The 55,289-nt window shown below is 71.3% G+C and carries 52 protein-coding genes, 1 tRNA gene and 2 pseudogenes; 19 read left to right on the forward strand and 36 right to left on the reverse strand.

Translation table 11 applies throughout. The features are described from left to right. Positions 1-681: 681 nt before the first annotated feature. Positions 682-755, forward strand: a tRNA-Gly gene (locus ACH4LD_RS20405). A gap of 15 nt (positions 756-770) precedes the next feature. Here ACH4LD_RS20405 and ACH4LD_RS20410 read toward each other — a convergent pair. The 3 genes and pseudogenes from ACH4LD_RS20410 to ACH4LD_RS20420 form a co-directional block, all read right to left on the reverse strand. Beyond that, positions 771-1,466: a hypothetical protein gene (locus ACH4LD_RS20410; protein ID WP_398054724.1), complete on the reverse strand. Its 696-nt coding sequence runs from the start codon at positions 1,464-1,466 to the stop codon at positions 771-773. A gap of 349 nt (positions 1,467-1,815) precedes the next feature. Beyond that, positions 1,816-2,502: pseudogene (locus ACH4LD_RS20415) on the reverse strand (DUF317 domain-containing protein). 219 nt (positions 2,503-2,721) lie between these two features. Continuing rightward, positions 2,722-3,129: pseudogene (locus ACH4LD_RS20420) on the reverse strand (tyrosine-type recombinase/integrase); the annotation flags it as partial. 124 nt (positions 3,130-3,253) lie between these two features. Here ACH4LD_RS20420 and ACH4LD_RS20425 point away from each other — a divergent pair. Further along, entirely contained in the window at positions 3,254-4,543 is a 1,290-nt protein-coding gene (locus tag ACH4LD_RS20425; RefSeq protein WP_398054725.1) for a peptidase M6, read from the forward strand. Between the two features lie 141 nt (positions 4,544-4,684). Here ACH4LD_RS20425 and ACH4LD_RS20430 read toward each other — a convergent pair whose 3' ends face one another. From ACH4LD_RS20430 to ACH4LD_RS20455, 6 genes are all read right to left on the reverse strand, one after another. Next, entirely contained in the window at positions 4,685-5,290 is a 606-nt protein-coding gene (locus ACH4LD_RS20430; RefSeq protein ID WP_132784699.1) for a hypothetical protein, read from the reverse strand. 200 nt (positions 5,291-5,490) lie between these two features. Then, on the reverse strand, positions 5,491-5,961 hold the full coding sequence (locus ACH4LD_RS20435; RefSeq protein WP_031091902.1) for a hypothetical protein: 471 nt from the start codon (positions 5,959-5,961) through the stop codon (positions 5,491-5,493). 109 nt (positions 5,962-6,070) lie between these two features. Then, a complete protein-coding gene (locus ACH4LD_RS20440; protein ID WP_132784700.1) occupies positions 6,071-6,748 on the reverse strand; it encodes a hypothetical protein in 678 nt (225 codons plus the stop codon). Continuing rightward, positions 6,745-8,397 (reverse strand): polyprenyl synthetase family protein, encoded by a 1,653-nt coding sequence (locus tag ACH4LD_RS20445; RefSeq protein WP_398054726.1) that lies wholly within the window; start codon positions 8,395-8,397, stop codon positions 6,745-6,747. Before ACH4LD_RS20445 ends, ACH4LD_RS20440 begins: the two co-directional genes overlap by 4 nt. After that, positions 8,390-9,475: a hypothetical protein gene (locus ACH4LD_RS20450; protein WP_398054727.1), complete on the reverse strand. Its 1,086-nt coding sequence runs from the start codon at positions 9,473-9,475 to the stop codon at positions 8,390-8,392. The genes ACH4LD_RS20445 and ACH4LD_RS20450 overlap by 8 nt, the downstream gene beginning before the upstream one ends. Before the next feature lie 186 nt (positions 9,476-9,661). Then, the gene (locus ACH4LD_RS20455; RefSeq protein WP_398054728.1) at positions 9,662-11,356 is read right to left on the reverse strand and encodes a serine/threonine protein kinase; all 1,695 of its coding nucleotides are present in this window, start codon (positions 11,354-11,356) and stop codon (positions 9,662-9,664) included. A 625-nt stretch (positions 11,357-11,981) separates the two neighbouring features. Here ACH4LD_RS20455 and ACH4LD_RS20460 point away from each other — a divergent pair. Beyond that, positions 11,982-12,593, forward strand: coding sequence for a hypothetical protein (locus ACH4LD_RS20460; RefSeq protein ID WP_398054729.1), 612 nt, complete (start codon positions 11,982-11,984; stop codon positions 12,591-12,593). A 20-nt stretch (positions 12,594-12,613) separates the two neighbouring features. Continuing rightward, positions 12,614-13,480, forward strand: coding sequence for a choice-of-anchor K domain-containing protein (locus ACH4LD_RS20465; RefSeq protein ID WP_398054730.1), 867 nt, complete (start codon positions 12,614-12,616; stop codon positions 13,478-13,480). A 44-nt stretch (positions 13,481-13,524) separates the two neighbouring features. Here the strand turns inward: ACH4LD_RS20465 and ACH4LD_RS20470 are convergent, their stop codons facing one another. From ACH4LD_RS20470 to ACH4LD_RS20530, 13 genes are all read right to left on the reverse strand, one after another. After that, positions 13,525-14,025 carry a hypothetical protein gene (locus ACH4LD_RS20470; protein ID WP_398054731.1) on the reverse strand — a complete coding sequence of 167 codons (501 nt, stop codon included), beginning with the start codon at positions 14,023-14,025 and terminating at the stop codon, positions 13,525-13,527. Next, complete coding sequence (locus tag ACH4LD_RS20475; RefSeq protein ID WP_398054732.1) at positions 14,022-14,540, reverse strand: hypothetical protein; 519 nt, start codon at positions 14,538-14,540, stop codon at positions 14,022-14,024. Before ACH4LD_RS20475 ends, ACH4LD_RS20470 begins: the two co-directional genes overlap by 4 nt. Positions 14,541-15,183: 643 nt before the next feature. Beyond that, a complete protein-coding gene (locus ACH4LD_RS20480) occupies positions 15,184-16,215 on the reverse strand; it encodes an amino acid--tRNA ligase-related protein (RefSeq protein ID WP_398054733.1) in 1,032 nt (343 codons plus the stop codon). Positions 16,216-16,401: 186 nt separating this feature from the next. Beyond that, positions 16,402-17,316 (reverse strand): hypothetical protein, encoded by a 915-nt coding sequence (locus ACH4LD_RS20485; protein WP_398054734.1) that lies wholly within the window; start codon positions 17,314-17,316, stop codon positions 16,402-16,404. 32 nt (positions 17,317-17,348) lie between these two features. Then, positions 17,349-18,557, reverse strand: a complete 1,209-nt coding sequence (locus ACH4LD_RS20490) for a cytochrome P450 (RefSeq protein ID WP_398054735.1) — start codon at positions 18,555-18,557, stop codon at positions 17,349-17,351. Beyond that, a complete protein-coding gene (locus ACH4LD_RS20495; protein ID WP_398054736.1) occupies positions 18,550-19,548 on the reverse strand; it encodes a hypothetical protein in 999 nt (332 codons plus the stop codon). The genes ACH4LD_RS20490 and ACH4LD_RS20495 overlap by 8 nt, the downstream gene beginning before the upstream one ends. A gap of 11 nt (positions 19,549-19,559) precedes the next feature. Further along, positions 19,560-20,099 (reverse strand): hypothetical protein, encoded by a 540-nt coding sequence (locus ACH4LD_RS20500; protein ID WP_398054737.1) that lies wholly within the window; start codon positions 20,097-20,099, stop codon positions 19,560-19,562. A gap of 76 nt (positions 20,100-20,175) precedes the next feature. Continuing rightward, the gene (locus ACH4LD_RS20505) at positions 20,176-21,540 is read right to left on the reverse strand and encodes an ATP phosphoribosyltransferase regulatory subunit (protein ID WP_398054738.1); all 1,365 of its coding nucleotides are present in this window, start codon (positions 21,538-21,540) and stop codon (positions 20,176-20,178) included. A gap of 107 nt (positions 21,541-21,647) precedes the next feature. Next, positions 21,648-22,673: an LD-carboxypeptidase gene (locus ACH4LD_RS20510; protein ID WP_398054739.1), complete on the reverse strand. Its 1,026-nt coding sequence runs from the start codon at positions 22,671-22,673 to the stop codon at positions 21,648-21,650. A 9-nt stretch (positions 22,674-22,682) separates the two neighbouring features. Beyond that, the gene (locus ACH4LD_RS20515; RefSeq protein WP_398054740.1) at positions 22,683-23,501 is read right to left on the reverse strand and encodes a class I SAM-dependent methyltransferase; all 819 of its coding nucleotides are present in this window, start codon (positions 23,499-23,501) and stop codon (positions 22,683-22,685) included. Positions 23,502-23,594: 93 nt separating this feature from the next. Continuing rightward, a complete protein-coding gene (locus ACH4LD_RS20520; RefSeq protein WP_398054741.1) occupies positions 23,595-24,878 on the reverse strand; it encodes an ATP-grasp domain-containing protein in 1,284 nt (427 codons plus the stop codon). Between the two features lie 52 nt (positions 24,879-24,930). After that, positions 24,931-26,148, reverse strand: a complete 1,218-nt coding sequence (locus tag ACH4LD_RS20525) for an acetyl-CoA carboxylase biotin carboxylase subunit family protein (protein WP_398054742.1) — start codon at positions 26,146-26,148, stop codon at positions 24,931-24,933. A 25-nt stretch (positions 26,149-26,173) separates the two neighbouring features. Next, a complete protein-coding gene (locus tag ACH4LD_RS20530) occupies positions 26,174-27,478 on the reverse strand; it encodes an MFS transporter (RefSeq protein WP_398054743.1) in 1,305 nt (434 codons plus the stop codon). A gap of 541 nt (positions 27,479-28,019) precedes the next feature. Between ACH4LD_RS20530 and ACH4LD_RS20535 the strand changes: the two genes are divergently transcribed. After that, positions 28,020-28,961, forward strand: coding sequence for a LuxR C-terminal-related transcriptional regulator (locus ACH4LD_RS20535; RefSeq protein ID WP_398054744.1), 942 nt, complete (start codon positions 28,020-28,022; stop codon positions 28,959-28,961). Positions 28,962-28,966: 5 nt separating this feature from the next. On the opposite strand, the gene ACH4LD_RS20540 is transcribed toward ACH4LD_RS20535, so the two are convergent. The 3 genes from ACH4LD_RS20540 to ACH4LD_RS20550 form a co-directional block, all read right to left on the reverse strand. Further along, positions 28,967-29,797: an FkbM family methyltransferase gene (locus ACH4LD_RS20540; protein ID WP_398054745.1), complete on the reverse strand. Its 831-nt coding sequence runs from the start codon at positions 29,795-29,797 to the stop codon at positions 28,967-28,969. A gap of 190 nt (positions 29,798-29,987) precedes the next feature. Then, positions 29,988-31,307, reverse strand: coding sequence for a histidine--tRNA ligase (gene hisS / locus ACH4LD_RS20545; protein WP_132784713.1), 1,320 nt, complete (start codon positions 31,305-31,307; stop codon positions 29,988-29,990). Between the two features lie 754 nt (positions 31,308-32,061). Next, positions 32,062-33,165: a serine/threonine-protein kinase gene (locus tag ACH4LD_RS20550; protein WP_398054746.1), complete on the reverse strand. Its 1,104-nt coding sequence runs from the start codon at positions 33,163-33,165 to the stop codon at positions 32,062-32,064. A gap of 438 nt (positions 33,166-33,603) precedes the next feature. On the opposite strand from ACH4LD_RS20550, the gene ACH4LD_RS20555 reads away from it, so the two are divergent. Further along, on the forward strand, positions 33,604-34,467 hold the full coding sequence (locus ACH4LD_RS20555) for a hypothetical protein (protein ID WP_398054747.1): 864 nt from the start codon (positions 33,604-33,606) through the stop codon (positions 34,465-34,467). A gap of 316 nt (positions 34,468-34,783) precedes the next feature. Further along, positions 34,784-36,178, forward strand: a complete 1,395-nt coding sequence (locus ACH4LD_RS20560; protein ID WP_398054748.1) for a hypothetical protein — start codon at positions 34,784-34,786, stop codon at positions 36,176-36,178. Positions 36,179-36,182: 4 nt separating this feature from the next. Here the strand turns inward: ACH4LD_RS20560 and ACH4LD_RS20565 are convergent, their stop codons facing one another. Continuing rightward, positions 36,183-36,590, reverse strand: coding sequence for a hypothetical protein (locus ACH4LD_RS20565; protein ID WP_398054749.1), 408 nt, complete (start codon positions 36,588-36,590; stop codon positions 36,183-36,185). A gap of 255 nt (positions 36,591-36,845) precedes the next feature. Between ACH4LD_RS20565 and ACH4LD_RS20570 the strand changes: the two genes are divergently transcribed. Further along, positions 36,846-36,977, forward strand: a complete 132-nt coding sequence (locus ACH4LD_RS20570) for a hypothetical protein (protein WP_398054750.1) — start codon at positions 36,846-36,848, stop codon at positions 36,975-36,977. A 38-nt stretch (positions 36,978-37,015) separates the two neighbouring features. Here ACH4LD_RS20570 and ACH4LD_RS20575 read toward each other — a convergent pair whose 3' ends face one another. From ACH4LD_RS20575 to ACH4LD_RS20585, 3 genes are all read right to left on the reverse strand, one after another. Then, entirely contained in the window at positions 37,016-38,302 is a 1,287-nt protein-coding gene (locus tag ACH4LD_RS20575; protein ID WP_398054751.1) for a hypothetical protein, read from the reverse strand. An 84-nt stretch (positions 38,303-38,386) separates the two neighbouring features. Then, on the reverse strand, positions 38,387-38,884 hold the full coding sequence (locus tag ACH4LD_RS20580; RefSeq protein WP_132784719.1) for a SigE family RNA polymerase sigma factor: 498 nt from the start codon (positions 38,882-38,884) through the stop codon (positions 38,387-38,389). A gap of 84 nt (positions 38,885-38,968) precedes the next feature. Then, positions 38,969-39,166 (reverse strand): hypothetical protein, encoded by a 198-nt coding sequence (locus ACH4LD_RS20585; RefSeq protein ID WP_132784720.1) that lies wholly within the window; start codon positions 39,164-39,166, stop codon positions 38,969-38,971. Positions 39,167-39,529: 363 nt separating this feature from the next. Here ACH4LD_RS20585 and ACH4LD_RS20590 point away from each other — a divergent pair, with 363 nt between their 5' ends. After that, on the forward strand, positions 39,530-39,925 hold the full coding sequence (locus ACH4LD_RS20590; protein ID WP_207928334.1) for a CBS domain-containing protein: 396 nt from the start codon (positions 39,530-39,532) through the stop codon (positions 39,923-39,925). A gap of 160 nt (positions 39,926-40,085) precedes the next feature. After that, complete coding sequence (locus ACH4LD_RS20595; protein ID WP_014673915.1) at positions 40,086-40,256, forward strand: hypothetical protein; 171 nt, start codon at positions 40,086-40,088, stop codon at positions 40,254-40,256. A 75-nt stretch (positions 40,257-40,331) separates the two neighbouring features. On the opposite strand, the gene ACH4LD_RS20600 is transcribed toward ACH4LD_RS20595, so the two are convergent. Then, complete coding sequence (locus ACH4LD_RS20600) at positions 40,332-40,754, reverse strand: ATP-binding protein (protein WP_398054752.1); 423 nt, start codon at positions 40,752-40,754, stop codon at positions 40,332-40,334. Between the two features lie 224 nt (positions 40,755-40,978). Between ACH4LD_RS20600 and ACH4LD_RS20605 the strand changes: the two genes are divergently transcribed. Continuing rightward, a complete protein-coding gene (locus tag ACH4LD_RS20605; RefSeq protein ID WP_398054753.1) occupies positions 40,979-41,824 on the forward strand; it encodes an RNA polymerase sigma factor SigF in 846 nt (281 codons plus the stop codon). Between the two features lie 31 nt (positions 41,825-41,855). On the opposite strand, the gene ACH4LD_RS20610 is transcribed toward ACH4LD_RS20605, so the two are convergent. After that, positions 41,856-42,125 carry a helix-turn-helix transcriptional regulator gene (locus ACH4LD_RS20610; RefSeq protein ID WP_398054754.1) on the reverse strand — a complete coding sequence of 90 codons (270 nt, stop codon included), beginning with the start codon at positions 42,123-42,125 and terminating at the stop codon, positions 41,856-41,858. Positions 42,126-42,354: 229 nt separating this feature from the next. Between ACH4LD_RS20610 and ACH4LD_RS20615 the strand changes: the two genes are divergently transcribed. Further along, positions 42,355-42,663 (forward strand): hypothetical protein, encoded by a 309-nt coding sequence (locus ACH4LD_RS20615; protein ID WP_398054755.1) that lies wholly within the window; start codon positions 42,355-42,357, stop codon positions 42,661-42,663. Between the two features lie 140 nt (positions 42,664-42,803). Here the strand turns inward: ACH4LD_RS20615 and ACH4LD_RS20620 are convergent, their stop codons facing one another. Both ACH4LD_RS20620 and ACH4LD_RS20625 read right to left on the reverse strand, forming a co-directional pair. After that, positions 42,804-44,168, reverse strand: coding sequence for an APC family permease (locus ACH4LD_RS20620; protein ID WP_398054756.1), 1,365 nt, complete (start codon positions 44,166-44,168; stop codon positions 42,804-42,806). A 74-nt stretch (positions 44,169-44,242) separates the two neighbouring features. After that, a complete protein-coding gene (locus ACH4LD_RS20625) occupies positions 44,243-45,112 on the reverse strand; it encodes a carbon-nitrogen hydrolase family protein (RefSeq protein WP_398054757.1) in 870 nt (289 codons plus the stop codon). Positions 45,113-45,192: 80 nt separating this feature from the next. Here ACH4LD_RS20625 and ACH4LD_RS20630 point away from each other — a divergent pair, with 80 nt between their 5' ends. Next, positions 45,193-46,005, forward strand: a complete 813-nt coding sequence (locus ACH4LD_RS20630) for a GntR family transcriptional regulator (protein WP_132784727.1) — start codon at positions 45,193-45,195, stop codon at positions 46,003-46,005. A 1-nt stretch (position 46,006) separates the two neighbouring features. Here ACH4LD_RS20630 and ACH4LD_RS20635 read toward each other — a convergent pair whose 3' ends face one another. From ACH4LD_RS20635 to ACH4LD_RS20645, 3 genes are all read right to left on the reverse strand, one after another. After that, entirely contained in the window at positions 46,007-47,767 is a 1,761-nt protein-coding gene (locus ACH4LD_RS20635) for a SpoIIE family protein phosphatase (RefSeq protein ID WP_398054758.1), read from the reverse strand. A gap of 339 nt (positions 47,768-48,106) precedes the next feature. After that, the gene (locus ACH4LD_RS20640) at positions 48,107-48,877 is read right to left on the reverse strand and encodes an SDR family NAD(P)-dependent oxidoreductase (RefSeq protein WP_398054759.1); all 771 of its coding nucleotides are present in this window, start codon (positions 48,875-48,877) and stop codon (positions 48,107-48,109) included. A 128-nt stretch (positions 48,878-49,005) separates the two neighbouring features. Next, entirely contained in the window at positions 49,006-49,452 is a 447-nt protein-coding gene (locus ACH4LD_RS20645; RefSeq protein WP_398054760.1) for a DUF2267 domain-containing protein, read from the reverse strand. Positions 49,453-49,657: 205 nt separating this feature from the next. On the opposite strand from ACH4LD_RS20645, the gene ACH4LD_RS20650 reads away from it, so the two are divergent. The 6 genes from ACH4LD_RS20650 (at position 49,658) to ACH4LD_RS20675 (ending at position 55,185) form a co-directional block, all read left to right on the forward strand. Further along, on the forward strand, positions 49,658-50,089 hold the full coding sequence (locus tag ACH4LD_RS20650) for a CBS domain-containing protein (protein WP_398054761.1): 432 nt from the start codon (positions 49,658-49,660) through the stop codon (positions 50,087-50,089). A gap of 141 nt (positions 50,090-50,230) precedes the next feature. Beyond that, on the forward strand, positions 50,231-52,432 hold the full coding sequence (locus tag ACH4LD_RS20655) for an MMPL family transporter (RefSeq protein WP_398054762.1): 2,202 nt from the start codon (positions 50,231-50,233) through the stop codon (positions 52,430-52,432). 5 nt (positions 52,433-52,437) lie between these two features. Beyond that, positions 52,438-53,637, forward strand: coding sequence for a sensor histidine kinase (locus ACH4LD_RS20660; RefSeq protein WP_398054763.1), 1,200 nt, complete (start codon positions 52,438-52,440; stop codon positions 53,635-53,637). Further along, positions 53,634-54,272 (forward strand): response regulator, encoded by a 639-nt coding sequence (locus ACH4LD_RS20665; protein ID WP_398054764.1) that lies wholly within the window; start codon positions 53,634-53,636, stop codon positions 54,270-54,272. The genes ACH4LD_RS20660 and ACH4LD_RS20665 overlap by 4 nt, the downstream gene beginning before the upstream one ends. A 144-nt stretch (positions 54,273-54,416) precedes the next feature. Continuing rightward, entirely contained in the window at positions 54,417-54,752 is a 336-nt protein-coding gene (locus ACH4LD_RS20670) for a MerR family transcriptional regulator (protein WP_398054765.1), read from the forward strand. Between the two features lie 229 nt (positions 54,753-54,981). After that, a complete protein-coding gene (locus ACH4LD_RS20675) occupies positions 54,982-55,185 on the forward strand; it encodes a cold-shock protein (protein WP_007383480.1) in 204 nt (67 codons plus the stop codon). The last annotated feature ends 104 nt before the right edge of the window (positions 55,186-55,289 follow it).

Consider the following 55,289-nt stretch of genomic DNA (forward strand, 5'->3'; position numbering starts at 1 on the left):
CCGGGGCGTCCGGTGTGAGCGCGGGCGTCGGCTCCACCGCTGTGAACGCCCCCGTCGGAGCCGCCGGTGTGCATGCCGCTGCCGGGGCCCGCCCGCCCACCCCCCCCCCCCCCCCCCCCCCCCCCGCCCCCCCCCCCCCCCCCCCCCCCCCCCCCCCCCGCACCCCCCCCCCCCCCCCCCCCCCCCCCCCCCCCCCCCCCCCCCCGCGCCCGCTGTCACACGCCGACTACAGCCGGTCCTCTCCCGACGCCCTCACCTCTTCTGCAGGACGACGGGGACCGCGCTGCGGAGCCGGGCACACCGCGGACACCGCACGAGCCGGCCGGGGCCGAGCCGCTCGGCCTGCTGCATCGGGAACGAAGCGGTGCTGAAGACGTGCCCGTCCGCGCATCGGACGACGGTGCGTTCCATCAAGTCCCTCAAGTCCCTTCCCCAAGAGCCTCGTCCGGCGTTGCTGCCCGGACGACAAAGGCACATTACGGGATCAAAGAGACGACTCTCCAGGCGGCACTCCGGCCCCACGGGACCCCTCCACGGTACGCCCCAACTCCGGCCGCCCGCAGCCGGATACCCCCCTGGAACCGACTCAACCCCCGGGGTCCGGACACCGGGGGCCGACGATGATGTAGAGTGAGCAAGCATCCGGACACCGGACCCTCGGGCCCGATCCGTCCGTATCACGCGGGTGTAGTTTAATGGTAGAACATCAGCTTCCCAAGCTGAGAGCGCGAGTTCGATTCTCGTCACCCGCTCCAGAGAGAAACCCCAGGTCAGCGGCCTGGGGTTTGTTTGTTGTCTAGTCCAATTCGTGGGCGGCGTGCCCTTCGCGCGCCCCAAGTCGAGGCGAATGGGCGGGGCCGAGGGGTCTTGCGTGGCAGTTGAGAGCCATGCGGTCCCGGGTTGTCTCGCATCGTGAGATCGATTTCGCGTGATCCGCTCCACAAGCGGGCCGGGTTCGTGTGAAGTCGCGCACGCGAAGCCGGGTGCGGCTGCGTCCAGGGCCACGTGATGGGCCGGCCCTCGCCAAGCAACGGAAATCGAGGACGGTGCGGACCACTCCTAGCTTCCGTTCGCGGACTGCCGTTGGCGCCGGACCTCATCCAGTAGAGGTCGTCCAAGAGGGAGGAGCGGGCTCTCTTTTCCCCGAGGGCGTCACTGCCGCGACCGGCGCCGGGGCGGCCCCCGGCGCTCGCCCCGTCCACGGACAGGAGCCACCCACCCGGCCGCGGGCCGCGGGCCCAGTGATCGCCGAGAACAGTCGAGTCTTCCGCGATGTACTCGGCGTACTCGTCGGCACCGAGGAGGCCGTTCGCCGTCACGTCGTCCGTGCGGAGCCGGATCAGCCGGCCGTCGCCGTCGGAGTCGTCGTTGATCGAATCCAGACTTTGGTCCAGGGCCGGGTTCGCCTCGGCGGCCTCGCCGGCCACGGGCAAGGAGCCCTCGACGACGGCCTTCCTGGACTCCACGCTGCCGAAGGCTCACCGGCCTCGAACCGGGCGCCCACCGCGGGCAGTTCTACTTGTTCCGCCTCGGCTGACCGAGCGGGAGCAGCGGCGGAACGTTCAACGCCCTTGGCCCAGCAGAGGTCCCGGACCGGCTCACGGCCTCGCGGTTGTCCAACGTCCCGACGGCTGCCGCGCCAGCCTCGGCGATGTCCACGCTTTCCGAGCATGGTGAAGCCCGGCACCCAATGGGATGCCGGGCTTCACCATTCCGGTCGGGGCGGAAGCGACCGGGGGCCATGTCGTAGTTCGGGCGCGTAACGGCCCCGGTCCACAGGCCCTCGGGTTCATCCGCCCGTATCGGGCTGGGCCGTCAGACGGCCGGAGCGCGCAGGAGTCGGTCCCGGGTGCTCTCCGGGAGCACCCGGCGCAGGACTGGCGCGGTGGAGCTGACCGAGCGGGCGAAGGCGGTGACCAGGTCGTGGGGGACGCCGGAGCTGAAAGCTGAGGTGGGTGGTAAAGGTCGCGTCCATCGCCCCCGTGTGCGGCTGGTCGATGTCGAGGAGCCAGCGTGCCCGGTGACGGTCTCAAGGACCAGCTCGGTGCCACCGCACGGCGTTGCGGGATGCCGGCGAGCGTCGAGCGCGACGAGGAAGTCGGCGATGGCCTCCCCGGGGACATCGGGGGTGAAGTACGCCGACCACTCCGCGAGCGGACTGCTCGTGTCCGCTCGGGCCGATACGTGCCAGGCGATCGGCAGATCCCCGAGCAGGAACGGCTCGTCCGCCAGGACCCACTGGGCCCACCGCAGGGTATCGGGGCTGAGGTGCAGGACGGTGCTGCGCACAACCTGCCGGTCCTCCGGTGCCTCGTCCGGCTCCCGCAGGCCGCGGACCATCGTCAGACTCGTCCAGCCCATAGCGGTGAGGGTGTCGGCGACGGTGTCGTAGAGGCGACCGTCGTCGCCGGCCAGGTGGCGGGGGCCGACCCAGCAGATCGCCGGGATCCAGCCGGGGTTGGAGGGGTCGAGCGGGACGTCGTGGTTCAGGGGCGCCTCCAGGGTAAGGGGATCCACTGGTTGTCGCGGGCAGTGCGGCGGGGACGACGCGGTGGCGGCTGGGCGGGAGACTGCCAGGCCAGTTTTACGGCGACATCGGGTGGCTCCTGACAACGGACCCCGAGGAAGTCCGTGGGCATCACCCGGGAAGTGCTGTGCCGTGAGCCGGACAGGTTGCACCTGGTCCTGCGTGTAGCCGGCAGGACCCGCGTGGGTGCGTCCTCATCCTTCGCGCGCTGTGCGCTTGTCGGCGAGCGACTCGCTCAGTTGCTGCCGGACCTCGGCGTCGATGCTCTGGGCCAGCTTGCGCTGGTGCTTCGCCGTCGAGTGCTGGTGGATCAGCTGGACGCGCTCCGAGGACTGGCCGGCGCGGACCATGAGGTCCTTCAGCTTGGCGCCGTTGTCGGCGGCGAGGGTGTTGCCGGTGTGCCGGAGGTCGTAGGAGCGGAAGTTGTCCGGCATGCCGACCTGCTTCCTGGCCTTGCGCCACTTGCGGCCGAAGGTCGAGCGGCGGAACGGGGCGCCCTTCTCGCCTACGAAGAGGAGGCCGTCCGGCTCCTTCTCCGCGAACCACCGAAGGTGCCGGCGCAGCTCCGGCAGCGGGAAGTCCGGCAGGTACACGGTGCGCTTCAGAGACCCATGTGTTGTTTGTTGTCTGGGCAGTCACGCGCCGGATCGCCCCCCACCCCACTCCATGGGATGAGTTTGACCCAATCACCCCGGCCTGTCTCGTTGTGGCCGCCATGGTCGTCGCATGAGTGAAACGCGAGTACTGCGTGATGGGACACCGGCGGACGTCCGCCCGGATGACGCGCCCCGGTTGCCGGGGAAAGGCCGGAACATCCCACGCTTCCGACTCCCCGGGACGCGACGCCCGCTCCCCTTACTGGTCCTGTGGGTCGTCGCGGTGCTGCTCGCCCTGACCGCGACCGCCGTCCCCGCCCCACGTGCCCACGCCGTCAACGGGAGCACCTCGCCGTGCGCGCTGCAGGGGCAGGGGACCACGGTCAACGAGGGCCAGAACACCGACTACACCCAGTTCCTGGATCCCCTGGGGGTCAAGAACGTCGGTGTGGTCTACGTGGACTTCCCCGACGTGGCCGGCGCCGGCGACGTCGCGGACTACTACAACCTGCTGACCCCGGCCGCCGACTGGGTGTGGAACGCCTCGTACGGCAAGACCGGGCTGAGCATGCGGCCGGTCGTGAACCGCTGGATCCGGATGCCGTCGGCCTCCAACGCCTACGGCACCTCCAGTCCCACCTACCAGCAGCACACCCGGTACGTGACCGACGCGCTGCGCGCAGCAGCCGACGCTGGCGCCGACCTGGGCAGGTATGACCTGTTCTACATCGTCTCCACCGCCCACTCCCAGGTCAGCGGCTCCCACACGTGGTATTGGACGCCCACCCAGCCGATCGTCATCAAGGGCGCGACGATTCGTTGGGCGGTGACGTTCGGCACCGACATGTGGCACTGGGGGCACAAGGTGGCCGCCCACGAGACCGCTCACGTCTTCGGAGCACCGGACCTGTACGCCTTCAGCGGTGATCAGCACCGGTACGTCGGCGGCTGGGACGTGATGGGCCATGTCGCCGGAGCCGCACCGCAGTACTTCGGCTGGCTCTCCTGGAAGTTCGGCTGGACCGGGGACGACCAGACCGTGTGCGTGTGGCAGAACAGGACCCAGAACACTGCCACTTTGAACGGTGTGGAGTACGTAGGCGGCACCAAGCTGCTGGTGGTCAGGACCGGCGCCACCACCGCCTACGTCGCCGAGGCCCGCAGGAAGGCCCACAACGACTCCGGGGCCTGCTCCTCGGGTGTCGTCATCTACAAGGTCGACACCTCCGTCACGAACGGCCAGGGACCGATCCGGGTGGTGCCCAATCCCGACGCCGCAGCGCCACCGGCAGGCTGCGGCACGCTGGACATGGCCAGCTGGCAGCCCGGCCAGACCTTCTACGACCGAGCCGCCAACGTCCAGTTCACCGTCCGGTCCGCCGACGCCCACAACAGCACGGTGAACGCCATCAAGTGGTGACCATCAGGCGTCGCCCGTGCCCGGCCGGCGGTCCGCACGGGTCCGGCCGCCCACGATCACCGCGGTCGTGGGCGGCTCCGAGCCGGTGGCGTCGGACGGCGTGTGCGGGGACACCGGCCGATCCGTCACCTCATCGATCCGTCACCCGAGGATCGAGGACGAGTCGCAGCCGAGGCCGGCGCGGCTGGCGACGGTGAAGGAGATGCTTCCGGTGTTCTCCCAGAGATTGTTGATGTTGGCGAACAGCCACCTGGTGGTCAGGCTGTGGTCGGCCGACGAGAGGGTGGCCGTCCGGCCCTCCGTCCCGGGCCTGATCCGGAACCTCACCACCGTGTCCCCCAGCTTGTGCGGCGGTGTCTCCTGGGCGCTCAGTGTCGTCCCGGAGAAGCTCCCCGGTCCCGTCACCGACACCACGTCGGCCACCGCCATGACCGAGGCCAGATTGACCCGGTGGATGTGGGACTGCGAGCCCACGGGATTGCGCGTGGTGTCCGGGCGCCACCTGAACGTGAATGTCGATCCCGGTGCGATCCGGCCGCCGAACGGATTCGGTACCGACGACTCGTTGATCACGCCCTCGCCCAGCCGGGTGCCGAAGACGTTGCGCCAGTAGAAGCGGGGGTTGAGCCACGCGTTTCCCGGCTGAATGCACTCCGGGTCCCGTGCGGTCGTAGCCTGCGCCGCCGCCGCTGCGGGCTTGGCCTGCGCCGTGGCGGCGTTCGCGGGCAGTGACGACGCCAGCAGCATCGCTGCTGCCAGCGCCCCCAGTGTCCACGTGCGCCGCTTCCCCCGTCGCAGCCGTGGTACCGACGAGGCAGCGCGCCGGATACGGCTCGGCAGAGGGTTTCCTGCTCCGTACATCCTGCAGCCTTTCTCTTCCGTGTGACCCGTCGGTGACTCCGGGCCGAGCCGGCGAAGCCACCGACGGGCCGGTTCGTCGAGGGGAGTCAGTCCTCATCGGGGTCGAGGACGCGGCCCTTGAGCTTGATCGGGTTGGCGGCGCCCACCTTGAGCTGGCCGTCGGTGTAGCGGCCCGGGGCGGCCCCGTCGACGGCGGTCACCTGGGCGCCGTAGCCGATGCACTCCTGGTTGGTGGACAGGTACGGGTTGTGGGTGAAGGTCAGGGTGCGGCCCCCGTCACCGAGGGTGCCCTGGGTGGTTTCCAGGTTTCCCTTCGCCTGGAGCGTGTTGACGTCGTGGTAGGCCCAGGAGAGCCAGCCGGTGAAGACGAAGCCGGTGGGCGCTTTCAGGGTGAAGGTGATGTCTCCGGGGTTGACCGGGTCGGGAACGGTGCTGAGGATGCCGAAGCTGAGGTGGGCGGGAACTCCGCCCGGGGCGTCCTCGACGATGCCCTGCTGGAGGATGTAGAGCTTGTTCTCGGAACCCGGCTGGACGGGGGCCTGGGTCTGCGTGGCCATGCGTATCCCTTCTGTGGTTGGGTGCGTCCGCGTGAGCGGATCCGCCGGTGGCGGGCTTGGGGGCCGGGCCCGCTCATGACCCGTCGGGTTCGGGGACAGGGGACATGAGCTAGGCGGATGGCGCGGGGTCGGTCGGTGCGTGGTCGGCCAGGAGTGGGCCGAGGACGGACAGGGCTCCGAGGGCGATGTCCTCGTAGAGGTAGAAACCGGCTTCCAGCGGCGGAAGTTCGGTGACGGTGTCGTCTGCCACGGGTTCCGGGTCGGTGGCGTAACCCGCGCCGTCGTCGGGGACGGCGCGCGGTCCGAGCAGGTCGGTGATGTCCTGCGCGGCGCCCAGGAGGGTGCTGCGGGCGGTGGTGGCCAACAGGCGCAGGGGGAGGTCGAGGGCGGCGGTCGTGCGCTGGCCGGGAACCAGCTTCGTCACCGTCGGTACCTCCTCGGTGGCCGTGGCGGCGATCAGCTGCACGGGGAGCGTGCAGGCGGCGACGATCCGCTCGGTGGGCATCAGGGGCGGGGGGTCGCCGTCGACCATGAGGTCCTCCCACTCCATCAGGTCGAAGAGGAACTGGCCGCCCTTGTACAGGGGCCAGGGCCGCACGGTGTCGAGCAGGAGGCGGGCGCGTTCGGGAGTGTCGCGGCGCAGCGCCACGCCGTGCCTGGCCAGGGTGCACAGGCACTGGCGCAGGCTGCCGTTGACATGGCCGAGGAAGGCGAAGGCCCGGTGGTCGGTGGGGGTCAGCGGGCCGGCGGCGGTGGGGTCGGCCGGCGGGGGCGGGGTGGTGGTCACAGGGGCCTCGAGGTGACGTAGTGGGCGACCTGCCGCAGGACGGCTTTGCCTTCGTTCTCGGGGATGAACCGGAGGTCTTGTTCGAAGCGGGCGATGCCTTCGGCGGCGAGCCGGTCGGCGAGGTCGGTGGCGTACTCGATGGAGCCGTGCCGGCGCATGGCGGCGAGGAGTTCTTCGGCGTGCTGCTGGGTCTTGTCGGTACGGCGCTGCCGCAGGATGTCGAAGAGGCGGGGGCGCTCGTGGGCGTACGCGCTGCGGAAGAGGTGGATCAGCATCACCGTGCGCTTGCCTTCGAGCAGGTCGCCCAGGGGCTCCTTGCCGTAGAGAGCCTCCTCGCCGACCAGGTTCAGGATGTCGTCCTGGATCTGGAAGGCGATGCCGATCAGGCGGAACGCCTCGTCGAACCGGCTCAGCACGGCAGGGTCCGTGACCCCCGCGCAGACGGCGCCGATGCGGCACGGGCTGATGCAGGTGTACCAGCCGGTCTTCTTGGTGCTCATGGTGAAGTAGGCGTCGTCGGTCTCGGGGACGACCTCGTGGCGGATCCAGCCCAGCTCCATGGCCTGCCCCTCGATGGACTCCCTGCACATGTGCACCGCCTCGTGGATGAGGCCGAGGGTGCGGACGAGGCCGAGCGTCTCCAGGTTGGACAGGACGGCGTCGACGGCGAGCAGGTTCATCCCGTCGCCGACGTTGACGGCCAGGCCCAGGCCGTGCTCCTCGTGCATGGTCGGCAGACCGCGCCGGTGGGTGGACTCGTCGGCGATGTCGTCGTGGACGAGGAAGCCGTTGTGGAACAGTTCGAGGGCGGCGGCGGCGCGTACGGCGTCGTCGGGGCGCCCGCCGAAAGCGGCACAGGCGGCGATGGTCAGGGTGGGCCGCAGGCCCTTGCCCTGGCGGGCGGGGTAGGAGCGCATGAGGTCGTACAGCTCGGCGCGCGGTTCGCGGTCCGGCAGCAGCCGTTCGATCTCCTCGTTGGTGCGGGCCCGGCACCGGAGCATGGTCTCCAGCAGGTCCGCGTCCCGGACGGTGTCCTCCAGCGACCAGTCGGTGCTGGTGCGGCCGTCCCACAGCAGGCGCGGCGCGGTGACGGTGGTGTCGCCGATCAGCGCGGGCGGTGCGGGCGCGTCCTCGGGGGAGCGCCGGGCGAGGAAGTCCAGTGCCGTCCAGTCGACCGGGTCGGCGGCCGGTTCCCGGGCGGCGGGTGCCGCGCTGCCCCACAACTGGGGGGCCTGTTCGCGGTAGGCCCCCCACAGTTCCTGCATGCTGCGCAGGCCGGCCGCGCGCTGGGACAGCAGGGTGAACGCCCGCCAGACGGCGAGGGTGTCGTCGCGGGAGCCGCGGACGTCGAGGCTGTCGGGCAGGACCTGGTCGACGGGCGGGCGCTGGAGGTCGAACAGCAGGTTCATGGCCCGGTTGTCGAAGGCGACCTCGACGTCGGGGTCCGGGCAGCGGTCCCGGTCCACCACGATGCGGCTGTGCCGTGCGGTGAGTGTGGCGTGGCTGCCGTCGTTGAAGTGCAGGCCCAGCCGGATGCCGCGCAGGTGGTCGGCCGCGGCGGCGAGGATCGCCGGCGCCCGGTCGGACAGGGCGGCGACGGTCTCGTCCAGCAGCCGGGCACCGGTGAACGCGGGGACGGTCTCAGTCACGGGCACCCCCGGCGAACTCCACGATGCCCCCGGTGCGGAAGCCGATACGGCGTCCGCCGACCCGGCCCTCCACGGTGCACGGGCCGAGGGTCTCGTGCACGCTGAACGGGTGCAGGCTGGTCTCGGAGGGGTTGGCGATCCGGCCCGCCGTGTGCGAGCGGAAGTCGAGGACGAGACGATCGTCGCCGAGCCGGGCGGTGATCAGCAGCCGGCCGGGCACCGCGGCCATCGGCGGGGTGCCCAGCAGCCCCGCCAGCGGCGGCACCATCGCCACCCGGTCGCGGTCCAGACTGCCGCTCACCGCGACCCGCAGATTGCGCCGCGGGAAGTGACGGATCATGCGCCCGTCGCGCCACAGCATCACCGACCCGTTGGCCGCGTCCGCGGGGCAGGCGGGCTGGATCAGGGTGAAGACGACGGCCGAGGGCGGGGCCTTGTCGACCGGGCCCGAGGGGTCGTTGACGAATCCGAACACCCAGCCGCCGAGTGTGGGCCAGGACCACCGGCCGCGTACCCGCTCGTGGTAGCCGAGCAGGTCCGTCTCCGTGGCCGTACCGTCGCCGTGCCGCAGGGTTCCGGTGCCCAGGACGCCGGGCTCCGACTGCCAGCGCAAATGCTCGTCGTCGCCGAAGGGCGCGCACTGCGAGGTGCACGGCCTGCTGGTCCGGGTCAGTCGTACGTCCACTTCCGGGGCCGCCGAGCGGGCCGCCACCCGGAACGCGCCGGGCTCTCCGTGCGGGTGCGGCAACCGGAAGGCCGACCAGGGCAGTTCGGGCTGCTCGGCGTTGAACTGTGTCGCGCTCCAGCCGTGCCCCTCCCCGTAGAGGAGCAGGATCGCCATGTGCTGTCCCTCGGCCACCGTGCCGGTGCCGCTGCGACGCCCGGTGGCGGGGGCGCCCGGATCGGCGAACACCGAGCCGGTGGAGGAGCCCAGGACGGAGAGGTTCGCGATGAGCGCCTGCTGCCCGCACCGCGACAGGAACGCGTAGTGCAGCCACTTGCGGTCGAGCGGCTGGGCGAGCGGGGCACGCGGGAAGGGGCCCTGCGGACCGAACCTCGGGAGGACGGGCGTGAACACGTTTCGAACGCTAACCCAAGGTCACCAGCCATCTGCAAATCGTCACCATCGTGCGGGTGACCTGGGAGCACAGAAACGATTACCTCCGCATTCAGGGTTTGAGAACGCAAAGAGCCGCCTGCGGCGGGTGGTCCGCCACGGGCGGCTTCGGAACTCGTGCTTGCCCTCGTCGGTCGTCAGTCGTCGTCAGTCCTCGTCGTCTCCGAGAACGCTCGCCTTGAGGCGCACTTCCGGCTGGCCGGCGATCAACGCCCGCCCGTCGGTGTACCGGCCCGGCTCGGCGTCGTCCAGGGCGCGGATGCCAAGCGTGTACACCAGGGCTGCCGCCGGATGACCAGGAGTGTTCAGGCGGGGCTCGTCCGTGACGACCAACGACCGGCCGCCGTCGCCGGCCGTCCCCGTCGCGCCCCCGCCAGGGATGACCGTGCGATCCGCCCGGTAGTACGCGCAGGTCACGCGGCCGTCGAAGACGAATCCCGTCGGAGCCGTGAAGCGGTGCTCCACCCGTCCCGGGATCCAGGGGTCGGTGGAGGAGACCCGTACGTGGATCAACTCGCTCTGCCCGCGCCGGATCTCCAGGCCGACCTCCTGTCGGACCAGCAGCCGGGCGGGCTGCGCGGGCGCGGGGCCGTCGTCACCGGCCGGCACGCTGTCGGCTCCCCGGGCCGGTTCCGGTTTCCGTTCGGGTTCTGGCTCGCGTTCCCTCTCAGGTTCTGGCTCGGGTTCCCGTTCGCGCTCGGGTTCCCGCTGCGGCTCCGGTTCCCCGCCCGCCGTCGGCTTCTCGTCCCGCACCGGCTCCGTGTCCTCGGAGGGTGCGGTGGTCAGGGGCACGGCCGCGATCCGGTGGTGGAAGTTGTCCGCCACGAGCAGGCGACCGGCCGGATCCACGGCGAGACCGCACGGGTAACCCAGAGCGGTGTGTACGACGGCGTCGGCCGGGGCTCCGGATGCGGTGGTGCCGCAGGTGGCCGGGCCCGGCTGTCCCGCGACGACACCGGCCGCTCCGTCGGCCAACCGCCACACCCGGTGTCCGGTCTGGTCGGCGACGTAGAGCACGCCCTCGCCGTCGACCGCCACCGCGCAGGGCGCGCCCCAGTCGACCGCCGTGCCGCCGGGGTCCCCGTCCGACGGTCCCGCCAGTACCCGGAGGGCCCCCTCCGAGTCGAGCAGCAGTACCCTCCGGCCCTCCGGGTCGGCGATGTACAACCGGCCGGCCCCGTCGACCGCCAAGCCGGCGGGCAGGAACGCCTCGCCCGCGTCGGCCGCACCGGCACCTCCGGACCACCCCGATGCCGCGACGACCGTGCTGATGACGCCGTCTGCGTCGACCCTGCGCACTCGGGGAGTGCCCGCCTCCCCGACGTACAGTCGGCCGGGCGCGTCGACGGCCACCGCGCACGGGGCGTTCAGCCGGGCGCGGTCGGCCGGGCCGCCGTCGCCGTCGTCCTCGCCCTGACCGCGCGAGCCGTCTCCGGCGACGGTGCCGATGACACCCGAGGGGTCGATCCGGCGGATCCGGTGGTTCATCTCGTCGGCGACGAGCAGGGCCCCGTCCGGGGCGACCGCGAGCGCGGACGGGAAGCCGAGGTGTGCGCTGACCGCGTCGACGCCGTCGTCGGTGAACCCCCGCAATCCGTCCCCGGCGATCGTCGTCAGGGTGCCGGTGCCGTCGATCCGGCGGATCCGGTGGTTCGCGTGGTCGGCGACGAAGACCGCGCCGCCCCCCACGGCCACATCCGCGGGGAAGGCCAGTTGTCCGTCCGGCGCGGGCCCGCCGTCCCCGGAATACCCGGCCGTGCCGTTGCCCGCCACGGTGCCCGGCAGGCCACCTCCGTCCGGCGCATCCGGTGGACGCTGCCGCGCCGCCGTCCCGGCCGTCATGCCGCCACCACCCGGTACGAGCGCGGCCTGGACCCGATGACGCCCGCCACCTCCCACGTGCACGGCCTCATCTCCCGCATCTCCTTCTCCTTCCGTCCCGTCGTTGGCACTTCCCCTGCATACCGGGCGGAAGGGCACCGAGGGAGCAGCCACCGCGACCGCCACCCGCATGAGGGAGAGCCGGAAGAAGCGAACGGCGACGTGATCCGTACGGGAGGGGGGCGGCACATACCGTCGGCTCGATCGAGCAGGACACGAATTGACGGGCTGCACCCCGCTCCTGTGCGCCGTCTCATGCTTCGACTGCACTCGAACAAGTGATGCGGAATCGATTCGGCATTCCAAACGGGGGAACGACGGCATACCCCCGGTCGGCGCGGGCTAACGATGGACCCGGACGAAAGTCCGGTGCGTGCCGCGATGCCCACGTGAACGCCCCGCCCGAAGCCACGGGCGGCGGACCGCGTTCCGTCTTCCGGAGCGCAGCCCTCATGACGACCGCGTTCGGTGAACCGCGCGCGTAAGGTGCCCAGCTCTGGCCGCCACCTGCGGACCCGGGCGACCCGCACCCGGACGCCTCTCTTTCCGTCGCACGCTTCGACCACAGCCCCAGGAGGACTCGGAGATGAGCACCGACGTGCAGACCAAGAAGGAAGCCTACAAACGGGGGGAGGAACAGGGGCGTGCCGATGCGCTCGCCGGAAAGCCGTACGCCGACCCGCCGCGCGACGGCTCGCGCGGGGAGCAGGACCAGTACGCGAACGGCTATGACTGGGGTTACGAGCAGGGCCGTGCCCAGAAACTCGACCTCGTGGTGTGGCAGGAGGGCGGGGTCGAGGACGCTCCCGGCGGCCTCGGCACCACCGTCAACGTCTGCGTCCGCACGCCGAACTGGAGCGAGACGGTCGACGCCGGCGAACGCGAGCACGTCTTCACCGCCCCCACCGGATTCCGCTGGAACGGCACGGTGGGCGCCCAGTACAAGCGCATGAACCAGACCACGGGCGGCAACCTGCCCCCCGTCCAGGCCACGGTCAGCGACGACGGGCGCACCCTCACCTTCACCTACCACGTGCACCTGAACACCAGCGACCAGGACAAGGACTGCATCGTCTACACCTGCGGGCTCGAAGCTGTCGACGGAGCCAAGACGGGCCGCCACACCGACGGCGTCGCCCAGATCGGCACCGCGCCCCCGGCCAAGCTCAAGGCCGAGGTCATCGAGGACGAGGACTGAGAGGGCGGAGCCCAGACATCATGACCACCGTCGTCACCTCCGGCGTATTCTCGTCCACCAACCCCGCCATCTCACCGGTCAACGGCGTGGGCACCGACTACATCCAATGGGGCAGCGCCGGCAGCCAGAGCGGGTACCAGTTCCGCGGCGATGCCGCGGACGTCCAGCTCGACGGCACCGAGTTCGTCGTCGGCACCTTCATCCACCGCAACAAGCCCACGACCGTCAGCCCCAGCCAGTTCGACGTCCAGCTGACCATCAACGTCATGTTCGAGGACGGCAGCACGACCGACCTCAACTTCAGCTTCCACCACAACGAGACACCGAACAGCACCGGCACCAGTCCCGCGGACGACGACCTGGTCGACCTGCAGACCTTCATCCACCCACAGCCCGTCACGGTCGCCGGCAAGCAGTACCGGGCGGTACTGAGCGGGTTCAAGCGCAACGGCCAGATCGTCCGGCAGTTCCGCAGCCCCGAGGGCGGCATCAACTTCGCCGAGGTGGTCTGCATGTTCACGCTCGACGAGCCCGACGTGATCATCTCCGACCTGCGTTACCAGGGCACGAGCGCGGGCCAGGCCGACGAATACGTCGAGATCTTCAACCAGGGCGGTGCGCCCCAGGACCTGACCGGCTGGAAGGTCGAGGCCAAGCCCACCGGCCACTCGTTCCCCTTCCCCCCGGGGACGGTCATCCAGCCCGGCCAGCGCTACCGCGTCTACACCAACGAGAACCACCCGCAGTACGGCGGCTTCTCCTTCAGCTCCTCCAACGAGGTCTGGCGTGACCAGGGGGGCATCGCCCGCCTGGTCGCCGACGACGGCTTCGTCGTCGACCAGTCCCCCTACCTGGACAAGGGGTTCAACAAGACCGGCACGCCGTAAGCCGGTCCCGTCGGCCCTTCGATGACAGGTGAGGGGAAGGTGCCTCACCTGTCATTGTCGATGTCGGCACAGAGGCGAATGGGCACACTGCCGGCGTGTGCACACGCGATGACACTGCCCGTCCACCAGCAGGGCCAGAGACCCTGGGCGTGGAAGGCGCCTCTCCTGACGGCGTCGACCTGCCCATCACGGCGTCCGTGCCCATAGCGTGCCCTTGAGGACGGACAACACCGGTCAACAGCGGCGGTGACCCGGCCGACCGTGTCGAGCGCGAAGCGGCGTGGGCCGCGCAGGGTGTCGTCCACGCCGGCCAAGTGGCCGTTGCCGTCGTAGGTGTAACTGCGGCGGCTGACGGTCCGGTCACCGAATGCGAACTCCTGCCGGGTGATCCTTCCCGCCTCGTCCCAGCTGGAGGTGAGGGTGAGCGTCTCGCCGAAGTGCCGGGACAGTTCGTGTCCGGTCACGTCGCGGGTGTGGGCGATCTCGTGTCCGCCGGCCGTCAGCCGGACGGCGCGTCCGGCGGCGTCGTACGCGTACTCGGTCACCTGCCCACCGGGGTGACCCGCCGAGTGCGGCGGCCTGCCGCGTCGTACGCGAACGTGAGGGGACGGCCGTCGGACAGCTCGGTCTTGACCCGCCCGCAGCGGTGGTACTGGTAGGTGAGTTCTCCGTCGGGGCCGACGGCCTGCAAGAGACGTCCGGCCGGGTCGTAGGTGTAGGAGGTGACGGCGCCCGCCGCGTCCTTGGCGACCACCCTGCCCATCACGTCCCGCTCGTAGCGGATGGTCGCCCCCAGCGGCGCGGTCCGCGAGGAGACGTTGCCGAGCGGGTCGACCTCGTAGCGGGTGGTACGTCCGTCGAAGTCGGCCTCCTCGACCAGGCGGCCCGCCGCGTCGTAGCGGTAACCCCACTGCAGCCCCTGGGAGTTGATCACCGAGGTGAGACGCAGCTCGGTGTCGTGGACGGACTCGTGGCGGCTGCCGTCGGGGTCGGTGCGGGCGGCGATCGGGTCGATGGGTGGACTGCTCGATCTGCTTGACGTGCGGGCCGTACGCCTCATGGAATTTCGCGCCCTGCTCGTCGTCACCCCATGGCGAACCGGCAGCAGCCAGACCGCGCTTCAGCTTGGTGAGGGCCCGCGCGAGCGCAACGCTCCCCTGCTCGAAGCGGGGTGCTGTCGCTTTGAGGTCCGCGATCTCGATGTCGAGTACCTCGCCGCTGCCACCCATGACTTGGCGTCCCCGCTCGCTGGCTACCCGGGTATTCGACTTGGTCAGCCGTCGCCCCCTCACGTCCGCGTGTTGGCAAAGGCCGAGCAAGAGTCTGTTGCAGGTCCTGGGCTCTCTAACTGGTCAGCAGCGCCAGAGCATGAGCAGGCTCACCGTGACGGCCCTGCGTGATCACCTCGTTCGGGAAGCAGCCAGCCAACGGGGTGGTGCGGGCGGGTGCTCAGCGCCGACACGTGCCCGCTGCCTCCCGCTTGGCTCGGCATGGCGGGAGGCAGGCCGGGGTCGGAAGGCCGGCAACAGGTGTTCCGGGTCAGGGATGTCCGGCTGCTGATGCGTCGTCCTCGCTTCGCGTCCAGCGGCGGACGCATTCCATGAGAGGCGGTCCGCCGGCTGTCACGTCACTGAATCCGGGTGGCGGACAGAGATCGCAGTCCGCCGACGAGTCGCATGTGTCCGTCTGCTGAGGTGACCCGGTCACGGCAGGATGTCCGTTCCGTTGAAGCGGAGCAGCAGGGCGAGGTCGCGGATGTCGTCGTGCTGAGTGACCCACAGCAGGAACCGTTCGACACCGAGTCCGAATCCCGACGTACGCAGCGGGTGCCGGGCGTTCATGTCCACGTACCACCGGTACGCGTCTTCGGGGACCTCGTGCAGCGCGAGTGCGCGCCGCAGGTCGGCGACGTCGGTGTGCCGCTCGCCGGCGCCCACCGTCTCGCCGATACCGAAGAGCAGGTCCGCGCTCAACGCCTTGGCCGGGTCGTCCGGCGCGAACCCCTGGTAGAAGGGGACGCTGAGGTGGTCGGGATGAGTCAGCCAGACGTATCCGCCGAACTTGTCCATGAGCAGCCGCTCCCCCTTGCGGGTCAGGCTGCGGCACTGCGGCTCCAGCACGTTGACCGTGTCGGGTTCGCCCGCGAGCAGGTCGATCGCCTCTTCGAAGGGAACCCTGGGCAGTGCGCTGCTGCCCGCCAGGATCTCCAGGTGCTCCACGGTGCCGGCCATCTCGGTGACGATCTGGCGGCCGTGGGTGAGGAAGGAGGCGGCAAGGTGCCGCAGATACTCCTCGACGACCGCCATGACCTCGTCGAGACCGCCCGGGATCTCCGCTTCGCTGTGGAAGAACTGGCACAGATGCGTCTGGTCCGCCTGCTCGCCGCGGAACGACGGCATGAGGTAGTACGCCCCCTGTGGCGCGACGCGGCAGCCGAATTCCAGCATGAACTGCATCGAGTCCGCCAAGTAGGTGCGCACGCCCTCCAGCTCCACCTCCACCGGAGAGCTGTCGCTGCCGCGGCCCATCGGGCTGGAGATGGAACCGGTGGTGACCGGGAGGTGCAGGTTGCGGGCGCCCTTGGCGGTCCAGAATTCCGTCGTGCTGTGCGTGACGATGTCCTGGAGCACAGCCAGGTTGCGGTACCAGGGATCTTCCAGCACGGCCAGGTAATGGTTCTCCGGGCGGGTCCACGAGCGGGGGGCCTTGATGGTTTCCCCGGACGCAATGGGCATTGGTTCTCCTCCGTCGATTCATACGTGAAGACGTGCTCTTACCGTCGAAATCCGCCACGTCCCATACTTTTCCCGGAGCGTGGGACGGTCCAGGTTTCAGGAGTGCGGGCGGTCGCCATGACGTGTCGCCGCCACCCCCGGTCCCCTTCTCACATGCCGGGAACGGCCGGAAGGGCAGCGGCGAGCTCATGTCCGCAGCAGTGCCAGACAGTCCGCCAGGAGCCGTGTGGACTGCGGTGAGTGGCGGCAGGTGGCCGCTCCCGACCTCAGTGCGCGGGCCATGTCCAGGTAGGACGCCATGCGTAGTTCACCGGGCGGCGGAACGGGATGCCGCACGACCCCACTCGCGTCCTCCACCCACAGCTCGCGGCCGTTAAGGACCACGGACCGCTCGGTGTCCGTGAGTCTCAACTGCATGTCGCTGATCACCGAGCGGACGGTGACCACCAGCGACAGCCGGGCCCCGAAGGCGAACACGACCGAGCCCGCGGCCACCCCGGTCTCCAGACCGTCGAGGCGAGCTGTGACCGGCTCTCCGAAGAGCTGGCAGACAAGGTCGAGGTAGGGGCTGACGGCGTCGAGCGCGGCCCGCGACGCCGGCCGCACCCGGTCCGTGACCGGCCGCAGCGCCCGGCCCCGGCCGGGCGGCGGTCCCAGGTCCGGCGCGAAGGCGGAGACGAGCAGTCCGCCGCAGGCCAACGTGGTCCAGGGAATCCGGGTGAGCGCATGGTCGAGGGCCAGCAGTCCGCGCAGCGGAAGCACCATGCCCATGGGGGCTTCCGCGGCGACGTCGTCCTCGGCGAGCTGGTCGAGCTCGGCGAGCGACAGCGGCGGTCCCTCTTCCAGCAGCACTGCCTTGCCGGCCGCACGGGCCGCCCTGCTGAGGGCGACTCGGTCCTCGGGCGGGACCGCGAGGACCAGCAGCTCGATCTCCGGGCTGTCGAGAAGTTCGGCCCATCTCCGTGCGGCCTCGGGCCCTGATCCCGGTGCGTCCCGGAGATCGCGTTCGGCGTGTGTGCCGAAGGCTTCGCAGCGCCCCAGAGTGTCCCGCGCCCTCCAGGCACCGAGCCCGTCACCGACGACAGCGGTGGGTATCGGCATGGTTCGCTTTCCGGGAGGCCGGCTTTCGCCGCTCAAACGGAGATCGCCACCCTCTGCCAGGTGGTCGCGCCGAACGCCGGCGACCGCACGCTCCGCACGGCACGCGGCCCGGTGGTGCCGAGCCAGGTCAGCAGCGCGCCCAGGCTCTCCCGCAGGACGACCCGCGAGAGCACGGCGCCCAGGCAGTAGTGCTTGCCGAGGCCGAACGCCAGATGGCGTGGGCCCGTCCGGCCGGGGTCGAACGTGTCCGGACGGTCGTGGACGGCTTCGTCCCGGTTGGCGGAAGCGATGACGAGGACCACGCGCTGACCGGCCGGCACCCGGTGTCCGCCGATCTGGAGGGAGGCCGTGGTGGTGCGCGGCACGAAGTGGAACGGGGCGTCGTAGCGCAGGGCCTCCTCCACCACGGCTTCCAGAGCCGCGGTGCCGGCAGCGGCCACCGCCCATTCCCGCGGGTCGCGGCGGAGCAGCGCATCGGCCGCCGTGGCCAGGGCGCTCGCCACCGGGTCGATGCCGCCCGTGAGCAGCTGGGAGAAGAGGGCCAGCGCCTCGTCCGGGCCCAGCATCGCGAGGCCGCGCAAGGGGATCAGGCGGTCGTCCCCGGTGGTCAGCAAGCGCGGGCAGACGGTGTCCTGGAGATACCCGCGCAGTTCACCGATGGCCGCCAGCGCGACACGGGCCCGTGCGGGGTCCGCCGTCGGTGTGCTCAGGAAGCCTATGAGCCGGGCCGACCACTCCCTGACCCGGTCCACGTCGCCGGCCGGCACGCCGAGCACGGCGCACGTGAGCCGCGCGGCCAGGGGAGCGGCGAAGGCGTCGAAGAGATCCACCTCGCCCCGGTGCATCTCCCCCAGATCCCCCAGATCCCCCAGCAGTTCGTGCGCCGTCTCGCGCGCCAGGCCCGCCCACGCCTCGGCGGTACGACGTGGGAAGGCGGGCGCCACCACCTCGCGCAGGCGGGTCTGGTGGGGCGGATCGCTGAAGACCATCCAGGAGTTGAAGAACGCGACCGCCTGCTCGACCTCGGGCAGGTCGGCGGCGTCCTGCCTTCCCGTGTAGTCGCCCGGTACGGCCGACAGGGTCGGCTCGGTCAGCAGGCGGGACACCAGGTCGTACGTGGTGACGTACCAGGAGTTGGTCGGTGGGTTCCAGTGGACGGGTTCCGCCGCCCGCATCCGTGCGAAGGCGGGATACGGGTCGACGGCCGTCTCCGGCGACAGCAGTACGGCCGGGTCAAACACTCCGGTTCCTCCCTTTCAGCCAGGACGTCACCAGGGGCGCCGCACCCGCGAGCGCCCCGGCGGCCGTGAGCGCGCGCCGCGTCCGCGTGCCGCGCGCGCCTGCCGCCAGGAGCCGCCGGTATCCGTGGGAGCACCTGGCGGGCGCCGTGAAGAGCGGCATGGAGAACCAGGACAGATGCCAGAACGAGATGTTCATCGTCGCCTTGACGGTCCCGTGGAAGGCCGCCGAGGACAGACCCAGCAGTGCCTTGTGCTTCCACATCGCGACCAGGGCGGGCGCGAAGGCGAGTTCGTAGAGCAGCGCGCCGGTGGACGCGGCCCGCGCCAGCGCCGGACTCGACGCCGACAGCCGCTTGCCCGCCGGCGTTCCCAGTTCCGCCCACGCTCCCCGCAGCGTCCGTCCCCGCGTCCACTTCCAGCCCACCGTGGTGAGTTTGGACAGGCCGGACTGCAGGTACATGGCGGCGTAGTACGCCTGCATGGCCAGGAGCAGGGACGCGGCATACTCCTGATCCGTGTCCGTACCGCCGTGTTCGGCGGTGTCGTCGACGAGGGACAGCAGGCCCAGGAACACGTTGAGATGGCTGTTGTAGCTGTACAGGCTGTCGTCGAGATCGACCACCTGGCGCTGCAGCAGGGCGAAGGACGCGTTCGCCGTGAGCTTGACGGCCGGATGCCGGGCGCCGAGCATCCAGGCTCCGGTCGACGCGGCCGCGACGTACCGCAGTGCCTCATAGGTCACAGGGTGGAGGGTGCGGCTGCGCCCTCGCTTCCCGGCGGCCTCCTCCACCAGGGGCCGGTAGTCGGCGAGAAACCTGCCCGGCGGGAGGTGCCACACCGTGCGCAGCACGGCTGCCCCCGTGGTCAGGCGGCAGAGAAGCAGCCGGTCCGCTGCCCCCTCCTGGTGCAGTCCGGCCGTTGCCACGGCGGTGAGCCAGTGGCCGGCGAGCCGGGTGGCCGGTTCGCGACCGGCGGGCTCCGAACGGCCCATGGTGGGTTCTCCTACCTGTCTTGTACGAGCCAGTGGATGGTGTCGTCCGCGGCGATTCCGCGCGGATCGTGGCGGTGGAGCAGCTGCGCCGACCGCACCGAGGCGCGGTCGTGGGCGTCGCAGGTGTCGTCGACCTCCACCAGATGGAAGTCGATGGCCTGGAAGGGGGCCCCCGTCGGAGACCGCGGGGAGGCGCGCACCTCGTCGAAGTCGTCCCAGGGGGTTTCGTTGATCAGCTTGAGCGTCCGCTCGCAGAACCGGGTGCGCAGCTCCCGGTCCTCCGAGACGAAGAAGACCTTGTTCAGGATCGAGATGACCCGGAAGAACTCCACCGGGAGCAGGCACCAGGGGTCGGTCGGGCCGACCGTGCCCCCGTCCGCGTCGTGGAGCACGACCCGCATCTGGTGCCATCGGTCCGGCAGGTCGTAGTCGAACATGTTGTACGCGCAGAACGGCCAGGTGTTCCGGTTCCGGAAGGTGTGCCAGAACTGGACGGCCAGGTAGCCGGCCGCTGCCGTCAGAACGGCCCGCGCGGGGCGCTGGATGGTCATGACTGCCTCCGGGTGGTGGCCGGGCCGGGGGTGTCGTACCGCCCCCGGCCGGGCCGTCCGCCGACGTTCGAGCGGATCAGGAACCGTTCGCCGCGGCGACGGCCGCCACGATCCCGTCGCGAGCCACTCGCCGCTCCGCGCCGGAGGCCATGTCCGTGACGGAGGCCTCGCCGGTGGCCAGGACCGAGACCAGTCGCGCCACTTCCGCCTCCTCGGCGATGCTCTGCGCCTTGGCCTCGTCCACCGGGTCGAAGACGGCCTGGACCGACAGGCCCGCGTCCCGCAGCCGGCGCACGGTCTCCAGCACGGTCCGGTCGTCCCCGCCCTCGTGCCGGACGACCGTGACGGCGTCCTGGCGCAGGCCGCGCTGCTTGCGCACGCCGTCCTCGCGCAGCAGCCCCATCAGCCGCGCCAGGCCGACGGACATCCCCACGCCGGGGTAGCTCCTGCCGTTGACGTGCTTGAGCAGGTCCTCGTAGCGGCCGCCGGCGCCGATCGCTCCCCAGTGCTCGCGTCCGGTGGCGAACGTCTCGAACACCGTTCCGGTGTAGTAGTCGTGTCCCCGGGTGATGGAGAAGTCCAGGACCAGGTGGTCCTCGGGCATGCCCAGGTCGTGGGCCGCCCGGATCACGGTGTCCAGCTCGTCCACGCCCACGAGGTCGGCACCGCGCAGCTTGAGGAGGTCACGGGCGTCGGACAGGGTCGGCGAGCCGACCAGCCGGCCGAGGTCCGCCGCGACATGCTCGGGTATGCCCGACGCCGCCAGCTGCTGGACCGTCTGCTCCACCGGCTGCCGGTTGCCCTTGTCGAGGATCTGCACGATCGCCCTGGCCCGGTGCACCCGTACGCCGTGGCTGTCCAGCAGCGCGGCGAGCACCTTGCGGTTGGAGATGTGCACGGTGAAGCCGTCGACGCCGATGTTCTGGAAGGCGCCGACGAGCGCGTTGGCGATCTCCGCGTCGTAGAGCAGGCTGAGTTCGCCCTGCCCGATGACGTCCACGTCGCACTGGTAGAACTCGCGCCAGTGCGTGGCGGTGGGCATCTGCTCCGCCCGCCACACCTTGTTGATCTGGTAGCAGTGCAGCGGGAACGACAGCTTCGCGGAGTGCTCGGCGATGAACCGGGAGACGGGCACCGTCAGGTCGTAACGCAGCGCGAGGTTGGCCCCGGTGTACGACTCGGGGGGCTCCTGCACGGTGAAGGCGAACTCGGGAATGCCGCCGTCCAGGTACTGGGCCCCGCCGGCCACCAGGACTTCCTGCCGCTGGATGCAGGCCGAGTCGAGCGGGCGGAAGCCGCGGGCCTCGAAGCCCCGGCCGATCGTACGGATGACGTCCTGCTCGAACATCACATCCGCGGGCAGGGACTCGGGGAACCCCGGCATGGAGATGTCGAGCTGCCTGGCCGCGGTTTCCTCGCGCCCAGATGTCGTGATGCTCATCGATTGATCCAATCTTGTCTGCGGGACGGCGCGACCGGCCCGTCCCGGGTACGGCTGTTCCGCCGAGAGGCGGGCCCAGCCCTTGCCGCGAGGGCTGTACCGGCCCATCAGCCGGCCGGGCCGAGCAGCGTGAGGCGCGGTGCCTCCTCCTTCGTGCAGAGCAGGCGCGCCCTGGCGCCGACCGGTACCGTCGCCATGGGGGTCGAGTGGCCGAACGCGTAGCCGGCCGCGATCGGCAGGCGGGCGGGCACGATGTCCCGCAGCACCTGGTCGTAGTCGGTGAATCCGCTCAGGCACCTCTGCGGTCTGCCGATCCGGCCCACGAGCACGCCGACCGCCCGGTCGAAGACCCCGGCTTGCCGCAACTGGCCGAGCCTGGCGGCGAATTCGTCCGGTGCGACGCCTTCGGCCTCCAGGAAGACCAGGCTGTCCTCCGGCGGGTCGGCGTACGGGGTGCCGAGCGTGAGCGACAGCACGGCCAGTGAGCCGCCCCAAAGGACGCCCTCGGCCTCCGCCGCGCCCGCGCGGACGGTCCGGACCCGTTCGCCGCCCGCGCGGGGCGCGCGGGGCCGGTCGTCCTCCTTGTCCCACCAGAGCATCTCGTCCGACCAGGTGTCGGGTCCGGTGAGCGTACGGCGGTCCCAGGGGCCGTTCGTTCCGGCGACGGCGCGGAACTCCGCCCGGGTGTACTCCCAGGCGCCGCCCGCCTCGCCCCATTCGGAGATCACCATGGGCCCGTGGAACGCCACCAGGCCCGCCCTCCGGGCGGTGGTGTTCAGCAGGGAGGTGAGGTCGCTGTAGCCGATCAGCGGCTTGCGGGCGGCGCCCACCAGCTGCCAGTCGATGTGCGGGAGCACATTGATCAGCGTCCAGCCGCCGACCGCTGCGACGATGCCGTCGCAGGCGGGGTCGTCGAGCGCCCGGTGCAGTTCCGCGGCCAGCGTGGCGGGGTCCCGCGTCGACACCCCCTCCGCGGCGGCGCAGGAGGGCAGCGGGCGCACCGTGAACCCCTCGCCCTCCAGCGCCCGCACCCCCCGGGCGAACCGCCCGGGGAAGGCGACGGGCGCCGGCGAACTGGGGGCCCACACCGCGATGGTCGCGTCCTCGGTCAGGGGGGACGGCCACGTGGTCATGAGCGGTCCTTACAGCGCGGTCGAGGTGAACAGCTCGGGCTCGACATCCGCCGGCTCCTTGCGCACCAGCAGCGTGGTGAAACCCATGTGGCTGAGGTTGACCCGGAACAGCTGCATCTGCTCGCGGTACCGCTTGCCCAGCACGTCACGGGCGTCATCGGCCAGTTCGGCCAGGTGCGGGCGGCGCAGGATGTCGTCCACGAACCGGTCGACCGCGTCGGTCGTGACCGCGTCGAAGCGGTAGTCCTGGAGCCAGTACTCGTGCCGTTCGGCACCGACGAAGAAGTCGATCCAGAAGTCGCGGTAGAGGGGCGTGATGTCGACCTGGATGGCGGCGGACACGTCGGCCACGAGCTGGTCGGACGGCACGTCGATGTAGTACATCGGGATCGCGCCGATGAACCCTCCGGGCTTGAGGACCCGGGTGTACTCGGCGAGGGCCTTGTCCCGGTCCGGGATCAGCGACGTGACGTTCCCGCAGAAGACCATGTCGAAGTGCGCGGACGGATAACCGGTGTCGGTGGCGTCCTTGCGCTCGAAGGTGATGAGGTGGGCGACGCCGGCCTCCTCGGCCCGGCGGCGGGCCTCGACCAGGCTCTCCTCGTTGATGTCGATCGCCGTGATCCGGCAGCCGACGAGCTTGGCCAGCTCCACCGCGGTGATGCCGGTGCTCGTGCCGATCTCCAGCACGTGCGAGTCCTTGGTGAGGAAGCCGTGCTGCGCGATCTGCGCGATGCTGCGGATACCGCCCGGCGGGCGGTTGGTCTCCCGGACCACGCCGATGAGCTGGTTGTAGTCCATCTTCTCGATCTCACCGATGGTGAACATTCGCGGTTCGTCCCTTTTCCTGTGACGGGTTCTTGTGACGGGTTCTTGCGATGGGTTCTTGCGATGGGTTCGTGTGGGGGTTGTCGTGAGGTGTCAGGCGCCCGGGCCGACCTCGGTCCTCAGTTCGCCGGCGACGCGGCGCGCGAGCGCCTCGTACTCCTCGCGGCTGTCGGCACCCAGGACCACGAAGGCGCACCACTCGGACGGATTCGTCCGCTCGACGCTGTCCCCGACGCCGCGCAGTCGCTGCGCCCGCAGGACGCCGTCGACCGCACGCATCTCCTCCACGGTCGGGATGGCCGTGATCCGCCCCGCCTGCGCGGGACGCAGATGGAGTGCGCCGAGGTAGGGCTTGCTGGGCCGGGGCTCGGGGATCCGTCCGGTCACCGTGGCGCGGGCTATGGCGGTGTGGATCTCGTAGCCGAGGTACTCGCTGATCACGGCGCCGATCCAGCCGCCCGCCATGCGGGAGGCGATCTCGGAGAAGACCAGTTCGCCGTCGGGCCGTTCGAAGACCTCAAGATGGGTGGCTCCGTGGGTGATGCCCAGTGCCGAGTTGACCTCCAGGTGCAGCTCCGTCACGCGCCGGTACAACTCGGGTGCGTCGTCCTCGGTGATGAGGTAGCTGCCGTCCTCCGGGGTGCCGTCGGGGTCGGGTACGGCCTCGGGGTCCAGCAGCGCCAGCCGGGGCCGGTAGTAGGTGCTGACGAGCAGGTACAGCGGCCGGCCGTCGTGCCACAGCGCGTCGACGTGGTACTCGCGTCCCGGGACGAACTCCTCGGCGGTCAGCTGGTGGGACTTCAGGTGGGGGTCGGGCACGATCCCCGCCAGCACCGGCTCCAGCTCCTCCGGTTTGTCGACCCGGAGCGCGCCGATGGTGCCCGAGCCGGCCACCGGCTTGACCACGATCGGGAAGGTGAGCCGATCGCGTACGGCGGCCACGTCGTCGGCGCGCGACGGATCGGCCAGCGTGATCCAGTCGGCGGTCCGGACGCCGGCTCGGCGGACACGCTCCTTCATCAGCCGCTTGTCCCGGAAGGAGACGTGCCGCATGCGGTCGTCGGCCAGCCCGAGCAGAACGCCGAGGTAGCCCGCGCCGAACTGGCTGAACTCGGTGAAGCTCACGATGTGGTCGATGGCCGCACCGCGCAGGACGAGGTCGGTCGCGACGGCCGACATCTCCTCCAGGGAGTCGAAGTCCTTGATCCGGTACACCCGCTCGGCCCTGGCCAGAAGTTCCTGGTCGGGATTCATGAACGTGGTGTCGAACTCGTCCAGAACGACGAAGACGTGCGGGGTGAGGTCGAGCATGGAGCGGACCAGCTGCTCGCTCCACTTGCAGATGATTACCTGAGGGCGTCCGGTGGACGAAGACATGGCACATCCAGGCTGGGAAAGAAGTGGGGGCCGGAAAGGGGGCGGTGACGGTCTATTCGACGCGGAAGGAGAATTCCGAAAGGACGCGGGCGGCCGCCTCGTGCAGGGCGGGCTCACTGTCCCCGCTGATCAGGAACGCCGCGAAGAAGTTCTCGTGTTCGAGGGAGCTGACGCGGAACCCCTCCCAGAGATAGCCGTCGACCACCCCGGGCAGCCGCTTCATCCGCTCCAGCGGGGTGGCGTCGACGATCACGCCGGCGGCACGGGGTTCGACATGGACGAGGCCGACCAGTTCGTCGTTGCGCGTCACGGTCCGCAGGTGATCGGCGTCCTCGTCACCCAGTGCCATGAGAACCATCTGCTCGACCGCGTCGATGCCGCAGGTGCGCCGGATGGCGGCGGGATGCACACCGCCGGCGACCCGGGGGTTGATCTCGATCAACTCCACGGAGCCGTCCTCGGCCACCCGGGCCTCGACGTGCAGCCAGCCCCTGGCGAGCCCGAGGTCCGTGCACAGCGCGCTGATCCTGCCGATCATGGCGTCGGCGCCCGCCCGCACCGCACCCGCGGGCAGCGGGGAGAGGAGCATCCCGGTGTCATGGTTGCGCTCCTCGTCGCGCGCGCTCTTGTCGACGCAGAACAGGCCACGGAACTCGCCGTCGATCACGGGCCCGTCGATCGAGATCTCGACGCCGTCGATGTGCTCCTCGACGATGATCTCGAAGTCCGGGCCGGCCGTCTCGGCGATGTCCCGCAGGTGCCGGCGCAGTTGCTCGTCGCTCTCGGCCCGGCGCACCAGCCGCGACGCACCGGAGTCGACGCAGGGCTTCACGACGACCGGGTACGAGTGCACCGCCGAGACGTCGAACGTGCCCGCCCGGCCACTGTCGAACCAGAGGGACGACAGTGCGAGGCGCCGCATCTCGGCCCGGACCCCGGCCTTGCTGACCAGCACCTCGCGTGCGTGTTCTCCGCCGGGCAGGCCGTAGTGCCGGGCGAGCCGGGCCTGCCACCGGACGAGCGGGTCGACCAGGTTCACCACGCCCGCCGGGGCCACACCGGCGGCCTCGAAGGCCTTCACGGCCTCGTCCACGGTGGCGTCGTCCCATTCGACGACGACATGCGCGTCGCACGCCTCACGGTTGATGTCGTCGGGGTTCTCCGAGACCAGGACCGGCCGCTTGCCCAGGTTCCTGAGCAGCTCCGCCACGTGGCGGACCCCGCCGACGGACCTCTTCGAGAGGACGAGTACGTCTTGAGAGTGTGACATCTGGACAATTCCTCTGTTCGGTCGTTCACTTCTCGGACCGGGGGTCGGCACCGGGCGCGGCGGTGACGGGTGTCCGTTGCTCCCGCGCGTCCCGCGCGCCGTCGTCCCGCGGCGTCGTCCACCAGCAGGCGATGCCGCAGCCGATCGCGGCGATGCCGCCGGCCAGCATGATCGTGCGGGGGCTGGTGACCTGGGCGAGTCCGCCGGCGGTGAGGGCGGCGAGCACGGCGGCTCCGTAGCTCGCCGCCTGGGTCGTCGCGTACACCCGTCCGATCAGCGCGTTCGGGGTGACTCGTTGCAGGTACGAGGCGACCGCCACGTTGTAGACGAAGGTGGCCGCGCCGATGGCGAAGAAGGAGCCGAGTGCCACCCAGAGCCCTCGGGCCAGGCCGAATCCGGCGCGTGACAGGCCGGCGGCGACCAGGGACAGCACCATGGTCGGCCCCGTGCCGAGTCGGCCGGCGATGTACGGCGCGGCCCACCCGCCCAGGGCGCTGCCCACCGCCGCCGCGGTGAACAGCAGGGCGTACTCCTGGTCCGTCAGCCGCAGGTCCTGCTTGGCGTAGACGACGAGGAGGGCGGAGCCGGTGAGCAGGACGAAGTTGAGGACCGCCGAGGTCAGTGCGATGGCACGGACCAGAGGGGTGCGCCAGACGGCGGCGAGCCCCTCGCGCATGTCCCGGCCGACCCCCGAGGCGGCGGACCGGAGCCCCGCTGCCCGGGTGGACGGTTCCACGCCCGGCCGGCCCTCGACCGGTCGCGCCGGGGCCCGCAGCATGAGGACGAGGACCATGGCGCCCGCGAACGTGGCCCCGTTGGCGAAGAACGGGAGACTGGCGGACACCCCGATGAGAAGTCCGGCAGCCGGCGAGCCCAGGACGTCCTGGGCGAGCATGCGGGCGACGAAGAGGCGTGAATTGCCCTTCTCCAGCAGCCGTTCCGGGAGCAGCTCGGACAGGAGTGGCTGTGCGGCGCTGTCGGCGAACACCTCGAACAGCGGCAGCAGGACGGCCAGCGCGTAGACGAAGGAGAGGTCGGTCCTTCCCGCCTGTACCAGCAGCGCGAACGCCAGGACGAGGAGGGTGCGCAGTGCGTGGGCGACCGCGATCACCCGTCTTCGGTCGAGGCGGTCGACCACGACGCCGGCCAGCGGACCGACGAGCAGCCCGGGCAGGGCGGCGAAGACCGCGATCAAGGTGATGTCGACGGCGTCGTCACTGACCGAATAGGCGATCAGGGGAAGCGCCACGAGACGCAGTCCGTCGCCCAGGTTCGCGAGCGTCGAGGAGGACCAGAGGATCCAGTACCGCCTGCCCAGTCCGACTGCCACCGATTTCCCCCGATCAGATTCCAGAATTCCGTCACAGATTTTCGAAGCGCTTACCACCAGCCGCTTATAAGCATTTCCATTGCCTCCCCCTTCCCCCGTCGGCCGTGATTCCCGGTGACACCAGACCGTCGTCCGCCCGGTGTTGAAATCATTTCCCGGACCAAGGGTTCCGGTCCAGCTTCCGAGGCTTCGTCCTATCGCCTTGGCGCAAGCAGGACACGACCGCGCTGCGTCTCACCATACGAGACGGGCCAAGCCTCACCTGCACGGCCCGAGGGGGCTTGCGACAAACCGGGCAACAAAGTTGAATCAGAAAATGAAGTCTTAAGAAACAGAGGCCGTTGGTGTACTGTCACGGGCGACCGCCGGGGCCGCTACAACCCCGGCCAACGGGGATCCGGCCGCATCCAACGGGCCGGCCATGAATACTGGCTGTATTCAAGGGGGATGATTCGTGGGAACGGGCACCAATTCCACAGACGCGTTGGCCCAGGTGCTGTATCGCACCGCCCGGAGCCGATGTTCGTGGGATCCCGACGACGTGGCCGAGGAAATATCCTGTTCGCCCCTGGAGGCGGAGCAGGCGATCGAGCACCTGAAGGAGATGGGGCTGCTGCTGCCGGCCCCCGCGCACCCGTCCGGCTACCAGGCGGTCCGGCCCGGCAACGCCCTCTCACGCCTCATGTCCCTCGAACGGGAACTCACCGAGGGATGGATCCGGGAACGGACGCACCGGCAGGAACAGATCCTGTCCCTGCTGAGGGAGTTTCCCCTGCACACCGGACCGACGCCCGAGGCGACCATCGACCTGCTGCCGGGCGGCGCCGCGGTCAACGACTTCATCGAGGAGCACACGCTGGAGGCCCGGGAGCAGGAACAGGCCATGCACCCGGGCGGCGTACCACCCGTGGAACTCGTGGACGAGATGATCCACCGTGATGTCGCCGCGCTCCGGCAGGGGGTCCGCCTCCAGGCGATCTACGCCCACCATCTCGCCGCGGTACCGCATCTGCACGAGTACCTCACCGAGGTCAGCCGGTACGGAGCGGACGTACGCGTCGCCCCCGCCGTGCCATTGCGCATGCTCGTCATCGACGACGACCTCGCGATCCTTCCGATGGACCCGCAGGACACCGCCCGGGGCGCCTTCGCCATCCGCAGCCACCAGGTGATCGGAGCACTGCGCGCCGTGTTCCGGTTCCACTGGGCCGCCGCCGCGCCGCTGGCCGCCTCGTCCGAGCGGCAGGAGGTCAACAACCTGCTCAGTCCGTCCGAGAAGATGGTCATCCACATGATGGCGATGGGCACGAAGGACGAGGCGATCGCCCGTCAACTCGGCGTCTCGACCCGTACCTTGAGCCGCAAGATCTCCCAGCTGCTCGACCGGCTGAGCGTGCAGACGCGCTTCCAGGCAGCCGTGAAGCTCACCCGGGCCGGCGTCCTGGACATCACGGACGCCCCGGTACGGGACCTGGCCAGCTGAACCGTCTAACGGCCCGGGCGGCCCGGGTGGCTGGCGAGGAGGTAGACGATCCCGTACAGGTCCGTGCGGCCCTCCGCCCGCAGCGCCTCGCTTGCCGCGTCGCAATAGTCGATCGCGGCCTCCCCGGCGGCGGGCACTTCCTCACCGGTCACGAGATCGTGACCGGTGAGTTCGTAACCGGCGGCCCGGAGGAGCTCCAGCAGCTCCGCCGGGCGGTGGCCGTTCGCGCGCAGGCCGTCCGGCCAGAACTCCAGCCAGATGTCGGGGCGGGCCGTCTCCAGCACGCGCCGGGCGCCCTTGAGGGCCTCCAGCTCCCAGCCTTCGACATCGACCTTGAGCAGATCCGGTGTCCGTCCGGCGAGGCGGTCCGCGCACACGTCGTCCAGCGTGGTGACGGGCACGGTGACGGAGTCGACCGGGGCGGGCACCAGACCGGGGTTGAGGGCGTGGCAGGCGAGGTTCGTCGCGCTGCGCCACAGCTCCAGCCTGCCCGGCGCGGACCCGGCCGCGGCCCTGACGACGTCGACGTTGTCGTGACCGTTCGCGGCCATGTTCCGTTCGAGCAGCCCGGCCATCACGGGTTCCGGCTCGACGGAGACGACCCGCCCGCCCCGGCCCGCGTGGTGGGCGAAGAGCGAGGCGGTGTAGCCGTAGTTGGCGCCGACGTCCAGCACCGCCGCACCCGCCCTGGTGAGCCGGCGCAGCAGCCTGGTCTCGTGCTCCCAGCTCACGCCCGAGGTCAGCACGTCACCGTAGTGGCTGGCGTCCTCGCGCAGCACGGTCAGCCGCGCGCCCCACTCGGTCTCGATGTCGACCTTCGTGAATTCCCGCACCATGCACACCAACCTCGGAGAGAGCCGACGGACGCCTCCGGCATCCGGCTCCCATCCTTGGCGCACACCCGGCCGACTTCCAGCGTCCCGGGCTTCCCCCACTCGCCATGTCCGGAACACGCCAGCGGGAGGGAGCGTCCCGCCCGGCGGACGCGGACGTCGGCGGGGAGGTGCTGCGGCGGGGCCGTACGGCTCAGGAACGCTGCCACGTCTCCGGGTCGGCGGCCCTCTGCTCGCCCGTGGCGAGGTCCTTGACCTCGTGTTCCCGGCCTTCGGAGAACGGCGGGAACCAGACGAACGGGATGCCCTTGCGGGAGGCGTACCGGATCTGCTTCGCCACCTTGTCCGCCTGGTGGTACAGCTCGACGTTCAGGCCCCGACCGCGGAGCCTGCCGGCCACCTCGGCGGCGGCGGCTCGGTGTTCGTCCCCCGGCAGTACCACCAACACGTCGCTCGGGCACGACGGGCCCGTGGTCACCAGGCCCTCCGCGAGCAGCTTGGCGAAGATACGGGTGAGACCGATCGACATGCCGATGCCGGGCAGGTTCCGGCGGATGAAGGACCCCGCCAGGTTCTCGTACCGGCCACCGGAGCAGATGCTGCCGTAGTTCGGCCAGTCCTTGAACTTCCCCTCGTACACGGTCCCCGTGTAGTAGTCGAGGCCGCGGGCGATGGACAGGTCCGCCACCACGCTCCCCTCGGGAAGGTCGCGCAGCGCGTCCATGACGAAGGCCAGCTCGTCGAGCCCCTCGGCGAGGAGTTCGGAGCGCACCCCGGTGGCCTGGACGGCGTCCACCACCGAAGCGTGCGTGGCGCGCACGGAGGCGAGTTCCAGGCAGGCGTCGACCTGCCGGCCCGTCAGACCGGCCTTGGCCGAGAGCAGCTCGCCGACCCCCTTGGCACCGATCTTGTCCATCTTGTCGACCGTGCGGATGACCTCCAGCGGGTCGTCGATGCCGAGTCCCTGGTAGAAGCCCTGGAGGACCTTCCGGTTGTTGATGTTGAGGGTCCACTCGGGGAGGTCGAGGCCGGTCATCACGTCGTGGATGACCCGCGGCAGCTCCGCGTCGAAGTGCAGCGGCACGTGGTCGACGTTGATGACGTCGATGTCGCACTGGGTGAACTCCCTGAAGCGCCCCTCCTGGGCACGCTCGCCCCGCCACACCCGTTGGATCTGGTACCGCTTGAACGGGAACACCAGATCGTTGAAGTGCTGTGCCACATAGCGGGCGAAGGGAACAGTCAGATCGAAGTGCAGGCCGAGTCGGGAGTCCGAGGAATCGTCCGCGTCCTCCTGGAGTCGCCGGAGCGCATAGACCTCCTGCGAGGTCTCGCCCTTCGCCATCAGCACGTCGAGGGACTCGACCGACGGCGTCTCGACGGAGCAGAAGCCGTACTTCTCGAATCCGGCTCGGACCACGTCAAGCCAATGCTGCTCGACGATCCGCACCTCGGGGAGCCACTCGGGGAAGCCGCTGATTGCCGCTGGGCGGACCATCTGCTGATCGGTCATATGTGCTGCTTTCCTTGATACGGGATGCGCGGACGGATGGACGCGGGAGATCCGAGGTGCTCACCATCCTGTCAACGTGTACGTCCGTCGCATGGAACCGGATCATCGTACGTGCCCGTCTCGCCCGGCAGGTGTGGTCGTGGCCTTCGAGGAGGCGGCACGACTCGGCCACGGTGATCTTGGCTGTGTGCAGTACAAGTAACCGTGCCGGCCTTGACGTTGGTGACGCCCCACGTCGATGTCGACCTCCGAGTTGGCCGCATGACACACCGGAACGCGCCCCTCACCTCCAAAGGGCGCCGTCGGCTGGTCGAGCGTTGCCTTGCGAGACCGCTTGCGCCAGCCGAGGCCAGGGCCACGGTTTTCTTACGGTCCCCCGAGTCAGGGCTCACGCCGACGACCCGCGGGTGCCGGCCGATCCCGAGTCGTGGGGACGGTCAGTCGTCGGAACCGTGGTGTCTGCCCTTTCCCTTGCCGTGCTTGTCCTTGCCCTTCCCTTCCTGGTCATCGTCTTGCTCCGGTGTCTGCCACGGCGTGGGTGACGTGGCGGGCGCGGAGGCCGGTGAGGCGGTCCCTTCCGGCGGTGCGGAGGTGGTGACCGGGGTGGGAGCGGAAGCGGGCGGGGATGAAGGGGCGCCCCCGCCGGAGTTCAGCGACGCGCCGAGGGCAGCCGCAGCGGCGAAGAGGGCGAGGCCGGCACCGGCGACCGCCGCCCTGGCCGTCAGTTTCCGGCGGACCCGCGGACGGGAGTGCGTCACGGTGCGGGACACGCGGGTTCGCGGGGCGGGTGCCGAAGTGGTGGGCACGGCGGGGGCCGGAGCGAGGACCGGCGCCGACGCGGAAGCGGTGCCACCCGGTTCGGGGGCACGGGGGTCCTGCCGGTCGCCCGGTTCGAGGGCACGGGGGAGCCCCGGCCGCCCGGTTCGGGCGCATGGGAGACCCGACGGTTGCCCGGTTCGGGTGTACGGGGGACCCGCCGACCACCCGGTTCGGGCGCATGGGAGACCCGACGGTTGCCCGGTTCGGGGGCACTGGGGACCCGACGGTACGACGCCAGCCAGTCGGCCGCCTCGTCGGCCGTGGGACGCTGCGCCGGTTCCTTGGCGAGCAGGAGCAGTACGTAGTCGGACAGCTCCTGGGGGACGTCGGGGCGCAGCCGGTCGGGTGGCGGGGGCGCCGCGTCGACATGCTGCCGCACCACTGCCAACGGGGTCGCCCCGCGGAACGGGGGCCTGCCGGTGAGGAGTTCGTAGAGCACGCAGCCGAGGGAGTAGACGTCGGACGCGGGGTGCGCGGGGCGGCCGAGGGCCCGTTCAGGGGCGAGGTAGTCGGCGGTACCGACGATCTTGCCGGTGGCCGTCAGACCGGCGGCCGCTTCGTCGGCGAAGCGTGCGATGCCGAAGTCGGCGATCTTGGCCGTACGGTCGGCGCTCAGCATCACGTTGGCGGGCTTGACGTCCCGGTGGATCACGCCCTGCCGGTGCGCGGCGGCCAGACCGGAGGCCACATGGGCAGCGAGGGCTGCCGCCTCGTGCGGGTCGAGGGCGCCGCGCAGGGAGCGCTCCTGGGCCAGGCTCCAGCCGTCGACGAGTTCCATGACCAGGTAGAGCCGGCCGTGGTGCGAGCCGAAGTCGTACACGCCGACGACGTTGGGGTGGTTGAGCCGGCCCGCGGTCCGGGCCTCCAGCCGGAAGCGCTCCGCGTCGGCGGCCTCGTCGGTCCGCAGCAGTTTGACCGCCACCGGCCGTCCGAGGAGACGGTCGTCGGCCCGCCACACCTCGCCCATCGCGCCGCTCCCCAGCCGGTCCTGCAGCTGGTAACGGTCGGCCAGCAACCCCTGCACACCCACCCCGATCACCACGACACCGTACGTCCCCGCACTCCCACGGTCCGCACGAGGCGGGCAGACCACGGCGAATGAGCCTGCCTGCTCCTGCACCTGACGGCGTGGGTTCAACTACAAGGAGCGCAAGGATGCCGAAAGGTGTTACGCCTGATCGTCAGGTGCGGGGACAGACCGGTCACGGGGAAGACCGGCACTGCCCCGAGCGAGGGCTGCCGCCTCCAGCGGGTCGAGGGCCCCGCGCAGGGAGCGCTCCTGCGCCAAGCGCATACCGGGTCCGGCCCGTTCTCCGGCCTGCCACTGGTCCCGGAATCTGCGCAGGAGCGCCACACAGGCTGCACACAGCCTTTCAAAGGGGTCGTTAGCGTTGCTGGCCGCTCGACTCCCTGTACGAGCGTGACCAGGCCGTGGCCCGGGCGGGCCGAAGGCGCAGTCGACCCAGGAAGACCGCAGATGGACTACTGCTCCACGTGTCGTCGGCATCTCAATGGCGCCCTCGTGTGTCCCGGGTGCGGTGCGTACGCCCCGGACATCGCGCCGCCGGTAGTCACCGATCCCCTCGGCCCCGACCGGCCGGCCCAGCCGACCACCGCGAGCGCGTCCACCGGCACGTCGCCCGGGGCCCTCGGCGACGGATTCCCCTGGGACGGCGAGCCCCGGCCGGAGCAGGACACCGGGTCCGCCGCCGGGCCGACCGCCGACACCGCGGGCATATCACCCGCGCGGCCGGGCAGGGCGGCACGCCGGCGCCAACTCGCCCGTCTGAAGAAACACCAGCGGCGGGCCATGGTCGCCACCGCCTTCGCACTCGTCGGCGGCGGCCTGTCGCTCGCCACCATGGACCGGCACACCACCAGCCAGGCGCAGGCGGCCACCGCACCGGACGACCGGAGCATGGGCGCCGCGAAGGAGCGGGTGGGGACGGAGCCCGCTCAGCCGGCCCCGCGGGCCCCGCAGGCACCGGAGCATCGCGCGCCCAGTACCGCACCGGTGAGGCACGCACCGATCAGCGCCACCCCTCGGCATCAGACCGTCCCGGTCACGCCCGGCACCGCACCGCAGGTGAGCCGGCCGGACACCGTCCCCTCTCCCCGCCCGGCCGTCACCTCGGCCCCGCGGCAGCGGACCACCACAGCCGGGTCCTCCGACGGTACGGCGAGCACCACCCGACCGGCCCCGGGCCGCACCGACACGGCGACCCCGCCGGCCCCCGCCCCGGCGACCGGCGGCACGGAACCGGACACCACCGGGACCGCGCCCGCCCCGGCGGCGACGACACCCACCCAGCTGTGCCTGCTGGGCCTCTGCCTCGGTTGACATGCCGGCACGACTCCCCCGACACACAGGGATGCTCCAGGGCCTGCGGAGTCTCATGTCACGTGACTGCGCGGACGGGAACCCGGTGGGCGTCTACGTCCGCAATCGCCGGCCCGTATACAAGGTTCCCGTCCCACGGCACCCCCGTCGCCGCCGAGTCCGGAGTCCCGTGCCGCGTCGGTCGCCGTCGGAGGTGCCTCCGGGCCCGGCAATCCTCATGCGTCGGCCCGCCGCACCTCAGTACGATCCCCTCGCCGCTCGTACGGCAGTGCGTATTCAGCGCATCGCGTGCGGGCATCCGATGGGGAGGGATCACTTGACCACGTCCTTCGGCGCGAGACCCCGTGCGGTCCTCGCTTCTCTGGGAATCCTCGGTCTCGCACTGGCCGCCGCCGCGTCGCCCGCGAGCGCTGCCGCCGGGGCGCCCACCACGCCGACTCAGCTGTTCGACGGCCACCGGCACTGCTCGACCGACGCGGACCGGCCCGCGTACCGCTGGGCCGGCGACGGCCTCATCGTCGAGGGTGTCCCCGGGATCACCGGCACCACGGGCACGTCCCTGGTCGGCGTCCGGTACCAGGTCTGGCCGGTCACCGACCCGGCGCGGATCACGACGGTCACCCGCGACCGCGCGACCCCCGGCTCCGAGGCCCCCGCCACCCTGCCCGCCAGTGCGCTCGCCGACGGGCAGACCTACGCGTGGCAGGCGCAGACGGTGGCCGGGGACGCGGCCTCGGACTGGTCGGCCCCCTGCTACGTCACGATCGACAACACCCGCCCGGCGAACGCGCCCACCGTCACCTCGCCGAACTACCTGCCGGACGTGTGGAACGACGGCGGCGAGCCGGTCGAGTTCACGCTCGGCACGGGCGGTGCCGACGACGTCGAGGGGTTCGAGTTCTCCTGGCAGCAGGACCTGCCGGTCATCGGTACGAGCATCGGCGACCACGGCGTTCCGGAGCCCGTCGACCCGTACTCCGACACGCGGTACTTCAAGCGTGCCGACGCGCTCGGTGGTTCGGCCACGCTCAGCCTGGTCCCACCGGCCGGCTCCGGACCGAGGACGCTGTGGGTGCGCAGCCTGGACCGGGCCTACAACGGGTCGGCGACCGCGCGCTACACCTTCCTGGTCAGATCCACCGCGCCCACCGTCACCCCGGCCGTCCCGCGGCCCGAGTTCGGTGAGCCGACCGAGTTCGCGCTCCGTCCCGAACCCGGGCTCCAGACGAAGAGCCCGGTCGTGAGCTACACCGTGCGGACCTCGGGCGGTCAGGACGACCGGACCTTCGAGGTCGCGGCGGGGGCGGACGGCACGGCGACCGTGCAGCTGGCGCTGGACGGCATCTACGGTGAGAACATCCAAGTGACCAGTACCAGCGCCAACGGCTGGGTGAGCGACGGCGCGTGGTGGGGCATCAGCTACGACACCACTCCCACCGTCGTCTCGGACGCCTACCCCGAGAACGGTTCCGGAGGCGCCGTCGGCGTTCCGGGCACCTTCACGTTCACGCCCAAGGTGAAGGATGTCGTGAGCTACACGTACACCTTCAACAACGGTGACCCCGAGGTCACGGTCCCCGCGGACGCCGAGCACACCGCGAGCGTCGACTGGACCCCGGCCGCGGACGGCTGGTACGACCTCACGGTCCACGCGACGACCAGCTCCGGCGTCCAACTGGCCCCGTACGACTACACCTTCACCGTGAGCTGACTCGTCACCGGCTCTTGACCATCGCCACGGTGAAGCTGTCCTTCCGGCCGGACGTGAAGTCGATGTGGTCCCACACCGACAAGTGCGCACTGTCCTTCAGCCTCAGCTGCAGAACCTCGCTCGCGTTGCTCCAGCTGTAGGAGACGAACCGGAAATTCCTGGTCGGGGTGGCTTCCAGTACCTTCGAACGCGAGTCCCAACTACAGTCCCGCGTCGCGTTGTTCGGACAGGTGGACCAGGCTTTGGCGTACAGGCGGCAGTCCTCTCCCGGCCACACATCGATACGGCTCAGTCTGTCGTCGGACGAACGCCACGTGCCGGAGAACCCGCTCGCGACGCACAGGGCGGACGCGTGTTTCGCCGAGGTGAGCGTAAGGGCGACCGCGAAGAAGAGCGTCAAGGCGCTCGCCATGCACAGCGCCGTCGCCCGGCGCAGTGGACTGCGGGCAGAACAGACCGGCGTCATCGTGAACCTCCGGTGGCGGGTGCACACACGGGGCGTCCCGCGGTCACACGGAAGTCCCGTACGGCCAGACGGTGATATCCGTTCCAGGGCAGCACTCCTGGATACTGATCGCAAGCCGGCGCCTCCCGTCCGGACCGGGCGGGAGGCGTCGGCGCTGCCCCCGGTACACGCGTGAGCGGCGGCGCCGGGCCACGAAACCCAGTGCCTCGGCTGCGCTCGGGCGACCGCGACGTCCTCCACGACCTCAGCGACATCGCCGCCCGGGTCCAGACGGCGAACCTGCCCGGCCTGGCGGCCGAGGTGTGGCGCACGGTCGCCGAGAACACCAACTAGGGATGTCCGTCCGCTGCCGGTCCGCGGGCCGGCAGCGCTCAGCCGGTGAAGAAGCGCTCGTCGAGGGCGATCGCCAGGAGCTCGTCCATGCCCAGGGCCGGCTGCGGGCGCGTCACCGGGGCGCTCTCGGCGTAGGAGTTGACCTCGCGCACGGCCACCCGGCGGCCGTCCGGACGCAGGGTGTCGACCAGCCACACGGCGGCCGGACCGCCCTTCTCCGACCGGCCCTTGACCTTCTTGACCTCGGTGCCGTCGGTCAGGGTCGTGGCCTCGCACTCGCCGGACACACCGGCGCAGCCCATGTGCCGGGCCAGGGGCTCCGTCATGTCGTACTGCGCGTCGACCTCCACCATGTTCTTCCCGCGGCCGTCGTCGTAGACGAGCTGGACCAGATCGTCGCCCGCGTTCAGGTCGGAGGTGGTCCCGGTCCGGGGCAGGTGTGACCTCAGCACCCGGGTCATCCGGGCGCCGGGCACCCGCCGCACCGCGGCGGAGCTGCCGGTCGAGGGGGCGCCCTCCGCGGCCGGCAGTGCGGCGATCGCCTTGTTCCAGGCCGGGCTGCGCACGATGGAGGTCAGCTCGGCGATCGACAGCAGCGGGTCGGCCCCGTCGGCCGAGCCCTTCTCGGTGCCGCCGCCGAACTCCTGCACGGTCAACTGCTCCCCGCCCGTGGTGGTGAGCACCACGTACCAGCGCTTCTGCCCGGTGTCACTGCTGGGGTAGGTGAACGACTCGGTGGTCGTGAGCACCGCGCCGCCCGGGAGCTTCCGGGTGGTGCACTTGTCGTAGGGGCGGACCTCCACCGGGAGGCAACCGCCCTGGCTCCCCTGGTCGGCGGAGGTGCCGGGGTCCAGCCGCGCGACGGAGATGTCGATGCCGGAGGAGCCGTTCGCGGTGGAGTAGGTGAGCTCGGCGGTCGGCCAGACGGCCGGGCCGCCCCCCTCGGCGCCCCTGCCCGAGGCGGCGGAGACGGTGCCGCCGGGTGGCAGCAGGCTCTTGAGCGTACGGACCATCTCCTCCCCGCTGATGGACGCCGGTGCCCGCGAGGGCGACCGCACGGTGGAGTGCGCGGCCCCGCCGGCCGTCGGCCGCCCGGGCGCGCCGCCCCCGCCGCCGAAGGCGGCCGTGCCCACCAGGGTGCCGCCGGCGGCGACCACGGCGAATGCGGCCGTGGCGGCGGCGACCTGGGCGGCGCGGACCAGCCGCATCCGCCGGCCCCGGGCGATGGAACGCCGCACCAGGTCGGCGGAGTGGGGCGGGAACTCCTCGGCGGCGCCGGCCATGGCGCGGGCCAGCCGTCGCTCAAGGTCCTCGTCGCGTGACATGGTGGATCTCCGTTCGTCTGGAGCGTCGGCGTTCGTCTGGGGCGTCGGCCGGCCCGGGCGAGGAGCGCCGCCGGGCCGTGCCCGTCATGCGGTCAGGTCGGCCAGCTGATCGCCGAGCAGAGCGCGCAGCCGCTCCAGGGCGCGCATGCTCCGGGCCCGGACGGCCCCCGGCGAGAGCTGCAGGACCTGTGCGGTCTCCTCCACCGAGCGGTCCTCCCAGTAACGGAGCACCAGCACGGCGCGGTCCTTGGCCGTCATCCGGGCCAGGCCGTCCAGCAGGGCCAGCCGCAGCTCCGCGTCCCGCGCCGGGGCGGCCGTTTCCGGCAGCCGGTCGCTGGGGCGCTCCGTGGAGCTGCGGCGGCGGCGCTGGGAGAGGAAGCTGCGTACGAGCACGGTGTCGGCGTAGGCCACCGGGGCCTGAGCCCGGCTGATCCGCCGCCAGGAGCGGTACATCTTGGCGAGGGTCTCCTGAACCAGGTCCTCGGCGAGGTGCCAGTCGCCCGTGAGCAGGCAGGCGGTCCGGAACAGCGGGCCGCTGCGGGCGGCTGCGAACTCCAGGTAGTCCGCGGGTGCTTCCCCCACCGTGTGTCCTTTCGTGGTCGGACGTCATCTCTTACACGCGGTGGGGGTACTGCCGCGTTACGCCCCCGGCGGCATCGGTGCCGCTCAGGCGGCGCGGGACGGGCGCCGGCCCGTCCGGGACCGGGTGGCGGGTCCCTGCCGGCCGCCCGGGATCACCCGCAGACGACGCGCACCGGCATGGCGGGGCGGCTCCGGGGAGCGCGTCAGCCAGTCCTCCACACGGTCCATGCCGTACAACAGCAGCCCCACGAAGGGCAGGAGAAGGCAGGCAACGATGACCACGGTCGGGCTTCCTCCCGGCAGGCAACCGTGGACGGGTGCCCACGGGGCGGCCCGCCACCGGGCGTCCGCGTGAACATGCTGTGTCCGCTCACCCCGGCCGCACCGGGCGATGCCCCCGCCATAGGGGCCGGGGCGACCACCCCGGACAGCAGGGCCGCCGCACCCCGTGCCGGGAACATCCACATCGGCTGCCGCCGTACACCCTCACCCCTGCGTCCGGTGCGGAGTCGTCCCCGATACCCGGCGAAAGACGCACACCGATCTTCCGGCAGGTCGTTTCGCCCACCGGTTACGGGTTAATCGAGATGTCCCGGACATTACGACCTTTCAGGAGGACGAGTGACCGCCACGGCACGGGACATCATGACCAAGGGCGCGGAATGCGTGGCCGCCGAGGAGACCGTTCTCGACGCCGCCCGCAAGATGACCGAACTCGGCGTCGGCGCGCTTCCCATCTGTGGCGCCGACGACCGTCTCAAGGGGGTTCTCACCGACCGGGACATCGTCGTCGAGGTCCTCGGGACCGGGAAGGACCCCGCCGCGGTCAAGGCCGGTGAGCTGGCACAGGAAGAGGCCGTGACGATCGGCGCGGACGACGACGTGGAAGAGCTCCTGCGCACCATGGCCTCGCACAAGGTACGCCGGCTGCCCGTCATCGACGGTCACCGCCTCGTCGGCATCGTCGCCCTGGCGGACGTCGCCCGGGCCCTGCCCGACCGAGCCGTCGGCGACCTCCTGGAGGTTCTCTCCAGCGACTGATTTCCCGTCCGCACGGCAGGAATCACGACGGGAATCACGGCACGAATACCGCGTGAAAGCCCTGCCACGGGTTCCCCCGCATTTCCTTCACAAACAAGGCGTCTTCGAGGAATGCGGGAACCGACCGAGGGCAAACGGTGGGGCAAGGAGGTAGATGACTATGGTTCCCCTGCTGCTTGTTCTGCTCCTCGCGCTGATTCTCTTCGGCGCCGGATTCGCCATCAAGGTTCTCTGGTGGGTCGCCGTCGCCGTCCTGGTGCTCTGGCTGCTCGGCTTCGTCATGCGCTCCACCACCGCCGGTGGTGGCCGCGGCCGCTGGTATCGATGGTGACCCTGACCCCTCACCCCTTCCACACGCGGGGACCGGCTGGAGTCCAGCCGGTCCCCGCGTGTGTGTCCGTCCGGCCTATCCGGTCGCCGAGCGCGAGGGTGGCTGGAAGCACGCGGTGACGTCCTTGCCGTAGGGGCAGCGGTGCACCTCCACGGTGTCGGCCAGCGCGTCGACCAGGAGCAGACCGCGTCCGCCCAGCGCACCGGTCCCGGGGTCACGCTGCTCGGGCAGCCGGGGAGAGGCGTCGTGGACGGTGACGTGCAGACACGCCTGGTCCCAGGTGAGGATCAGCTGTGCCGTGCTGCGGGCGTGCACATGGGCGTTGGTGACCAGCTCGGACACCGTCAACAGCACCGAGTCCACCAGGTCCGGCGCCGTCTCGGTCCAGCCCAGCGACGTCAGGTGCGCGCGCGTCCAGTCCCGGGCCGCCTTCACCCCGCTGCTGACCGGCAGTGAGCGCGCCCATCCCACCGCCCTCACCGAGGAGTCCTCGGCCATGTCCGCCTCCTTCGTTCGTCCCGCTGGTCTCCCCACGTCTGCCCCGGATCGACCGGGAAGAGCACCCGCACCGGCACGCGTCGCGAGCCCTCGGTCACCGAGCAGGGGCCTCCCCTCGATTCGTGCGGGCCCGGGTGTAGGTGCAGGATGAGGGGGTAGCCGCTGCGATGACGCCGACCCCGGGTCGGTGATGGCGGACAGTTCGAACGCGGGAGGGGAACAGCATGGCGCTCACGAGCACGACGGCAGCCGACACGCAGACGACCGAACTGCCCGAAGTCGCCGATCCCTCCCAGGTGGCGCCCAAGGACGCCCGGGAGCTCTCGCGGCTGTTCTTCGAGCAGCTGGCGGTCCTGGAAGAGGGCACCCCCGAACACAGCTACGCCCGCAACACGCTGATCGAGATGAACATGTCCCTGGTCCGCTACGCGGCCGGCCGCTTCCGCAGCCGTGGACCGGAGGAGATGGAGGACATCGTCCAGGTCGGCATGATCGGCCTGATCAAGGCGATCGACCGGTTCGAGCTGTCGCGGGAGGCGGAGTTCACCTCCTTCGCCATCCCCTACATCGTCGGCGAGATCAAGCGGTTCTTCCGCGACACCACCTGGGCCGTGCACGTGCCCCGCCGCCTCCAGGAGGCCCGCGTCCAGCTCGCCCGCGCCACCGAGGAACTGCGCAGCCGGCTGGGCCGCACCCCGACCGACAAGGAACTGTCGGAGCTGATGAGCCTGTCCGAGGACGAGGTCCGCGAGGCCCGCCTGGCCGCCAACGGCTACAACTCCGCCTCTCTCGACGCCGCGATCAACGGCAGCGAGGAGGGCGAGGCGGCCCTCCAGGACTTCATCGGCGCCGAGGACGCGGCCCTGGAGCTGGTGGAGGACTTCCACGCCCTGGCCCCTCTGATCGCCGAGCTCGACGAGAGGGACCGGCAGATCATCCACATGCGCTTCGTCGAGGAACTCACCCAGGCCCAGATCGGCGAACGCCTCGGTGTCTCCCAGATGCACGTCTCCCGGCTGCTGTCCCGCTGCCTGACCCGCCTGCGCGAGGGAATGCTCACCACCCGCTGAGGACACCGGGCCGTCGTCGGGCCCGGCCCGGTCACGGGGGCGGCAGCACGGAGCGCAGGTGTCCGCGAGAGCGCACGCCGAGCTCGGCGAAGACATTGCCGAGGTGCCACTCCACCGTGCGGGGGCTGATGAACAGCCGGGCGGCGATCTCTCCGTCGGTGTGCCCGGCGCCGGCCAGCCGGGAGATCTGGGCTTCCTGGTGGGTGAGTCCGACGTCGGCGCCCGCGGTCCGTTCGCGTACGGTCTCCCCGGTCGCCAGAAGCTCCCCACGCGCCCGCTCGGCGAAGCCGTCGGCCCCCATCCGGGTGAACGCCTCCAACAGGCTCGGCGAGGGCGGCCACTTCGCCGCCTGGGAGCAGCCGGAGCTGCTCGTCCAGGAGATCCGTGCGGGCTTCCGCTCGCTGCGTCAGACCCCCGTCGGGGCGGGCGGCCGGGCACTCGACCCGCCGGCTGCCCCGCACCGGCGCTCCGGCCCGCTCCCCGTAAGATCCACTTCGACCAACTCAAGCCGTTCACGGGGGAATCACCTCATGACCAAGCGCCTTTCCGCCCTGGCCGTCTCCGCGGCCGTCGTCGGCGGCTTCCTCATCACGTCGGTGCCCGCCCACGCCGCCACGCCGGCCGGCCGGGGCGCGGTCTCCACCAGGGCCGCCATCATCTGCCACAAGAACCAGATGCGGCAGCAGATAGCCGCCCTCAAGGACAAGGCCGCGAGGCTGAAGCAGCTCGGGGAGACCGCGGCGGCCAAGAAGGCGCTGAGCGAGGCCGCCGCCATCCAGAAGAAGCTCGACGCGTGCGTCAAGGCCGACGAGGACGCGAGCAAGCCCTTCCCCGGATGAGTCACCGGTTCGACGCGCGGCGCCGCCCCGCCCGTTCCACGGGTGGGTGGCGCCGCGCCCCTTTTCCGGCCCCGTGACGCCGGTTCACCCGGTCGGCCGGCGCCGCGGGCACCGCACCGCGCCGCGGCCGGTCCCGGGATTCACACCCGCTCGGTGACGGCCGGCTGCTCCTCCTCGAAGGTCAGCTCCGGCGGGGGCGTGCGGAAGCCCCGGGTCAGGTAGGCGAGGTAGCAGATGCCGAGGGTGAGCCAGATGAGGCCGAGGACGAGGGCCTTGGTGTCGAGGTGGGTCAGGAGCCAGATGTCCACGGCGGCGCCGATCGCGGGGGCGATCACATGGCCCAGCGGGCCGGGGCGGCGGCCCGCGCGCCGTTCGCGCACGTACGTGGCGATGACCGAGAAGTTGACGAAGGTGAAGGCGATGAAGGCGCCGAAGTTGATGAAGGAGGTGGAGGTCGCGACGCTCAGCCGCAGGGCGATCAGGCCGACCACGCCGGTGAGGAGGATGTTGAGGACCGGGGTGCGGTAGCGGGGGTGGATATGGCCGAAGATCCGGCGCGGGAGGACGGAGTCGCGGCCCATGGCGTACAGCAGCCGGGACGTGCTCGCCTGCGCGGCGATGCCGGACGCGAACTGGGCCACCACCAGGCCGGCCAGGAAGACCGACGAGAACAGGTCGCCGCCGATGGTCCGGGCGATCTCGAAGGCGGCGGAGCTGGGGTCGTCGAAGGAGCTGCCGGGATGGGCCAGCTGGGTGGCCCAGGCGACGGCCACGAAGATGCCGCCGCCGATCAGGGCGATCAGCAGGATGGCCCGGGGCATGGTGCGCTGCGGCTCGATGGTCTCCTCGGTGAGCGTGGTGACCGCGTCGAAGCCGAGGAAGGAGTAGGCCGCGATCGCCGCTCCGGCGGAGATGCCCGCCAGGGTGGTGGCGTGGTTGGCGAACGGTGCCGTGCCGGCCAGCGCCCCGGCGCCCCCGACGTGCAGCACGTGCCGCAGGGACAGCGCGACGAAGATGCCGATCACCAGCACCTGGAAGGTCATGAGCAGGTCGTTGGCCCGCTCGGCCGTCTTGATGCCCCGCACGTTCAGGGCGGTGGTCAGCACGATGAAGCCGATGATCCACACCCAGAACGGGACACCGGGGAACTGGGCCTGGAGGTAGGCCCCGCCGATCAGCCAGATGACCATGGGCAGGAAGAAGTAGTCGAGCAGGGTGGCCCAGCCGATCAGGAAGCCCACCCGGGAGTCGATGGCCCTGCGGACGTAGGTGTACGCCGACCCGGCCACGGGGTGCGCGGCGGCCATCTTCCCGTAGCTGTGCGCGGTGAACAGCATGGCGAGCAGGGCCAGCAGGTAGGCGGTGGGCACGGTGCCGCCGGTGCTCTCGGCCACGACGCCGAACGTGCCGAGCACGATCAGCGGGGTCATGTAGGCGAGGCCGAACAGGACGACGGATCTGAGCGTCAGCGCACGGGTGAGGCCCTGGGCGGGGGCGTTCTCCATAACGGGCTCCATAGCGGGCTCCATGACGGGCTCCAGGGGGGAGCGCCGGGGGACGGACGAGCGGGTGGGGAGGCTCAGCCGGTGGCGGGGCGCCAGCGGCGGGGGTCGATACGGCCGCCGTACAGCGGCAGGTCGATCGGGGAGTCGGCGTCGGTGAACTGGTCCCACATGCGGTTGAGCCCCGCCGTGCCGAAGGTGCGCACGCGCGTGACGTCGTCCAGGTCGAGGACGTCGGTCAGCACCGTGGCGGCCGAGTCGGGGGCCTCGGCGCGCACCCGTCCCTCGGGGTCCACCACCAGGCTGCGGCCGGTGCCGACGGGGCCGGCGGTGTTGACGCTGAGCACGAAGACCTGGTTGACGATGGCGTTGGCCCGGGCCAGGACGAGTTCCTGGGCGCGGTCGGCGGTGGTGGTCATGACCGGGTTGACGATCACCTCGGCGCCCAGCCAGGCCAGTTGGCGCGCCACTTCCGGGAACCAGGCGTCGTAACAGATCGAGATGCCGATACGGCCGACGCCGGGCAGGTCCGCCACGACGAAGCGGTCGCCGGGGTCGTACGGCTCGTGCGGCCGCCACGGAAAGATCTTGCGGTACGAGGCGACGAGGCGGCCGTCGGGCGAGTAGACCGGCGCCGTGTTGAACAGCTCACCCCGCTCGCCGCGCTCGCACACGGTGCCCGGTACGAGCCAGATGCCCAGGTCACCGGCGAGCTCGGCGAGCTGCCGGGAGCGGGGGCCGTCCAGCGGCTCGGCGGCCTCCTGGAGCTGCCCGGTAGCCGACGGCGGCCCGTCGACGCCGCACAGATGCAGTTCCGGGTACACGGCGAGGCGGGTCTGCGGGAAGCGGGCCAGCAGTTCCTGGACGTCCTCGGCGAATCCGGACAGGGGCGCCGTCGCCGGGCGGGGAGGCGCCTGGGCGAGGGCGAGGGGGAGGGGGCGGGACATGACCAGGAAATTAGCTCAAGGTGAGTTGTTAATCAATAGGCTCATTTTGATCCGTTTTCCGGCCTCGCTACATTGACGACATGCCTCACCCCCAGGACGGCCCCGACACGCAGCCGGCCGGCGCGCGGCCGGCCGCCGCGGCGCCCCTGCCGTTCAACGCCCCCGCGCTCGACGGCATACGCCGGCTCACGGCCCTGGACACCGTGCGCGCGCGCATCGGGCTCGCCGTCGATCTGGGGCTGCTCGCCCCGGGCGAGAAGCTTCCGCCGACCGACCGGATCGCCGCGGCGCTCGACGTCGGCGAGATCACCGTCCGCCGCGCCCTGTCCACGCTCTGCCAGGACGGCGTCCTGGAACGCCGCCGGGGCCGCAACGGAGGCACCCGGGTCGCCGAGCGGCCCGCCCGGGGCGTGGTGGGCGCGATGGACTCCTACCGCGCGCAGAACAGCGAGGTCCACGCGCTCGTCGACCAGCGGCTCGTGCTGGAGTGCGGCCTCGCCCACCTGGCCGCCCGCAACGCCGACGAAGCCGCGCTGGCGCACCTGGAGCGGCTGGCCGACGAGATGGACCAGGTTCCGACCTGGGCGGAGTTCCACGGCTGCGACGAGCGGTTCCACCTCGCCGTCGCCGCCGCCACCGGCGTGCCCGCGGCGGCCGAGGCCTACCGGGGCGTGCTCCAGCGGCTGTACCGCTACTACCTGCCCTACCCGATGGACGCCCTGCGCGAGTCCAACCGCGAGCACCGCGCCCTGGTCGACGCCCTGCGCGCGGGCGACACCGCGGCGGCGGCCGACATCGCGCGCCGGCACGTGGAAGTGCTCCACCGGACCATGTTCGTGGGGCTGCTGGAGACGGCCGAGGGCCGCGGGAACGAGCCGCGCGGGACCGGCTGACTCACCGTCTCCGGGGCGCCGTACGACCCGGGTCCGACTGGGGCGGTGTGCGCAGGGCGAGGAGGGCCACGTCGTCGAGGCCGGGCGGGTGGACGCGGCGCAGGAGCTGGTCGGTGAGGGACGGCAGCGGGCGGTGGGCGAGGGCGGCGGCGTGCTGGCGCAGCCGGCCCAGACCCTCGTCGAGGGTGTGGCCGGGTGCCTCGATGAGGCCGTCGGTGTACAGCAGGAGGGTGCAGCCCGGGGGCAGCAGCACGCTGGCGTCGGGCCGGGGCGCGCGGACCCCCGTCCCCAGCAGGAGGCTGTGGCCTTCGGTGAGGTAGTCGGCCAGGCCGTCGCGGGTGACGAGCAGGGGCGGGGGGTGTCCTGCGTTGGTCCAGGTCAGCTGCCAGTTGCCGTCGTCCGTCCGGGTGAGCCGGGCGAGGACGAGGGTGGCCATGGTGACGTCGGTGATGGGCATGATCGCCTCGTCGAGCCGTTGGACGATACGGCTGGGCGGTTCCTGCTGGGACCAGGCGTAGGCGCGGAGCATGTTGCGCAGCTGGGCCATGCCGGCCGCGGCCTCCAGGTCGTGGCCCACGACGTCCCCGATGGCCAGGGCGGTGGATCCGTCGGACAGGGTGAAGGCGTCGTACCAGTCGCCGCCGACCTGGGAGGCGTCCGGGGCGGGCAGGTAGCGGACGGCCATCTGGAGTCCGGGGACCCGCGGCATCTGCGGCAGCAGGTGGTTCTGCATGGTCTCGGCGACCGCGCGCTGGCGCTGGTAGAGGCGGGCGTTGTCCAGCGCCACCCCGGCGCGGCGGGCGATGTCCTCCAGCAGGGGCAGGTCGGCGGTCGTGAAGCCCCCCGGTTTCTCGGCCCGGCCCAGGGTGAGCGCCCCGAGGACCTCCCGGGTACCGCGGATCGGGGCGATGGCCGCCGAGTGGATGCCCGTGGCCTCGAACAGACGGCGTTGCTCGACCGCGATGCCGGAATCCGGGGCACGCCGGTACGTGGCCGGCCCGGCCAGGGCGGAGGCCACGCCGCGCAGCGCCCGGGACAGCGGCATCGGCGACTCCTCGGGGACCGGCGGCATCGGCCCTTCGAGGTCCTCGTGGTGCACCAGGCGGTCGTCCTCGGCGTGTACGACGGCGGTGCGCCACACCTCGTCGTGCTCGGTGATCAGGTCGATGACGGCCCAGTCCGCCAGCCGGGGCAGCACCAGGGACACCAGCCGGCGCAGCGCCTCGTCGACGTCGAGGGTGGAGGTCAGCCGGGTGGTGGTCTCGGCGAGCAGGGCCAGCCGCTCGAAGTCGGTCAGCACCTCGGTGGCCCGCTCCGGGCGCGGCTCGGCGACCGCCCGCTCGGGGGTGTGGAAGACGACGAGCGTGCCGGTCCGCCGGTCGCCGCTGTCACCGAGGTCGTACGGGGCGATCATCCAGGCGACGGGCAGCAGGGAACCGTCACCGCGCAGGAAGTGCTCCTCGTGGCCCTGCGCCGGATTTCCGGCGTGGAACGCCTGCCGCATGGCGCACTGCGTCGTGGGCAGCGGCTGGCCCTGCGGCCCGCGGTGCAGCAGGTCATGGGCGTCCTGGCCGAGCAGGTCCGCGACGGGCCGGGCCAGCAGGCGTTCGGCGGGGGTGTTCGCGGCGAGGATGTGACCCTGCTCGTCGACGACGTACGCCCCGGCGCCGATGGCTTCGACCGCGTCGGCGAGCCGGGCCCGGGCACGGGGTTCCGCCCGCTGTCGCCGCCGGTCGGTCCCGGTTCTCTCCGCCCCTGCCATGTCGTGGCCTCCTGTGCTCGCGGGTCACCGCGCGTGTACGTCGTCCGGTGCCTCCGGCCCCTGATCTTCCGTATGCCCCGTCGCGGCCGGGAACCCTCCTGCCCACGGACGCAGCGGCCCGGAAAGCCGCACGCGCGGGCCGCCCGGGTACGCGCCCCGGCCCACCCGGCGAGGTGGACGGCCGGCCTCTCGTCACGGCTGCCCGGGCCGCCTCACCGCTCGGTCCCGGCCCGGCGGACCGCCCGCACCCGGCGCCGGGCGCCGACGACACCACCGCCCCGGCCGGCGTTCCTTGGACCAGCCGGCTGACCGGCTCCTCGTCCAGCCGGCTGACCGTGTCTACGCGGCGATGACGGCGACGCTCGTCCTGCCCCCGTCGACGTCCACCACGGTTCCGTGCACGAAGGCCGCCTCGTCGCTGGCCAGCCAGACCGCGGCATGGGCGATGGCGTCCGGCGTGCCCGTGCCGCCGGCCGGCGTGCCGTTCATCATGACCTCGCCCGGGTGGGGCTCGCCGCCCTCCGGCGCCGGGGGAACGATCACGCCCGGTGAGACGGCGTTCACCCGCACGCCGAGCGGGCCGAACTCCGCGGCCCACGCCCGGGTGAGCGTCTCCATGGCTCCCTTGGTGGAGCTGTAGAGCGCGGCGACGGGAACGGCCAGTCGCGCGATCCAGGAGCCGAGGTTGATGATCGCGCCGCCACCGGACTCCGTCATGCCGGGTACGACGGCGGCCGTGAGGAAGAACGGCGCCTTCACGTTCACCCCGTAGACCTCGTCGAACGTCTTCTCGTCGGTGGCGGTGGTGCCGGGGGCGGGGTAGATGCCCGCGTTGTTGACCAGGATGTCGATCCGTCCGCCCAGGGTCTCGCGGGCCCGGGCGGCGAGGTCCCGGGAGGCCTCGGCGCTGCCGTCGAGGTCCGCCGCCAGGAAGTCGGCCCGGCCGCCGGCCGCGCGGATCCCTTCGACGACCTTGACCCCCCGTTCCCGGTTCCGGCCGGACACGATGACGTGGGCACCCTCCGCGGCGAACGCCTCCGCGATCGCCTGTCCGATGTTGCTGGTCGATCCCGTGACCAGCGCCGTCTTGTTCCGCAGCCGTCCGCTCATGGCGCGCTCTCCCTTGTCTCGCGGTGTGCGGACCACTGTGCGCCGCAGAAAATGGACCGGCAAGTCCATAATGGCGCGGCGGACGGCGGGCCGGGCGGGCGGCCCGGGTGGGCGGCCCGCCCCGGTGGTCAGCGGTCCGCCGACCGTCCGGGCCGCGGGCCGGGTTCGGTGAACAGCGGGCCGAACTCCTCCGGGAGAGCGCCGCGCAGGTCGGCCTCCAGGCCGGCGTCCGCGGCCGTGATCCGGGAGACCACCGTCTGCGCCAGGAACAGCGCCTGCTCCGGGGTGGCGTCCACGGGCCGGGCCACGTCGGCCAGCAAGGCGTCGAGCGGGTCGGCCGAGCCGTGCGGCGCCTCGCCACCGCGCCGCTCCCCGCCACCGTTGCGCAGCGCGCCGATCTCCAGGGCGCCGCGCTCATGGGGTGGTACGGCCTGCCGCAGGTGCTCCCGGTGCGGTGGGTCGAGACGGCTGCTCAGCGCCGCGAGGACGAGGTGCACGGCGGCGTCGGCGGCCTCCTCGTCGCCGAGGCGGGCCCGTGACGCCACCTCTTCCACCAGATGCCGATGGCTGATCATGCTTCCTCCCGCTGGTGCGGTCAGGGTGTTGCCCGAGGGGTGGGAGTGACTGACGGGTGCCCATGGAGACAGACGCGTACACCGCCCTACATATGGCACATATCGCATCGAAGCAGACATGGATCGCCGTATTCGTGGTAGTCCGGCTAACGCACCGGCACGAACGAGAGCCGACACGACGAGACACGTATTCGGAGGTTCTGCCATGGCGACAGCACACATGGTGCGGGACGTGATGACCGCCCCGCCGGTCGAGGTGAGCCCGCAGGACTACGTCGCCGACGTCGCCCGCCGTATGCGGGACGAGGACATCGGCGCGGTCCTGGTGACGGAGGAGGGCCACCCGCGGGGCCTGGTGACGGACCGGGACCTGACCGTGCGGATCCTCGCCGAGGGCGGTGACGTCAGCGGTGTGCACGTCGAGGACGCGTGCAGCACCGACCTGACCACGGTCACCCCGGACGACCCGATCGACCGCGCGGTCGGCCTCATGCGGGAGAAGGCGGTACGCCGCCTGCCGGTGGTCGATCCCGACCGCGACCGCGTGGTCGGCATCGTCTCCCTGGGCGACCTGGCCGTCGAGCGGGACACCGACTCCGCGCTGAGCCAGATCAGCGCGGCGGAGCCCAACACATAGCCGAGTCGGCGTCCCCGTCCCCGGGCGGGCCGCCCGGGGGCGGGGACGGGGCGAGCACTCACCCCGTCCACCGATCGGTGGACGGCAAGTTCAACCAGGTACCTCTGTCCGCCGGTTGGGCCCAGCGGCGAGCCTTTCCGTATGAATTCACTCACCGTACGGATGGCGCGTTGGAGCGCCCGGCACCCCTGGCGGGCCGTGCTCGGCTGGCTCGTGTTCGTGGGGGTGTGCCTGGGGGTCGGCGGTGCCGTCGGCACGCACAGCGCGACGACGGCCGACTACCGGGTCGGGGAGGCCGGGCGGGCGGAGGCGATGGCCGCCGAGGGCCACCTGGAACGGCTCTCGACCGAGCAGGTGCTGATCTCGGCACGGTCGGGTCCTCTCGACCGGGCGGCGGCCCGGGGCGCCGCCGAGGAGCTGACCGCACGGATGGAGCGGCTGCCCGAAGTCGCCCGTGTGGCCGGTCCGGTGTGGTCCGGGGACGGCCGGACCCTCATGGTCGCGGTGGCCCTGAAGGGCGAGGAACGGGACGCGAAGGACAAGGTCGACGCGCTGGGCGCGCAGACGGAGGCGGTGGGCAGGGACCATCCCGCGCTGCTCCTCGAAGAGACCGGGAGCCCCTCCATCAGCAAGGGCGTGGACGAGCAGCGCGGTCACGACCTGGCGCTCTCCGAGAAGATCACCCTTCCCGTCACCCTCATCACCCTGCTGGTCGTCTTCGGGTCCGTGACCATGGCCGGGGTGCCGCTGCTGCTCGCGCTGTCCTCGATCGCGGCGGCCGTCGGCCTGTCGATGGTGGCCTCGCACCTCTCCCCCGACGCCGGGGTCGGCACGAACGTCATCCTGATGATCGGCCTCGCGGTCGGCGTGGACTACACCCTCTTCTACCTCAAGCGGGAGCGTGAGGAGCGTGCCCGCGCGGCCGGCCGGCTGAGCGCCGAGGCGCTGGTGGAACTGGCCGCGGCCACCTCGGGCCGGGCGGTCGTGGTCTCGGGCTTCGCGGTCGTGGCGTCCACCGCGACGCTGTACCTCGCCTCCGACGTCATCTTCTCCTCGCTGGCCACCGGCACGATCGTGGTCGTCCTGGTCGCGGTGGCCAGTTCGCTGACGGCGCTGCCCGCGCTGCTGGTGAAGCTCGGTCAGCGGGCCGAGCGCAGGGCGCTGCGGCGGGCCGGGCGCGGGAAGCCGCCGCGCCGGACGCGTGGCGGCGACAGCGGCGGCCGGGTGTGGAACGCCCTGCTGCGGCCGGCGCGCAGGCACCCGCTGGCCACCCTGTGCGTCTCCGTCCTCGCCCTGCTGGCGCTCGCCACCCCGCTGGCCGGGCTGAAGATCACCGAGATGAGCCGGGACACGCACTCCCGGGACATCCCGGCCATGCGGGTCTACGACCGCCTCAACGAGGCCTTCCCGGAGCAGCGGGTCACGCACCAGGTCGTCGTACGCGCCGACGCCGCGCGCTCCGGCGAGGTCGCCGGGGCGCTGCGCGAGCTGGCCCGGCGCGCCGGCGCCGACCCGCTGTTCAGCGGGGCCTCGCCCGTCCGGACCTCGGCCGACCACCGGATCAGCGTGCTGGAACTGAGGGTGCCGTACCTGGGCGACTCCGAGCAGGCGTACGACTCCCTCGACCACCTCCGCGACACCTACCTGCCCGCGACCGTCGGCCGGGTCGGCGGGGCCGAGTTCGCGGTGAGCGGTGACGTGGCCCGGTACACCGACTATCCCGCCCACCAGAACGGCAAACTCCCGCTGGTCCTCGGCGCGTTGCTGCTCGTGACGTTCGCGATGACCGCGTACGCGTTCCGCTCGCTGGTGCTGGCCCTCATCGGGGTCCTGCTGAACCTGCTCTCCGCGGCGGCCTCGCTCGGACTGCTCGTTCTCGTCTTCCAGGGGACCTGGGCCGAGGGGGTGCTGGACTTCCACTCCACCGGCTCGATCGGGTCGCGGGTACCGCTGTTCCTCTTCGTGATCCTCTTCGGACTCTCGATGGACTACCAGGTGTTCGTGGTGAGCCGGATCAGGGAGGCCGTGCTCGCGGGCGCGTCCACGCGGCAGGCCGTGCTCGACGGCATCCGCAGGTCGGCGAGCGTGGTGACCAGCGCGGCGGTGGTGATGACGACCGTCTTCGTGAGTTTCGTCTTCCTGCACATCATCGAGATGAAGCAGATCGGCTTCGTCCTCGCGGTCGCCGTGCTGCTCGACGCGTTCATCGTCCGGATCATGGTCCTGCCGGCGGCGATGCTGCTGCTCGGCGAGACGAGTTGGTGGCCCGCGCGGACGGCGGGACGCGGCGCCGCGGCCCCGGCGCATCCGGCGGACGGGCGAGCGGTGGTCGACGTACGTTGATCGGTATGACCGCTCTCGCCGACCCCTCGTCCGGTGCCTTCTGGGCCATCTCGCTGCGCCGGTGGAACACGGTGTGCTGGGCGCTGTTCGGGGCGATGGCCGTCGGGCTGGTGGCGACCGCCCCGCCCGGCGGGAGCGCGTACCAGGCGCTCGGACTGCTCGCCTGCGTGGTGCTGTGCTACGCGGCGCTCGACCGCTTCCCCCGCAATCCCGTCGTCCGTCCGCACGTCTACCTCTCGGTGCTCGTGCTCGTGCTCGGCGGGCTGGCGTACCTGGGCAGCAGCTACGCGGCGCTGTTCATGGTGACGCTCCCGCACTACTGGATGTTCGGGCGCACACCCCGGGTCTCGATGGTCTTCCTCGCACTGGCCACCGGATCCACACTGGCCGGGGCCCTGGTCCGGCAGGGCTGGTCGGCGGAGTTCTTCGGCGAGACGGTGGTCTCCACCCTGATCGTGGTCGCGGTGGGCGTGCTGATCGGCCTGTGGGCGCACTCGGTGGTCGAGCAGAGCAGCGAACGTGCCCGGCTCATCGAGGAGTTGGAGCGGACCCAGGCGCAGCTCTCCGAGGCGCACCAGCGGCAGGGCGCGGCGGACGAACGGGAACGCATCGCACGGGACATCCACGACACGCTCGCACAGGGCTTCGCGTCGATCATCGTGCTCGCGGAGGCGGCACGGGAGGGCATGGCCGGCGATCCGGCGCGCAGCGCCCAGCAGTTGCGGTCGATCGAGTCCACCGCCCGGGAGAACCTGGCGGAGGCCCGGGAACTGGTCGGCTCGGCCCGGCAGCCCGGTCCGGGCCGGGTGGCGGCCGGCTCGGTGGCGCGGACCCTGCGCCGCACGCTGGACCGCTTCGCCGAGGACACGGGGCTCACCGTGGTCGCCGACCTGGCGGACCTGGAGTGCGACCAGCAGACCCGGATCGCGCTGCTGCGCTGCACCCAGGAGTCCCTGGCCAACGTGCGCAAGCACGCGCGCGCCTCCACGGTCGGGGTGGTGCTGGCCCGGCGTCCGTACGGTGTCGAGCTGGAGGTCACCGACGACGGCACCGGGTTCGTGGTGGAGGAGTCGCGGGGCTTCGGGCTCGACGGCATGCGCAAGCGTCTGGCGGAACTGGGCGGGAGGCTCACAGTGACGAGTTCGGTGGGCGACGGGACACGGATCCTGGCGATGGTCCCCCTGACGGGCGAGGTGGAGGCATGAGCACGGGAGCACTGCGGGTCGTCGTGGTGGACGACCACGCCGTCATGCGGGCCGGGGTCCTCGCCCTGCTCGCCGGTGAGGACAGCATCGAGATCGTCGGCGAGGCCGGCGACGGGCGCGCCGCACTCGGCCTCGTGGAGCGGTACGACCCCGACGTGGCCCTGGTCGACCTGCGGATGCCCGTCCTCGACGGGGTCGCGACGACCACCGAGATCGTCGCCCGCCACCCGCGGACCCGGGTGCTGATCCTGACGACGTACGACACCGACGCCGACATCGAGCGCGGGGTGGAGGCCGGTGCCATCGGCTACCTGCTCAAGGACACCACCCGTGAGCAGCTCGTCGACGCCGTCCACGCGGCGGCGCGCGGCGAGACGGTCCTCGCTCCCCGGGTCGCCGAGAAGCTGGTCGCACGGATGCGGCGGCCCGTGCACGACCCGCTGACCGACCGGGAGACCGACGTCCTCGACGCCGTCGCGGACGGCCTCACCAACGCCGAGATCGGCAGGCGCCTGATGATCGCCGAGGCCACGGTGAAGACGCATCTGCTGCGCCTGTTCGCCAAGCTCGACGTGAACGACCGGACGAGGGCGGTGGTGGTGGCCATGGAGCGGGGGCTGCTGCGGCGGCCGTGAGGAAGCAGGTCTGTCGCGGCGGGGACAGATCTCCTGGGCTGCCGGAGTTAGGGTTGTCGGACGACGCGGAGGGTACCGAACTCCTCGGGACACGGGTGCCGCACATGCCCGGTTTCCTCACCGCGTCCCCGAGACGAAGGTGCTATGCCCGCTGAGAACGCCCCCGCCGACAGCCTGGACGACGACGACTACCCCGCCTACACGATGGGGCGGGCCGCCGACGTCCTCGGCACAACTCCCGCCTTCCTCCGGGCCATCGGCGAGGCCGAGCTGATCACCCCGCTGCGTTCGGAGGGCGGCCACCGCCGGTACTCGCGCCGCCAGCTGCGCATCGCCGCCCGCGCCCGGGAACTCGTGGACCAGGGCACGCCCATCGAGGCCGCGTGCCGCATCATCTCCCTGGAGGACCAGCTCGACGACGCCCTCCGCGTGAACCGGGACATGCGCCGGAGGCTCGACGAACGCCCTACGGATACCTAGACCCGCCGCTACAGAAATTCCGACCGTGGCCGCATGAGAATACTTGGACGATCACGAAAACACATGGGGCTTCCGGCCGGCCTGTGTTAGCGTGATACCAGTTGCAGTTTTGGTTGCCAGAGATTTTTTCTTTGCAGAGCTTTCCGGATTCTTCCGGAGGGGTAATCATCGCGGCGACTCGGCTCCGTAAAGTGCGGAGTCCGGCATTGCCCCCCAAGGGAGATTCAATATGGCATCTGGCACCGTGAAGTGGTTCAACGCGGAAAAGGGCTTCGGCTTCATCGAGCAGGACGGCGGCGGCGCCGACGTGTTCGCCCACTACTCGAACATCGCCACCTCCGGCTTCCGCGAGCTTCAGGAAGGCCAGAAGGTTACCTTCGACGTCACGCAGGGCCAGAAGGGCCCGCAGGCCGAGAACATCGTTCCCGCCTGACGCTGACGCGCTGCATGGTGCTGGGGCCCGCGCTCTCGGGGTGCGGGCCCCAGCCCATTGTTTTCCCGGCCCGGCCCGGATTTTCGCATTTCCGTCGGCTCATT

Source organism: Streptomyces sp. NPDC017676, from assembly GCF_044329325.1.
Classification (GTDB): Bacteria; Actinomycetota; Actinomycetes; order Streptomycetales; family Streptomycetaceae; genus Streptomyces.

Excerpts from the sequence above, each read along its gene's own strand:
- ACH4LD_RS20425 (WP_398054725.1), top strand. The coding sequence starts at position 3,254 with ATGAGTGAAACGCGAGTACTGCGTGATGGGACACCGGCGGACGTCCGC.
- ACH4LD_RS20430 (WP_132784699.1), bottom strand. The coding sequence starts at position 5,290 with ATGCTGCTGGCGTCGTCACTGCCCGCGAACGCCGCCACGGCGCAGGCC.
- ACH4LD_RS20435 (WP_031091902.1), bottom strand. The coding sequence starts at position 5,961 with ATGGCCACGCAGACCCAGGCCCCCGTCCAGCCGGGTTCCGAGAACAAG.
- ACH4LD_RS20455 (WP_398054728.1), bottom strand. The coding sequence starts at position 11,356 with ATGACGGCCGGGACGGCGGCGCGGCAGCGTCCACCGGATGCGCCGGAC.
- ACH4LD_RS20460 (WP_398054729.1), top strand. The coding sequence starts at position 11,982 with ATGAGCACCGACGTGCAGACCAAGAAGGAAGCCTACAAACGGGGGGAG.
- ACH4LD_RS20465 (WP_398054730.1), top strand. The coding sequence starts at position 12,614 with ATGACCACCGTCGTCACCTCCGGCGTATTCTCGTCCACCAACCCCGCC.
- ACH4LD_RS20475 (WP_398054732.1), bottom strand. The coding sequence starts at position 14,540 with ATGAGGCGTACGGCCCGCACGTCAAGCAGATCGAGCAGTCCACCCATC.
- ACH4LD_RS20480 (WP_398054733.1), bottom strand. The coding sequence starts at position 16,215 with ATGCCCATTGCGTCCGGGGAAACCATCAAGGCCCCCCGCTCGTGGACC.
- ACH4LD_RS20485 (WP_398054734.1), bottom strand. The coding sequence starts at position 17,316 with ATGCCGATACCCACCGCTGTCGTCGGTGACGGGCTCGGTGCCTGGAGG.
- ACH4LD_RS20495 (WP_398054736.1), bottom strand. The coding sequence starts at position 19,548 with ATGGGCCGTTCGGAGCCCGCCGGTCGCGAACCGGCCACCCGGCTCGCC.
- ACH4LD_RS20500 (WP_398054737.1), bottom strand. The coding sequence starts at position 20,099 with ATGACCATCCAGCGCCCCGCGCGGGCCGTTCTGACGGCAGCGGCCGGC.
- ACH4LD_RS20505 (WP_398054738.1), bottom strand. The coding sequence starts at position 21,540 with ATGAGCATCACGACATCTGGGCGCGAGGAAACCGCGGCCAGGCAGCTC.
- ACH4LD_RS20510 (WP_398054739.1), bottom strand. The coding sequence starts at position 22,673 with ATGACCACGTGGCCGTCCCCCCTGACCGAGGACGCGACCATCGCGGTG.
- ACH4LD_RS20515 (WP_398054740.1), bottom strand. The coding sequence starts at position 23,501 with ATGTTCACCATCGGTGAGATCGAGAAGATGGACTACAACCAGCTCATC.
- ACH4LD_RS20520 (WP_398054741.1), bottom strand. The coding sequence starts at position 24,878 with ATGTCTTCGTCCACCGGACGCCCTCAGGTAATCATCTGCAAGTGGAGC.
- ACH4LD_RS20525 (WP_398054742.1), bottom strand. The coding sequence starts at position 26,148 with ATGTCACACTCTCAAGACGTACTCGTCCTCTCGAAGAGGTCCGTCGGC.
- ACH4LD_RS20540 (WP_398054745.1), bottom strand. The coding sequence starts at position 29,797 with ATGGTGCGGGAATTCACGAAGGTCGACATCGAGACCGAGTGGGGCGCG.
- hisS (WP_132784713.1), bottom strand. The coding sequence starts at position 31,307 with ATGACCGATCAGCAGATGGTCCGCCCAGCGGCAATCAGCGGCTTCCCC.
- ACH4LD_RS20555 (WP_398054747.1), top strand. The coding sequence starts at position 33,604 with ATGGACTACTGCTCCACGTGTCGTCGGCATCTCAATGGCGCCCTCGTG.
- ACH4LD_RS20565 (WP_398054749.1), bottom strand. The coding sequence starts at position 36,590 with ATGGCGAGCGCCTTGACGCTCTTCTTCGCGGTCGCCCTTACGCTCACC.
- ACH4LD_RS20575 (WP_398054751.1), bottom strand. The coding sequence starts at position 38,302 with ATGTCACGCGACGAGGACCTTGAGCGACGGCTGGCCCGCGCCATGGCC.
- ACH4LD_RS20590 (WP_207928334.1), top strand. The coding sequence starts at position 39,530 with ATGACCAAGGGCGCGGAATGCGTGGCCGCCGAGGAGACCGTTCTCGAC.
- ACH4LD_RS20595 (WP_014673915.1), top strand. The coding sequence starts at position 40,086 with ATGGTTCCCCTGCTGCTTGTTCTGCTCCTCGCGCTGATTCTCTTCGGC.
- ACH4LD_RS20600 (WP_398054752.1), bottom strand. The coding sequence starts at position 40,754 with ATGGCCGAGGACTCCTCGGTGAGGGCGGTGGGATGGGCGCGCTCACTG.
- ACH4LD_RS20605 (WP_398054753.1), top strand. The coding sequence starts at position 40,979 with ATGGCGCTCACGAGCACGACGGCAGCCGACACGCAGACGACCGAACTG.
- ACH4LD_RS20610 (WP_398054754.1), bottom strand. The coding sequence starts at position 42,125 with ATGGGGGCCGACGGCTTCGCCGAGCGGGCGCGTGGGGAGCTTCTGGCG.
- ACH4LD_RS20615 (WP_398054755.1), top strand. The coding sequence starts at position 42,355 with ATGACCAAGCGCCTTTCCGCCCTGGCCGTCTCCGCGGCCGTCGTCGGC.
- ACH4LD_RS20620 (WP_398054756.1), bottom strand. The coding sequence starts at position 44,168 with ATGGAGAACGCCCCCGCCCAGGGCCTCACCCGTGCGCTGACGCTCAGA.
- ACH4LD_RS20625 (WP_398054757.1), bottom strand. The coding sequence starts at position 45,112 with ATGTCCCGCCCCCTCCCCCTCGCCCTCGCCCAGGCGCCTCCCCGCCCG.
- ACH4LD_RS20630 (WP_132784727.1), top strand. The coding sequence starts at position 45,193 with ATGCCTCACCCCCAGGACGGCCCCGACACGCAGCCGGCCGGCGCGCGG.
- ACH4LD_RS20635 (WP_398054758.1), bottom strand. The coding sequence starts at position 47,767 with ATGGCAGGGGCGGAGAGAACCGGGACCGACCGGCGGCGACAGCGGGCG.
- ACH4LD_RS20640 (WP_398054759.1), bottom strand. The coding sequence starts at position 48,877 with ATGAGCGGACGGCTGCGGAACAAGACGGCGCTGGTCACGGGATCGACC.
- ACH4LD_RS20645 (WP_398054760.1), bottom strand. The coding sequence starts at position 49,452 with ATGATCAGCCATCGGCATCTGGTGGAAGAGGTGGCGTCACGGGCCCGC.
- ACH4LD_RS20650 (WP_398054761.1), top strand. The coding sequence starts at position 49,658 with ATGGCGACAGCACACATGGTGCGGGACGTGATGACCGCCCCGCCGGTC.
- ACH4LD_RS20655 (WP_398054762.1), top strand. The coding sequence starts at position 50,231 with ATGAATTCACTCACCGTACGGATGGCGCGTTGGAGCGCCCGGCACCCC.
- ACH4LD_RS20660 (WP_398054763.1), top strand. The coding sequence starts at position 52,438 with ATGACCGCTCTCGCCGACCCCTCGTCCGGTGCCTTCTGGGCCATCTCG.
- ACH4LD_RS20665 (WP_398054764.1), top strand. The coding sequence starts at position 53,634 with ATGAGCACGGGAGCACTGCGGGTCGTCGTGGTGGACGACCACGCCGTC.
- ACH4LD_RS20670 (WP_398054765.1), top strand. The coding sequence starts at position 54,417 with ATGCCCGCTGAGAACGCCCCCGCCGACAGCCTGGACGACGACGACTAC.
- ACH4LD_RS20675 (WP_007383480.1), top strand. The coding sequence starts at position 54,982 with ATGGCATCTGGCACCGTGAAGTGGTTCAACGCGGAAAAGGGCTTCGGC.